Source organism: Pseudomonas sp. 10-1B (assembly GCF_000935045.1).
In the GTDB taxonomy this organism is placed as follows: domain Bacteria; phylum Pseudomonadota; class Gammaproteobacteria; order Pseudomonadales; family Pseudomonadaceae; genus Aquipseudomonas.
In genome coordinates this window covers 57,672-101,760 of sequence record NZ_JYKS01000021.1, presented here as the reverse complement: position 1 = coordinate 101,760, position 44,089 = coordinate 57,672, and the positions used below count along the sequence as shown (strand labels likewise).

General features: G+C 64.8%; 40 protein-coding genes. 20 read left to right on the top strand and 20 right to left on the bottom strand.

All coding sequences use genetic code 11. The features are described from left to right. Nucleotides 1-184: 184 nt before the first annotated feature. The 3 genes from holA to leuS are packed head-to-tail and all read right to left on the bottom strand — an operon-like array spanning nt 185 to nt 4,534. Nucleotides 185-1,222 carry a DNA polymerase III subunit delta gene (gene holA / locus TZ03_RS13065; RefSeq protein ID WP_051098143.1) on the bottom strand — a complete coding sequence of 346 codons (1,038 nt, stop codon included), beginning with the start codon at nt 1,220-1,222 and terminating at the stop codon, nt 185-187. Nucleotides 1,223-1,261: 39 nt separating this feature from the next. Further along, nucleotides 1,262-1,867, bottom strand: a complete 606-nt coding sequence (gene lptE / locus TZ03_RS13060; RefSeq protein ID WP_051098141.1) for an LPS assembly lipoprotein LptE — start codon at nt 1,865-1,867, stop codon at nt 1,262-1,264. 60 nt (nt 1,868-1,927) lie between these two features. Beyond that, a complete protein-coding gene (gene leuS / locus TZ03_RS13055; RefSeq protein ID WP_051098139.1) occupies nt 1,928-4,534 on the bottom strand; it encodes a leucine--tRNA ligase in 2,607 nt (868 codons plus the stop codon). Nucleotides 4,535-4,762: 228 nt separating this feature from the next. Here leuS and TZ03_RS13050 point away from each other — a divergent pair, with 228 nt between their 5' ends. Then, nucleotides 4,763-5,077, top strand: coding sequence for a hypothetical protein (locus TZ03_RS13050; RefSeq protein ID WP_051098137.1), 315 nt, complete (start codon nt 4,763-4,765; stop codon nt 5,075-5,077). Between the two features lie 135 nt (nt 5,078-5,212). Next, nucleotides 5,213-5,974 (top strand): YdcF family protein, encoded by a 762-nt coding sequence (locus tag TZ03_RS13045; protein ID WP_051098135.1) that lies wholly within the window; start codon nt 5,213-5,215, stop codon nt 5,972-5,974. 130 nt (nt 5,975-6,104) lie between these two features. On the opposite strand, the gene lnt is transcribed toward TZ03_RS13045, so the two are convergent. Genes lnt through TZ03_RS13025 form a run of 4 tightly spaced genes read right to left on the bottom strand, consistent with a single transcriptional unit; the run spans nt 6,105 to nt 9,960 of the window. Beyond that, complete coding sequence (gene lnt, locus TZ03_RS13040; protein WP_051098133.1) at nt 6,105-7,622, bottom strand: apolipoprotein N-acyltransferase; 1,518 nt, start codon at nt 7,620-7,622, stop codon at nt 6,105-6,107. 8 nt (nt 7,623-7,630) lie between these two features. Then, complete coding sequence (locus TZ03_RS13035; RefSeq protein WP_051098131.1) at nt 7,631-8,470, bottom strand: HlyC/CorC family transporter; 840 nt, start codon at nt 8,468-8,470, stop codon at nt 7,631-7,633. Nucleotides 8,471-8,495: 25 nt separating this feature from the next. Further along, nucleotides 8,496-8,969, bottom strand: coding sequence for an rRNA maturation RNase YbeY (gene ybeY, locus TZ03_RS13030; RefSeq protein ID WP_051098129.1), 474 nt, complete (start codon nt 8,967-8,969; stop codon nt 8,496-8,498). Further along, entirely contained in the window at nt 8,962-9,960 is a 999-nt protein-coding gene (locus tag TZ03_RS13025; protein ID WP_051098127.1) for a PhoH family protein, read from the bottom strand. The genes ybeY and TZ03_RS13025 overlap by 8 nt, the downstream gene beginning before the upstream one ends. Before the next feature lie 275 nt (nt 9,961-10,235). On the opposite strand from TZ03_RS13025, the gene TZ03_RS13020 reads away from it, so the two are divergent. Continuing rightward, nucleotides 10,236-10,562: a DUF1820 family protein gene (locus tag TZ03_RS13020; RefSeq protein WP_051098126.1), complete on the top strand. Its 327-nt coding sequence runs from the start codon at nt 10,236-10,238 to the stop codon at nt 10,560-10,562. Nucleotides 10,563-10,565: 3 nt separating this feature from the next. Here TZ03_RS13020 and TZ03_RS13015 read toward each other — a convergent pair whose 3' ends face one another. The 4 genes from TZ03_RS13015 to TZ03_RS13000 form a co-directional block, all read right to left on the bottom strand. Continuing rightward, nucleotides 10,566-11,111: a tetratricopeptide repeat protein gene (locus TZ03_RS13015; protein WP_051098124.1), complete on the bottom strand. Its 546-nt coding sequence runs from the start codon at nt 11,109-11,111 to the stop codon at nt 10,566-10,568. Nucleotides 11,112-11,368: 257 nt separating this feature from the next. Further along, nucleotides 11,369-12,652, bottom strand: a complete 1,284-nt coding sequence (hemL, locus tag TZ03_RS13010; RefSeq protein WP_051098122.1) for a glutamate-1-semialdehyde 2,1-aminomutase — start codon at nt 12,650-12,652, stop codon at nt 11,369-11,371. Between the two features lie 16 nt (nt 12,653-12,668). Then, nucleotides 12,669-13,292: a thiamine phosphate synthase gene (gene thiE / locus TZ03_RS13005; protein ID WP_051098120.1), complete on the bottom strand. Its 624-nt coding sequence runs from the start codon at nt 13,290-13,292 to the stop codon at nt 12,669-12,671. A 13-nt stretch (nt 13,293-13,305) separates the two neighbouring features. After that, nucleotides 13,306-14,103, bottom strand: a complete 798-nt coding sequence (locus tag TZ03_RS13000; protein WP_051098119.1) for a hydroxymethylpyrimidine/phosphomethylpyrimidine kinase — start codon at nt 14,101-14,103, stop codon at nt 13,306-13,308. 265 nt (nt 14,104-14,368) lie between these two features. Here TZ03_RS13000 and TZ03_RS12995 point away from each other — a divergent pair, with 265 nt between their 5' ends. From TZ03_RS12995 to TZ03_RS12980, 4 genes are all read left to right on the top strand, one after another. After that, the gene (locus tag TZ03_RS12995; protein ID WP_051098117.1) at nt 14,369-16,357 is read left to right on the top strand and encodes a sensor histidine kinase; all 1,989 of its coding nucleotides are present in this window, start codon (nt 14,369-14,371) and stop codon (nt 16,355-16,357) included. A 457-nt stretch (nt 16,358-16,814) separates the two neighbouring features. Beyond that, a complete protein-coding gene (locus TZ03_RS12990) occupies nt 16,815-18,467 on the top strand; it encodes an acyl-CoA dehydrogenase family protein (RefSeq protein ID WP_051098114.1) in 1,653 nt (550 codons plus the stop codon). 177 nt (nt 18,468-18,644) lie between these two features. Beyond that, nucleotides 18,645-20,108, top strand: a complete 1,464-nt coding sequence (gene amn, locus TZ03_RS12985; protein ID WP_051098112.1) for an AMP nucleosidase — start codon at nt 18,645-18,647, stop codon at nt 20,106-20,108. A 6-nt stretch (nt 20,109-20,114) separates the two neighbouring features. Beyond that, nucleotides 20,115-20,753, top strand: a complete 639-nt coding sequence (locus TZ03_RS12980) for a pseudouridine synthase (RefSeq protein ID WP_051098109.1) — start codon at nt 20,115-20,117, stop codon at nt 20,751-20,753. A 108-nt stretch (nt 20,754-20,861) separates the two neighbouring features. Here TZ03_RS12980 and TZ03_RS12975 read toward each other — a convergent pair whose 3' ends face one another. Both TZ03_RS12975 and TZ03_RS12970 read right to left on the bottom strand, forming a co-directional pair. Continuing rightward, complete coding sequence (locus TZ03_RS12975) at nt 20,862-21,065, bottom strand: DUF2788 domain-containing protein (RefSeq protein WP_023378567.1); 204 nt, start codon at nt 21,063-21,065, stop codon at nt 20,862-20,864. Between the two features lie 54 nt (nt 21,066-21,119). After that, nucleotides 21,120-21,596, bottom strand: a complete 477-nt coding sequence (locus tag TZ03_RS12970; protein ID WP_051098107.1) for an Lrp/AsnC family transcriptional regulator — start codon at nt 21,594-21,596, stop codon at nt 21,120-21,122. Nucleotides 21,597-21,993: 397 nt separating this feature from the next. Between TZ03_RS12970 and TZ03_RS12965 the strand changes: the two genes are divergently transcribed. After that, nucleotides 21,994-22,716 (top strand): DUF6515 family protein, encoded by a 723-nt coding sequence (locus TZ03_RS12965; RefSeq protein WP_051098105.1) that lies wholly within the window; start codon nt 21,994-21,996, stop codon nt 22,714-22,716. A 125-nt stretch (nt 22,717-22,841) separates the two neighbouring features. On the opposite strand, the gene TZ03_RS12960 is transcribed toward TZ03_RS12965, so the two are convergent. Continuing rightward, nucleotides 22,842-23,714, bottom strand: a complete 873-nt coding sequence (locus tag TZ03_RS12960) for a cation diffusion facilitator family transporter (protein WP_051098103.1) — start codon at nt 23,712-23,714, stop codon at nt 22,842-22,844. A gap of 22 nt (nt 23,715-23,736) precedes the next feature. After that, a complete protein-coding gene (locus TZ03_RS12955) occupies nt 23,737-24,156 on the bottom strand; it encodes a hypothetical protein (protein WP_051098101.1) in 420 nt (139 codons plus the stop codon). Nucleotides 24,157-24,273: 117 nt separating this feature from the next. Between TZ03_RS12955 and hrpB the strand changes: the two genes are divergently transcribed. Continuing rightward, nucleotides 24,274-26,802, top strand: a complete 2,529-nt coding sequence (gene hrpB / locus TZ03_RS12950; protein WP_051098098.1) for an ATP-dependent helicase HrpB — start codon at nt 24,274-24,276, stop codon at nt 26,800-26,802. 16 nt (nt 26,803-26,818) lie between these two features. On the opposite strand, the gene TZ03_RS12945 is transcribed toward hrpB, so the two are convergent. Then, nucleotides 26,819-27,475 (bottom strand): YciC family protein, encoded by a 657-nt coding sequence (locus TZ03_RS12945; RefSeq protein WP_051098096.1) that lies wholly within the window; start codon nt 27,473-27,475, stop codon nt 26,819-26,821. Between the two features lie 166 nt (nt 27,476-27,641). Here TZ03_RS12945 and TZ03_RS12940 point away from each other — a divergent pair, with 166 nt between their 5' ends. From TZ03_RS12940 to TZ03_RS12925, 4 genes are all read left to right on the top strand, one after another. Next, the gene (locus TZ03_RS12940) at nt 27,642-28,397 is read left to right on the top strand and encodes a DUF2076 domain-containing protein (protein ID WP_051098095.1); all 756 of its coding nucleotides are present in this window, start codon (nt 27,642-27,644) and stop codon (nt 28,395-28,397) included. A gap of 159 nt (nt 28,398-28,556) precedes the next feature. Further along, nucleotides 28,557-29,036, top strand: a complete 480-nt coding sequence (locus tag TZ03_RS12935; RefSeq protein ID WP_016489324.1) for an NYN domain-containing protein — start codon at nt 28,557-28,559, stop codon at nt 29,034-29,036. Nucleotides 29,037-29,477: 441 nt separating this feature from the next. Further along, nucleotides 29,478-30,398, top strand: coding sequence for a drug/metabolite exporter YedA (yedA, locus tag TZ03_RS12930; protein WP_051098094.1), 921 nt, complete (start codon nt 29,478-29,480; stop codon nt 30,396-30,398). A 55-nt stretch (nt 30,399-30,453) separates the two neighbouring features. Further along, entirely contained in the window at nt 30,454-31,785 is a 1,332-nt protein-coding gene (locus tag TZ03_RS12925; RefSeq protein WP_051098090.1) for a DEAD/DEAH box helicase, read from the top strand. Nucleotides 31,786-31,973: 188 nt separating this feature from the next. Here TZ03_RS12925 and TZ03_RS12920 read toward each other — a convergent pair whose 3' ends face one another. Both TZ03_RS12920 and TZ03_RS12915 read right to left on the bottom strand, forming a co-directional pair. Then, entirely contained in the window at nt 31,974-33,215 is a 1,242-nt protein-coding gene (locus TZ03_RS12920) for a TIGR03862 family flavoprotein (protein ID WP_051098089.1), read from the bottom strand. 148 nt (nt 33,216-33,363) lie between these two features. Next, nucleotides 33,364-34,278, bottom strand: coding sequence for a histone deacetylase (locus TZ03_RS12915; RefSeq protein ID WP_051098088.1), 915 nt, complete (start codon nt 34,276-34,278; stop codon nt 33,364-33,366). A gap of 155 nt (nt 34,279-34,433) precedes the next feature. Here TZ03_RS12915 and TZ03_RS12910 point away from each other — a divergent pair, with 155 nt between their 5' ends. The 4 genes from TZ03_RS12910 to TZ03_RS12895 all read left to right on the top strand — a co-directional run bounded on the left by TZ03_RS12910 (nt 34,434) and on the right by TZ03_RS12895 (nt 37,779). Further along, complete coding sequence (locus tag TZ03_RS12910; RefSeq protein WP_051098086.1) at nt 34,434-35,003, top strand: GNAT family N-acetyltransferase; 570 nt, start codon at nt 34,434-34,436, stop codon at nt 35,001-35,003. A gap of 145 nt (nt 35,004-35,148) precedes the next feature. Then, complete coding sequence (tesB, locus tag TZ03_RS12905; RefSeq protein ID WP_051098084.1) at nt 35,149-36,018, top strand: acyl-CoA thioesterase II; 870 nt, start codon at nt 35,149-35,151, stop codon at nt 36,016-36,018. After that, on the top strand, nt 36,015-36,605 hold the full coding sequence (locus tag TZ03_RS12900) for an HAD family hydrolase (RefSeq protein WP_051098082.1): 591 nt from the start codon (nt 36,015-36,017) through the stop codon (nt 36,603-36,605). The genes tesB and TZ03_RS12900 overlap by 4 nt, the downstream gene beginning before the upstream one ends. 163 nt (nt 36,606-36,768) lie before the next feature. Next, nucleotides 36,769-37,779 (top strand): zinc-dependent alcohol dehydrogenase family protein, encoded by a 1,011-nt coding sequence (locus tag TZ03_RS12895; protein WP_051098080.1) that lies wholly within the window; start codon nt 36,769-36,771, stop codon nt 37,777-37,779. Nucleotides 37,780-37,954: 175 nt separating this feature from the next. On the opposite strand, the gene TZ03_RS12890 is transcribed toward TZ03_RS12895, so the two are convergent. Then, complete coding sequence (locus TZ03_RS12890) at nt 37,955-38,656, bottom strand: FadR/GntR family transcriptional regulator (protein WP_051098078.1); 702 nt, start codon at nt 38,654-38,656, stop codon at nt 37,955-37,957. A gap of 261 nt (nt 38,657-38,917) precedes the next feature. Between TZ03_RS12890 and TZ03_RS12885 the strand changes: the two genes are divergently transcribed. Together TZ03_RS12885 and gudD are read left to right on the top strand one after the other, a co-directional pair. After that, the gene (locus TZ03_RS12885; protein WP_051098073.1) at nt 38,918-40,270 is read left to right on the top strand and encodes an MFS transporter; all 1,353 of its coding nucleotides are present in this window, start codon (nt 38,918-38,920) and stop codon (nt 40,268-40,270) included. Between the two features lie 19 nt (nt 40,271-40,289). Then, nucleotides 40,290-41,645 (top strand): glucarate dehydratase, encoded by a 1,356-nt coding sequence (gene gudD, locus TZ03_RS12880; RefSeq protein ID WP_051098072.1) that lies wholly within the window; start codon nt 40,290-40,292, stop codon nt 41,643-41,645. A gap of 437 nt (nt 41,646-42,082) precedes the next feature. Here gudD and TZ03_RS12875 read toward each other — a convergent pair whose 3' ends face one another. Further along, on the bottom strand, nt 42,083-42,970 hold the full coding sequence (locus TZ03_RS12875) for a LysR substrate-binding domain-containing protein (RefSeq protein ID WP_053388436.1): 888 nt from the start codon (nt 42,968-42,970) through the stop codon (nt 42,083-42,085). Nucleotides 42,971-43,068: 98 nt separating this feature from the next. Here TZ03_RS12875 and TZ03_RS12870 point away from each other — a divergent pair, with 98 nt between their 5' ends. Continuing rightward, nucleotides 43,069-44,013, top strand: coding sequence for a 2-hydroxyacid dehydrogenase (locus TZ03_RS12870; protein ID WP_051098154.1), 945 nt, complete (start codon nt 43,069-43,071; stop codon nt 44,011-44,013). Nucleotides 44,014-44,089 lie beyond the last annotated feature (76 nt).

The following is a 44,089-nucleotide window of genomic DNA, read 5'->3' as shown; positions in this document are numbered from 1 at the left end:
GGGTTTCGGGGCGCACTGTAGGGCTTGGGGCGGGGTGGGGCCAATTGATTGTGTTTATTGCCTAAATCTAGGGGCTGCTGTGCTGTCCTGTGGGAGCGGGCGTGCCCGCGAACACCGGCGAAGCCGGTGCCATCCACCGCGTTGCCTGATTCGCGGGCATGCCCGCTCCCACAGGGGAGGGGTGTTATTCCGGGGGGAGGGTCAGGCGCTGGCCAGCCATCAGCAACGACAAGCGCGCCAGGCCGGTCCAGGGCGACCCTTCAGCCTGCCCTTTGATCTGTGCATCGATACGCTGGGCATCCTGCAGCAGTTGCGCCCAGCGCTGCGCCGACAAGCGCTGCAGGGCCTTGCTGACCAGTGGGCGGCGTTTGTCCCAGATCGGCGGGCGGGCCTGGCTGAAGGCCTTGTCCAGTGGTACGCCCTGGCTGAACTGCTGGGCCAGCCCGGCCAGCTGGCGTAACTCCCGGGCCAGGGCCCAGAGAATTACTGGCGGCTCCACGCCTTCGCCGCGCAAGCCCTCGAGCATACGCAGGGCATGCGCAGCCTCACCGTTGAGAATGGCATCGACCAGGCCGAAAACATCGAAACGGGCGCTGTCGGCGACGGCGGCCTGAACGGTTTCCACAGTGATCTGGTTGCCTTCGGCCAGCAGCTTGAGCTTTTCGATTTCCTGTGCGGCGGCCAGCAGGTTGCCTTCCACGCGTGCGGCGATCAGGTCGACGGCGTCGCGCTGTGCCGACAGGCCGGCCTGCTGCAGGCGCTGGTTGATCCACTGCGGTAGCTGATGCACATCCACCGGCCAGATCTGAATGAACTGGCAATGGCCGCCTTCGATCAGCGCCTTGCCCCACTTGGTCTTCTGCGCACTGGCGTCGAGCTTGGGCAGGCTGATCAGCAGCAGGGTGTCTTCGGCAGGGTTGGCGCAGTATTCCATCAGCGCGGCAGCGCCCTTGTCCCCGGGCTTGCCCGAAGGCAGGCGCAGTTCCAGCAGGCGGCGCTGGGCGAAGAGTGACAGGCTGGCGCCGGCCTGGAGCAGGGTGCCCCAGTCGAAGTTGGCGTCGGCACTGAATACCTGGCGTTCGTCGAAGCCTTGCTGGCGCGCGGCGTTGCGGATGGCGTCGGCGGCTTCCTGGCACAGCAGCGGGTCGTCGCCGCTGACCACGTAGACCGGTGCCAGGGCGCCTTGCAGGTGCTTGTTGAGTTGGGCGGGGGCTAGCTTCATGGGGAACAGACGGGGCACCCGAGGGTGCCCCGTACGGGCTTAGTTGCCCGGCACTTCCAGGGGGGATTGCTGAGGCGTTTCGGCCTCCTGGCGGCGTGCGGCCTCCAGTGCGGCGGCTTCGGCCTGGGCACGTTCGTCGGCTTGACGCTGCAGCTCGTCCAACTGGGTTGGGGTCAGCATCTGCAGGCGGACGACCATGGCATTGACCAGGTCGCGGCGCATTTCTTCACGGGCGCGGTCGGCTTCCTGCTCGGAACCGGTGATGTTCGAGCCATCACGCACGTAGATCTTGCGCACTTCCAGCTTGTCGCTCATCAGCTCCAGGTTGTTCAGGCCCTGGATGCTGTAGTCGAGCACCGTGGTCAGTTCGTACTCGGCGGTACGGTTGCCACTGTTGTAGGTCGCCGAACGCTCGCGCTCCTGCTCGTTGGTCAGCACCAGGCGGTACGGCGCGCCGGCGTGTACGTTGACGCCGCTACGTTGCAGTACTTCGCGCAGCTGGACCACGGTCGGGCCGTAGGCATTGCGTGCGCTGAGGTCCATTTCCTTCAGGCTCAGCTCGGTGGAGCCGGTGCCGCGCAGCTGGAAACCGCAGGCGCTGAGCATGACCGCCAGGCCAATTACCAGCAAATTGCGTTTGATCATGTTGTTGCTCCCTTGTGGGCCTGTTCCGCCCGCCCGCAGTGGCTGCGGGCGGGCGTGCCATCAGTTGGCGACGATGTTGACCAGCTTGCCCGGTACCACGATGACCTTGCGGATGGTCAGGCCATCGATGAAGCGCAGGACATTCTCGTTGCTGCGGGCGGCGGCTTCGATCTCTTCACGGCTGGCAGCGGCCGGCATTTCGACCTGGCCACGCAGCTTGCCGTTGACCTGTACCACCAGGGTGATGCTGTCCTGTACCAGGGCTGCTTCGTCGACGGCTGGCCAGCCGGCGTCGATGACTGCCTGCTGGTGGCCCAGCTGTTGCCACAGCTCGTGGGAGATGTGTGGGGTGATCGGCGCCAGCAGCAGGGTGACTGCCTCGAGGCCTTCCTGCAGCAGGGCGCGGTCCTGTTCAGTGGCTTGCGGGGCCTTTTCCAGCACGTTCATCACGGTCATCACCTGGGCGATGGCAGTGTTGAACTTGTGGAACTGGCCGACGTCGGTGCTGGCCTGCTTGATGGCCGCGTGAATGGCGCGGCGGATGACCTTCTGCGCGTCGTCCAGGGCGGCGACATCCAGCTTGCCCGGCAGGCCCTGGCTGACGTGCGCCTGGGCCAGGCGCCAGACGCGGCGCAGGAAGCGGCTGGCACCTTCGACGCCGGAGTCGGACCATTCCAGGCTCATGTCGGGCGGCGAGGCGAACATCATGAACAGGCGGCAGGTGTCGGCGCCGTACTGGTCGATCATCGATTGCGGGTCGACGCCGTTGTTCTTCGACTTCGACATCTTCTCGGTGCCACCGATTTCCACCGGCAGGCCGTCGGTCTTCAGGCGGGCGCCAATGATCTTGGCCTTGGCATCGCGCTCGACCTCGACATCGGCCGGGTTGAACCAGTCCTTGCCGCCGTTGCTGGCGACACGGTAGTAGGTTTCGGCGACCACCATGCCCTGGGTCAGCAGGTTCTTGAACGGCTCGTTCGAGGTGACCAGGCCTTCGTCACGCATCAGCTTGTGGAAGAAGCGGGCGTACAGCAGGTGCAGGATCGCGTGCTCGATACCACCGATGTACTGGTCGACCGGCAGCCAGTGGTTGGCGGCTTTCGGGTCGACCATGCCACCTTCGTAGTTCGGCGAGGCATAGCGGGCGAAGTACCAGGACGATTCGACGAAGGTGTCCATGGTGTCGGTTTCGCGCTTGGCCGCGGTGCCGCATTTAGGGCAGCTGCACTCGTAGAATTCAGGCATGCGCGCCAGCGGCGAACCGGCGCCGTCCGGTACCACGTTCTCGGGCAGGGTGACCGGCAGTTGGTCTTCCGGCACCGGTACGTCGCCGCAGGACGGGCAGTGGATGATCGGGATCGGGCAGCCCCAGTAGCGTTGGCGGCTGATACCCCAGTCGCGCAGGCGGAACTGGGTGCGCGATTTGCCCAGTTCCTTGCGGATCAGGGCGGCCTCGATGGCATCGAAGGCACCGGCGAAGTCCAGGCCGTCGAACTCGCCGGAGTTGATCAGCTGGCCGTGCTCGGCATAGGCGGCCTGCCACTCGCTGCCGACTTCATCGCCAGCGCTGGTGCGCACTACGGCCTTGAGCGGCAGGTTGTACTTGTGGGCGAACTCGAAGTCGCGCTCGTCGTGGGCCGGTACGGCCATTACGGCGCCATCACCGTAGTGCATCAACACGTAGTTGGCGATCCATACCGGCAGCTTCTCGCCGGTCAGCGGGTGCTCGACCAACAGGGAAGTGGCCATGCCCTTCTTCTCCTGGGTGGCCATGTCGGCTTCGGCGACGCTGCCGCTCTTGCACTCGTCGATGAACGCCTGCAGCGCCGGGTTGCCCTGGGCGGCCTGGGTGGCCAGCGGGTGCTCGGCGGCGACGGCGACGTAGGTGGCGCCCATCAGCGTGTCGGGACGGGTGGTGAAGACCTTGAGGGCGCCTTCATGGCCGATGCTGGCCTGGTCGTAGGGGAACTGTACTTCCATGCCGCGCGACTTGCCGATCCAGTTGCGCTGCATGGTCTTGACCTGCTCAGGCCAGCCCGGCAGTTCGTCGAGGCTTTCCAGCAGCTCGTCGGCGTAGTCGGTGATGCGGAAGTAGTACATCGGGATTTCGCGCTTTTCGATCAGCGCGCCCGAACGCCAGCCACGGCCGTCGATGACCTGTTCGTTGGCCAGTACGGTCTGGTCGGCCGGGTCCCAGTTCACGGTACCGTTCTTGCGGTAGATGATGCCTTTCTCGAACAGGCGGGTGAACAGCCACTGCTCCCAACGGTAGTAGTCGGGCTTGCAGGTGGTGACTTCACGCGCCCAGTCGATGGCCAGGCCCAGGCTCTTGAGCTGGGTCTTCATGTAGTCGATGTTTTCGTACGTCCACTTGGCCGGGGCGACGTTGTTTTTCATCGCCGCGTTTTCCGCGGGCATGCCGAAAGCGTCCCAGCCCATCGGCTGCAGGACGTTCTTGCCCAGCATGCGCTGGTAGCGGGCAATCACGTCACCGATGGTGTAGTTGCGCACGTGGCCCATGTGTAGCTTGCCGCTCGGGTACGGGAACATCGACAGGCAGTAGTAGGTGTCCTTGCCTGGCTGTTCGGTAACAGCGAACGATTGTTGCTCGTCCCAGAACTTCTGGGCGGCGGCTTCGATATCACGGGGCGTGTATTGTTCGTGCATGGCTACTTTTTGCTGAGAGAGAAGAGACCTTGTTCCAGGCAGCGGAACCTCGCTGCGTCCGGCACTCCGGTGTCGTTTAGAGTGAACGCCGTAGCATACAGCAGCGCCGCGCATCGTGGGAAACCTTCGTTGCGAATGCCCGCTGGTCGCGGCACATAGCTGCTTTTTGCAGTGACGCTAAGCTCAGGTGTGGGGGGAGATATTCATTATCTTCAATGAGGTGAACGGATGGGAGAGACGCAGCTACCCGCAATTAGACCGGAGCTTTACGAACGCCTGATCGACCGGCTTGGCCTGGCGCTGGAAGTAGCCAGGACCTCGGTGCGATTACGCGACGAGATGCCAGCCGAGCTGGAGTTGCGTGGCCTGAGCCATGCAGAGTTCGAAGTGATAAAGGCCTACCTGGATTCCCTTCCGGAGCGCCACAACGCCCTTGCCGGCAGTTACCCACAAGCGGAGCCGGCATCGGCCAAGATCATCTGGCTCAAGGACAAGAAACGCCCCGCCAGCACGGCGAGATCCAGGACGCTGCCGCATCGCTAGCCGTTCAGGACGCCAGGCGCAGGCCATCGCGCGCCGGTTCTTCAATATCACACAACTCACGATCGGCGCCGGCCGCACTCTTGTTGACCGGCGTCGATCCTCTTAGGCTGCACACCTGCCAAGGAGGTGTGGCCGATGCCGATCCGATTCTTCATCAAACAATGGCTGATGCCGCCGGGCATCCTGTTCCTGCTGCTGCTCGCGGCGTGGTGGCTGCGCAGCCGCCGGCCCAGGCTGGCGGCGCTGTGCTTTGCCGTGGGCCTCGGGGGCTTGTGGCTGATGAGCCTGCCGCTGGTGGTGCAGGAAACGGCGCGGCTGCTGGAGACCGAACCGCCGCTGGCGGTGAATGATTGGGCGAACCTGGCAAGCCGGGCAGATGCCATCGTGGTGCTGGGCGCAGGGCGTGAGCGCGGCGACCCGGCCTGGGGCGGGGTCGACCAGCCCACGGCCACGGCACTGGAGCGCATGCGTTTTGCCGCGCGGCTGGCCAAGGCCTCGGCTTTGCCGGTGCTGACCAGTGGCGGGCTGCATTACGGCACGCCGCCGAGCGAGGCGTGGTTGATGGCTGAGCGCCTGCGTGAAGATTTCGCTGTCGAGGTGAAGTGGCGGGAGGAGGGTAGCCGCACGACCTGGGAGAATGCCCAGTTCACCGCCCAGGTGCTGCAGCCGTTGGGGATTCGCCGAGTGGTAGTGGTGACTCAGGCCTGGCACATGCCGCGTTCGCGCTGGAGCTTCGAGCAGGCGGGGTTCGAGGTGGTGCCGGCACCGGTGGGGTTCCTCGGGCGCGATCATGCGCGGCCGTTTGGCGGGTTGCTGCCGGAGAGCAGGGCCATGTGGCAGAGCGGACAATTGCTCAATGAAGTGGTGGGGTTGGTGGGGTATCGGGTGTTCTACTGAGCTTCCATGCTGCCTTTCCCGGCCCTATCGCCGGCAAGCCAGCTCCCACAGGTTTCGCGCAAGCCCATGGCCTGTGGTGTACCTGTGGGAGCTGGCTTGCCGGCGATAGGGCCGGGACAGGCGACCCTCATCAAACGGTCTTGGCTATGCGGCCGGCCAGCAATGCCCAACCCAGCAGCAGCACGCAGACAATCGCCAGCGGCCACGAGCGCCATTGCAGGTACGGCGTCAGCTGCTGCATCGGCACCACCTCGCCGTACAGCACCGCCTGCTGGAACTGCGGCACCTGCGTGGTAATGCGGCCAAACGGGTCGATCAGGGCAGTTACGCCGTTGTTGGTGGCGCGGATCATCCAGCGGCCGGCTTCCAGCGCGCGCATCTGCGCCATCTGCAGGTGCTGCAAGGGGCCGATCGAGGTGCCGAACCAGGTGTCGTTGCTGATGGTCAGCAGCAGGTCGCTGCGTGCCGCCAGGCCAGCGGCGAACTCGGGGTAGACCACTTCGTAGCAGATGTACGGCGCAACCTGGTAGCCCTTGGCCTGCAGCAGCGGCTGGTCTTCCGGCCCGCGGGCGAAGTCCGACATGGGCAGGTTGAAGAACTCGATCAGGCCACGCAGCATGTCCTGCAGTGGCACGTACTCGCCAAACGGCACCAGCTTCTGCTTGAGGTAGGTGCCATCGCCTTCGCCAGTAACGGTGATGCCGTTGTAGTAGCGGCGTTGCTGATGCACCACTTCACGTACCGGCACGCCGGTGATCAGCGCCGAATGCCGCTCGGCGGCGAAGCGGCCCATCACGTCGATGTAGCCCTGGGCCTGGTCCTTGAGCACCGGCACGGCGGTTTCCGGCCATACCAGCAGGTCCACCGGCCTGGAGCTGAAGCTCAGGTCGCGGTACAGCGCCAGTTGCGCGTCGATGTGTGCCGGGTCCCATTTCAGGTCCTGCTCGACATTGCCCTGGATGGCCGCCACTTTCAGCGGGTCGCCTGCCGGCTTGGTCCAGGCATGGCCCTTGAGCGCCAGGCCCAGCACCCATGGCGCCAGCAACAGCAGGCAGGCCACGGCCAGGAACGAGGGACGGGCGCGCAGGCGGTGCAGGTTGCACAGCAGCGCGGCGGTGAGGGCCAGGGCGAAGGAAATCAGCCACACGCCGCCCAGCGGCGCCAGCCCGGCCAGCGGGCCGTCCAGCTGGCTGTAGCCGGCATAAAGCCAGGGGAAACCGGTCAGGAACCAGCCGCGGAAGGCCTCTTGCAGCACCCACAGGGCAGCGAAGCACAGGGCATCGGCCAGGGGCGCTTCGTCGCGTCGCAGCCAGCGTGCCCACAGCCAGGTGGGCAGGGCGAAGAACCAGGCCAGTGCAGCGAAGAACGCCAGCAGCAGCAAGGTCGCCAACAGCGGCGAGGCGCCGCCGTAGGTGTTCATGCTGACGTAGATCCACCAGGTGCCGGCGCCGTACAGGCCGAAGCCGAACCACCAGCCGCGCCACATGGCCTGGCGCGGGGCGAGCTCGCGCAGGCCAAGGTAGAGCACGGCGATGGACAGCACGGCCAACGGCCAGATGTCGAACGGCGCCAGGGCCAGGAGGGTGGAAGCGCCGGCCGCCAGGGCCAGCAGGTTACCGGGCCAGCCGGGGCGGGTGAGCCAACGCATGTTTGTCCTTAACGGGTGATCGGTGTCAGGCGCAGCAAGTGAATCCGCCGGCTGTCGGCGTTGAGAATACGGAACTTGTAGGCGCCGATCTCGGTGGTTTCGTTGCGCTTGGGCAGGTGGCCGAAGGCGCTCATCACCAGGCCGCCGACCGTGTCGAACTCGTCATCGGAGAATTCGCTGTCGAAGAACTCGTTGAAGTTCTCGATCGGGGTGAGCGCCTTGACCAGGAAGTCACCGCTGGGCAGCGGCTTGATGTAGCTGTCTTCCTCGACGTCGTGCTCGTCCTCGATGTCGCCGACGATCTGCTCCAGCACGTCCTCGATGGTGACCAGGCCGGCCACGCCGCCGTATTCGTCGATGACGACGGCCATGTGGTTATGGTTGGCGCGGAACTCGCGCAGCAGCACGTTCAGGCGCTTGGACTCGGGCACGAAGGTAGCCGGGCGCAGCAGGTCCTTGATGTTGAAGCTGTCGCCGTTCTCCTTGAGGATCAGCGGCAGCAGGTCTTTGGCGAGCAGGATCCCGAGCACATCGTCGTGGCTTTCGCCGATCACCGGGTAGCGCGAGTGGGCGGCATCGATCACCGCCGGCAGGAATTCGCGCGGCGACTGGCTGGCCTTGATGCTGATCATCTGCGAGCGCGGCACCATGATGTCGCGCACCTGCAGGTCGGCCACCTGGATGGCGCCTTCGACGATGGTCAGCGCTTCGCTGTCCAGCAGTTTGTTCTGATGGGCTTCGCGCAGCAGCTCGAGGAGCTCCTGGCGGTTTTTCGGCTCATGGGCAAAAGCCTGGGTCAGTTTACCCAGCCAGGACTTCTGCCCGTTGCTCGATCGATCTTCGCTCATGGCGGTTCTCGTGATCCTTCGTGTATCAGTGTGTGAGAGTGTCGGTTTCATCGTCGGCGTACGGGTCGGGGTGACCCAGTTCTGCCAGCAATTCCCGTTCCAGGCCTTCCATTTCCTCGGCTTCCTCATCCTCGATGTGGTCGTAGCCGAGCAGGTGCAGGCAGCCATGCATGACCAGGTGCGCCCAGTGGGCCTCCAGCGACTTGCCTTGTTCGGCGGCTTCGCGCTCGACCACCGGCACGCAGATCACCAGGTCGCCCAGCAGCGGGATATCGAGCAGGTCGTCGGGTACATCGGCCGGGAACGACAGCACATTGGTCGCGTAGTCCTTGTGCCGGTAGGTGTGGTTCAGCTCGCGGCCTTCGGCTTCGTCGACCAGGCGAATGGTCATTTCCGAGTCGGCGCTGCGCTGGCGCAGGGCCAGCTCGCACCAGCGGCGGAAGGCGGCGTCATCCGGGGCGGCAGCGTCCGTGGCCCGTTGGATATCGAGTTCAAGCATCTTTGCCGGGCGCCTCGGGCTTGGCCTGGCGGGCATCGAAGCGGTCGTAGGCTTCGACGATGCGCTGCACCAGTGGGTGACGAACCACATCTTTGGGCTGGAAGTGGGTGAAACTGATCCCCGGAACGTCCTTCAACACCTCGATGACGTGCGCCAGGCCCGACTTGGTGCCGCGCGGCAGGTCGACTTGGGTGATGTCGCCGGTGATCACCGCGGTCGAGCCGAAGCCGATGCGGGTGAGGAACATCTTCATCTGCTCCAGCGTGGTGTTCTGGCTTTCGTCGAGGATGATGAAGCTGTTGTTCAGGGTGCGGCCACGCATGTAGGCCAGCGGGGCGATCTCGATCACCTGGCGCTCGATCAGCTTGGCCACGTGTTCGAAGCCGAGCATTTCGTACAGGGCGTCGTACAGCGGGCGCAGGTACGGGTCGATCTTTTGCGCCAGGTCGCCGGGCAGGAAGCCGAGCTTTTCGCCCGCCTCGACCGCCGGTCGCACCAGCAGGATACGGCGTACCTGTTCACGCTCCAGCGCATCCACGGCGCAGGCCACGGCCAGGTAGGTCTTGCCGGTACCGGCCGGGCCGATGCCGAAGTTGATGTCGTTGGCCAGGATTTCCTTGACGTAGCGTTGCTGGTTGACGCCGCGCGGGCGAATGTTGCCCTTGCGCGTGCGCAGCGACACGCTGACCTCGTTGACGGCCGGGTTGTCGATGTTCTCGACGGCAGACTCCTGCAGGTACAGGTGCACGGTTTCCGGCGACAGGTCGGTGGCCTTGGTCTCGCGATAGAGACGGCGCAGCAGTTGCTCGGCAGCGGAGGTGGTCTTGGGTTCGCCGATCAGTTCGAACTGATTGCCGCGGTTGCGGATCTCGATGGCCAGGCGCTGTTCGATCAGGCGCAGGTGCTCGTCGAACTGGCCGCACAAGTTGGCGAAACGGTGGGCCTCGAAGGGTTCGAGGATGAAACGATGGGGTTGTATGGGTGCGTTCAAGGTCGTTTTTAGCCGCTCGACGGCAATGAATGTGAACTCAAGAATAACCCTTGAATGGCAGTGGCGAAAGCACTGAAACGTTCAACGGTATGTACAGGCTGTCCGGGCCTCATCGCCGGCAAGCCAGCTCCCACAGGTACTGCACAGGCCTGGGGCGTGCGCAGTACCTGTGGGAGCTGGCTTGCCGGCGATGAGGCCGGTACGGCCAACACAGATCGGCAAGCCTGTCTGCTATGATGCGCCCCTTTTCTTACGCATGTGTTATCCCGCCAGACATGAGCAAACGCGAACCCGCCATCTATAAAGTGATCTTCCTCAACCAGGGGCAGGTCTTCGAGATGTATGCCAAGCAGATCTACCAGAGCGACCTGTGGGGCTTCCTGGAAATCGAGGAGTTCGTCTTTGGCGAACGCTCGCAACTGGTGGTGGACCCCAGCGAGGAGAAGCTCAAGAGCCAGTTCGAGGGGGTGATCCGCAGTTTCGTGCCGATGCATTCGATCGTGCGCATCGACGAGGTGGAGCGCCTGGGCACGGCAAAGATCAGCGAAGCCAAGGGCGCCGGCAACGTGATGCCGTTCCCCATGCCGATGCCGGAAAAGTAACTCTCAGGGGAGTGGCGAGAACGGCGTGCGCCCTTCGGCGTTCTGCAGTTCCAGCAGGTATTTGCGGAAGATCTGGCCGAGCACCTGGGTGGCGTGTTCCAGTTCGTCGCGGGGCATTTGCTCGGTCACTTCGTCGGCCATGTCCAGCGCATCCTCGGCGCCGTTGACCGCGGCCATCTTCAGCAGGATATAGGCCTGCACGTTGTTGGCCTTGACCCCTTCGCCATGGAAGAACATGGCGCCCAGACGGTACTGGGCTTCGGCATGGCCTTGCAGCGAGGCCTTTTCGAACCAGTTCAGGGCTTTGTTCAGGTTTTTCGGCGTTTGCGTGTAGTAGTACTCGCCCAGTTCGAATTGTGCCTGGGCATCCCCCGTCGACGCCGTCTGCTCGCAGGCCTTGAGGGCGTTTGCCAGGTCTTCAGGCTGGACATTCAAGGTGCAGCGCCCCGTCGCCGGAATCAGCAACGAGTTACCGCCCTCCGCCAGGGCCAGCAGGGGCTGAAGAAGCAACAGGCAGCCCAGGGTCAGGGCGCGGCCGGTGCGGTTCATGGGGATCGACTTACCTCTGCAAAGCTGCGGCCAATGTCTCTGGTGGCACATTATGGGATAAGCAGCGCCAACCTTACAAAGTTTTACTCGAATTTAGTTTGGGTTGGGGAAGTCAGGTGATTGTGCATGAACAAATGTTGCCTGTACCGGCCTCTTCGCGGGTGAACCCGCTCCTACAGGGACGGCACCGATTTCAAATGTGGTGCGGGCCCTGTAGGAGCGGGTTCACCCGCGAAAGGGCCGGTACAGGCACTGCATTACTTCAGGGCAGCAAAGGCCTTTTCAGCCGCATCCAGGGTGATCTGCAGCTCCTTGTCGCCATGGGCGATGGAGGTGAAACCGGCCTCGAACGCACTCGGCGCCAGGTACACGCCACCGTCCAGCATCAGGTGGAAGAAGCGCTTGAAGCGCTCGGCATCGCTGGCCATCACGTCGTCGAAGGTGACGATGTCGTCGGCACCGCTGAAGTACAGGCCGAACATGGCCCCAGCTTGCGTGGTGACGAACGGCACGCCAGCGGCATCGGCACGCTGCTGCAGGCCGTCGAGCATGCGGCTGGTGTAGTCGCTCAGCTCGGCGTGGAAGCCTGGGCGGCTGATCAGCTTCAGGGTGGTCAGGCCGGCGGCCATGGCCAGCGGGTTGCCCGACAGGGTACCGGCCTGGTAGACCGGGCCGAGCGGGGCGATGCAGCCCATGATTTCACGCTTGCCGCCGAAGCAGCCGACCGGCATGCCGCCGCCGACGATCTTGCCGAAGGTCGACAGGTCCGGCTTGATGCCGTAGTGGCCCTGGGCGCCGCCGAGCGAGACGCGGAAGCCGGTCATCACTTCGTCGAAGATCAACACCACGCCGTGCTTGTCGCACTGCTCGCGCAGGCCTTCGAGGAAGCCCGGCGCCGGCGGGACGCAGTTCATGTTGCCGGCCACCGGCTCGACGATGATGCAGGCCACGGTCTGGCCGACTTCGGCCAGGGTTTTCTCGACGGCGGCGATGTCGTTGAACGGCAGGGTCAGGGTGTGCTTGGCGAAGTCCGCCGGCACGCCTGCCGAGCTCGGCACGCCCTGGGTCAGCAGGCCGGAGCCGGCTTTTACCAGCAGGCTGTCGGAGTGGCCGTGGTAGCAGCCTTCGAACTTGATGATGGCATCACGGCCGGTATAGCCACGGGCCAGGCGGATGGCGCTCATGGTGGCTTCGGTGCCCGAGCTGACCATGCGCACCATTTCCATCGACGGCACGATCGAGCAGACCAGGTCGGCCATTTCGGTTTCCATGGCGGTTGGCGCACCGTAGGACAGGCCGTGCTCCAACTGCTTGCGCACCGAGTCCAGCACCTGCGGGTGGCCGTGGCCGAGGATCATCGGACCCCAGGAACCGACGTAATCGACGTAGCGCTTGTCGTCCTCGTCAACGACGTAGGCGCCTTCGGCATGCTTGAAGAACAGCGGCGTGCCGCCAACGCTCTTGAAGGCGCGGACCGGCGAGTTGACGCCACCGGGGATGTGCTTCTGGGCTTGGGCGAACAGGGCTTCGGAACGGGACATGGAAGGTTCTCTCGAATCAGGATGCGAACAAGGCGTTGAAGGCGCGGGCGCGGCGGGTGACTTCCTGCGCGCTGTCGGCACCGAACAGGCCGTGGATCACCGCCAGCAGGTCGGCGCCATGGGCGACCAGCGGGGCGGCGTTGTCGAGGGTAATGCCGCCGATCACCGCGATCGGCAGTTTCACCCGGGCGCGGGCCTGCTCCAGCAGTTCGACGTTGGCGGCGGGGGCGCCCGGCTTGGTGACGGAATTGAAGAAGCGGCCGAAGGCCACGTAGCTGGCGCCTTCGCTGGCAGCCTGGGCGGCCAGTTCGAGGCTGGCGTGGCAGGTGGAGCCGATGATCGCCTGGCGGCCGAGCAGGGCGCGGGCCGGGGTCAGCGGGCCGTCGGTCTGGCCCAGGTGCACGCCGACGCCCAGGCGCGCGGCCAGTTCGGCGTCGTCGTTGATCAGCAGCTGGGTGCCGTAGCGCTCGCAGAGTTTCATCAGCCCTTCGGCTTCGCGCAGGCGGCGCGCTGCGTCGTCACTTTTGTCGCGGTACTGCAGCAGGCACACGCCGCCTTCCAGGGCCGCCTCGACATGGGACAGGAAACGGCCGGCGAGCAGCTGGCTGTCGGTGATGGCGTACAGACCGCGTAGCTTCATTGAAGGCCTCGTATCAGGAGCAGAAGTCCAAGGGCAGGCGGCGCGGCACGAACTGGCCCTTGCCCAGCTGCTCGGCGTCACGCAGGGTGCGCCAGGTGTAGTCGAGGGCGCTGCGTACCGCGCTTTCCAGCTGTTCACCAAGGGCCAGGCGGCCGGCCAGGGCGCTGGCCAGGGTGCAACCCGAGCCGTGATAGCTGCCCGGCAGGCGCTGGCAGGTCCAGGTGTGGTGCTGGCCGTCCTGGGTGTACAGGCGGTTGTGAATTTCGTCTTCGTCGCCGTGACCGCCGGTAATCAGCAGGTGTCTACAGAATGGCAACAGTTTTTCGGCACACTCGTCGGCAGTGCCTTCGGGCAGTTCGGCGAGAATGCGCGCCTCGGGCAGGTTTGGCGTGGCGATGGTCGCCAGCGGTAGCAGGCGTTCGCGCAGAGCGTAGCCCACTTCGTCCTTGCCCAGGCGGCCACCGCCACCGGCACGCAGCACCGGGTCGCAGACCAGCGGCAGGTGCGGATGGGCGGCCAGCAGTTCGGCCACGGTGTCGACCATCTCGATCGAGCCGAGCATGCCCAGCTTGACCGCGGCCACCGTGGAGTCGGCCAGCACGGCGTTGGCCTGGGCCAGCACCCACTCGCGGTCGAGCACGCGGAAGTCGGAAACGTTGACGGTATCCTGTACGGTCAGGGCGGTCACTGCGGGTGCAGCGTGGCAGCCTTGGGCGATCAGGGCTTCGATATCTGCCTGCAGGCCGGCGCCGCCACTTGGGTCGTGGCCGGAGAGACAGAGGACAACGGGGCGGGAGCTGTAGGTATTCATGGTCGGCGAGCTTACCACCAAACCTGTTTGGGCGGATCGTCCGACAAACGAGTTTTGCTGATCGATCGGTCAGGTTAGTGCTTTTTTATCCTCTGAAAGCATTGAATTAGAGCCTTTTCTTTGTGTTTTTATATGGCCGATTGCCAGGTTGTGACGCTATGCTAGAGTGCTCTGATAACTCGACAAACGGGTTCTGCCGGTGCATGTCGTCTCAAACGGATGGGAGGCAACCGCGACACGACCGGACAGGCCATGCTGGGGCTGTATGCGCTATTTGCTGATTGTGCTTCTGGGTTTGCTGCCCATGCTGGCCGAAGCGGTCGATTTCGACGACGCTACCCGGCATCTTCCGCTGGGCAAGGCCATGCAGGTTTACGAGGACCTCGATGGCAGTGCCAGCATCGCCCAGGTCAGTGCCCCCGGCTTCGCCAAACACTTTCGCCCCCACCACGAAGAGGTGCTGAACGCCGGTTATTCCACCTCGGTGTTCTGGCTCAAGGTCGAGCTGCGCCCGCTTGCCGCGCCCGGCGCTGCCCCCCGGCAATGGTTGCTGGAACTGGCCTATCCGCCACTGGACCACCTAGAGCTGTACCTGCCCGACGGCAGTGGCGGCTACCACCTGGCCCAGAGAACTGGCGATGCCTTGCCTTATGACAGCCGGCAGATACGGCAGAACAACTACCTGTTCGAACTGCAGTTGCCGCCTGGACAGGTGACTACCGCCTACCTGCGCCTGCACAGCCAGGGCTCGGTGCAAGCACCGTTGGCACTATGGTCGCCTGAGGCCTACATGGAGGAGCAGCCCACGCGCCTGTATGTGCTGGGAATGATCTACGGCGTGCTGCTGGTGATGCTGGTGTACAACCTGTTCATCTACCTTGGCGTGCGGGATGTCAGCTACCTCTACTACATCCTCTATATCGCTTCGTTCGGCCTTTACCAAGTGTCGGTGAACGGTGCCGGCGTGGCCTACTTCTGGCCAGACAGCCCCTGGTGGGCGAATTCCTCGACGCCGCTGTTCATCGGCGCTGCCGGGCTGTTCGGCTGCCAGTTCGCCCGGCACTTCCTGCAACTGGGCAATATCAGCCGTGGCTTCGACCGGCTGTTGCAGCTGCTGATGCTGGGTGGTGCGCTGGTCATGGTACTGGCGGTGAGCGTGCCCTATGGCGTCGCCCTGCGCATGGCCACGGTGCTGGCATTGCTGTTCACCGTGAGTATCTTCAGCGCCGGGCTGTACGCCTGGTGGCGCGGCTTGCGCGTGGCGCGCTGGTTCATCATCGCCTGGACGGCGTTCCTGCTCGGTGGCCTGGTCAACACCCTGATGGTGCTGGGCTACCTGCCGAACGTGTTCATCACCATGTACGCCAGCCAGTTGGGCTCGGCGCTGGAGGTGGCCTTGCTGTCGCTGGCGCTGGCCGACCGCATCAACAGCCTACGCGAGCAGCAGGCGCAGACCTTGCGCGAAACCGGGCGCACGCTGGAGCAACTGAACCTGCAACTGGCCAGGAGCAACCGCCTGAAGGATGAATTCCTGGCTAGCGTGACCCATGAACTGCGCACCCCGATGAACGGTGTGATTGGTTCGCTGGAGCTGATGCACACGCTGCCGATGGAGGCCGAAATGGCCCAGTACCATCGCACGGCGGCGGGGTCGGCACAGGGCATGATGGACATGGTCGATGCCATTCTTACCCTGTCCGAGCTGCAAGCTGGCCGCCTGCGTGCGCAGCCGGCGCCATTCAGCCTGCGCACCCTGCTGCAAAGCCTGCGTGCCGGTTATGCCGGGCAGGCGTTGGGCAAAGGCTTGTATCTGAGCCTGGATATCCCGGCCGATTTGCCGGACGGGCTGTTGGGCGATGGGCAGAAGCTGGCGCGCTGCCTGGAATGCCTGGTGGACAACGGCTTGAAGTTCACCCACCAGGGCGGGGTGATGATCCAGGTGCGCGGGCGCCGGGTGGGGCCGAATGACCTGGCTTTGACTTTTACTGTCAGTGACAGCGGTATTGGTTTCGATGACCTGGACCAGGCGACCCTGTACCAGCGGTTCTTCCAGGTGGATGGCTCGATGACCCGGCGTTATGGCGGGTTGGGGATTGGGTTGTCGATCTGTCGGCAGATGGGCGAGTTGCTGGGAGCGCGGTTGGCGCATGAATCGACGCGCGGGTTGGGGAGCAAGTTCGAGTTGAGTTTGAACATGGCGGTTTCGCAGGTGCAGATGGCGCCGAGCATTCTGCAGACGCGGCGGTCGCGGTGAAAAAGGGTTAGGGCTGGAAGATGCTTGCCACAACACTTTCAGCGCCTATGAGATCGAGCGCCGCCCGCGCGGCGCATCGCGACGCAAGGCCGCTCCCACATTTGTTTCGGGCCAGTCCTGCCTGTGTCATTGGCGCGCGCCCCCTTGTCTGTCCCATTCGATGAAGGTGTCGCCTCTGCTTTTCATCAAACTCCCGCCATACACCAAGGGTACGCGCGCGGAGGAGGCAGGAGTAACTGGCCCGAAACAAATGTGGGAGCGGCCTTGCGTCGCGATGCGCCGCGCGGGCGGCGCTCGATCTCATAGGCGCCACAAATGTTGTGGCAAGCACCTGCCAGCCCTGATCCCCCAAGCCATGCACCCACCACCCCATCTTTAGTCATGAATGCCACTTTGACTCACCCACAGGGAGTGCTTCACTGGACTTTCCAAGCCTACCCGGATCCAGGAGCCCCCGATGAACCTGCATCAGTACGCTGAAACCCACGAAGTCACCAACCAGCCCCCCTCCCTCGACGGTGCCAACCTGTACCGCCTCGACCTGCCGCTGCAGGAATGGTCGCGGCGTTTCGGCGCGGGCTGGGCCGAGTCGCGGATCGATGCCTATGGGGCGCTGGCCGGTGGTCCGCTGATGCAGGCCGGCTTCCTGGCCAACGCGCACAAACCCGAATTCAGCAGCCACGACCGCTACGGCCATCGTATCGACCTGGTCGAGTTCCACCCGGCCTACCACGAACTGATGCGCACTGCCGTCGAACACGGCCTGCCTTCTTTACCGTGGGCCGAACCGCGCCCCGGCGCCCATGTGGCACGGGCGTCGATGACCTACCTGCACAGCCAGGCCGAGGCCGGCACCGGCTGCCCGCTGACCATGACCTTCGCCGCCGTGCCGGCCCTGCGTCTGCAGCCCGAGCTGGCCGAATACTGGCTGCCGAAAATCCTCGCCTGTGAATACGACCCGCGTAACGTCGGCGACCGGCACAAGGCCGGGGTCACCCTGGGCATGGCCATGACCGAGAAGCAGGGCGGCACCGATGTGCGCGCCAACACCACCCGGGCCTATCCGGTCGGTGCGCCTGGCCCGGGCCAGGCTTATGAGCTGGTCGGGCACAAGTGGTTCTGCTCGGCGCCCATGTGCGATGCCTTCCTCACCCTGGCGCAAACCGAAAAAGGCCTGAGCTGCTTCCTGTTGCCGCGCCATCGCCCGGACGACAGCCGCAACCAGTTCTATATCCAGCGCCTGAAGAACAAACTGGGCAACAGCTCCAACGCCTCCAGTGAAGTGGAGTTCCGCGGTGCGCTGGCGTGGATGATCGGTGAAGAAGGGCGCGGCGTGCCAACCATCATCGAGATGGTCGCCATGACCCGCTTCGACTGCATGGTCGGCTCCAGTGCGCTGATGCGCCAGGCGCTGACCCAGGCAGCCCACCACTGCGCGCACCGCAAGGTCGGCGGGCGGGTGCTGAACGAGCAGCCGCTGATGCAGAACGTGCTGGCCGACCTGGCCTTGGAAAGCGAGGCCGCGCTGGCCCTGAGCTTGCGCATGGGCCAAGCCTTGGAGCAGTTGGATGATCCGCAGCAGGCGCACTTCGCCCGGTTGGTCACGGCGGTGGGCAAGTACTGGATCTGCAAGCGCGCGCCGGCCATGATCAACGAGGCCGCCGAGTGCCTGGGTGGCGCGGGTTATGTGGAAGACAGCATCCTGCCACGGCTGTACCGCGAAGCGCCGGTCAACTCGACCTGGGAAGGCTCGGGCAATGTGCAGTGCCTGGATGTGCTGCGGGCCTTGTCCAAGGAGCCAGGTGTGCTCGATGCGTTGTTCGCCGAACTGGGCGATGGGCATGGCGACCCGCGCTTGGCGGCGCACATCGGCAACCTCAAGGGGGCGTTTGCCGATACCAGTGACATGCAGTACCGCGCGCGGCAGCTGACTGAGGATATTGCCTTGGCGTTGCAGGCCAAGTTGCTGTTGGAGGCGGGCAATGCGGTGGTCAGCGATGCGTTCATTGGCAGCCGGTTGGCGGGTGGTGGCCGGGTGTACGGGGCGTTGCCGCGAGGTGTGGATGTGGAGGCACTGGTGGCCAGGGCTACGCCAGCCTGGACGAATTGAGTTGGTTTCTTCGCGGGCATGCCCGCTCCCACAGAGTCTTCACAGATTTCCAGGCCAGTGCCGTACCTGTGGGAGCGGGCGCGCCCGCGAATGAATCCAACACCGATCAATGGGGGTGTATTTAGCCAAGAAGGCAGGCAAGATGGCTCACATGCATGTCCAGACAGGAAGCACAGTGTGAGCCACGCTTTTGTAGTCGTTGATACCCCCGAACAGGCCGTCGACCGTCTGGCGGCCTTGCATGAACAGGCCACCGGGGCCCTCAGCCAGGCCCTCAAGCGTTACCTGAAGGACCGTACCGAGCCGGGTGCCGAGGAGCGCGACCTGTTCCGCTACCCGGCGCTGCGCCTGACCTACTACAGCCACGGTGAAGTCGCCGCCACCACGCGTGCCTACGCCAAGGTCCAGGTGGCCGGCACCTACAGCGTCACCATCACCCAGCCAGCCGCGTTCCGTGGCTACCTGCTGGAGCAACTGCGCCCGCTGATGCACGACTACACCGTCACCGTAGAGGTCGGTATCAGCGAGCAGAACATTCCTTACCCCTACGTGGTCGACCAGGGCGACGAACTGGCCGGCAGCGGCATCACCGCCGCGCAGCTGGCGCGGGTTTTCCCCAGCACCGACCTGTCGGCCGCCACCGACAATATCGCCGACGGCCTGTACGACTGGGGCAGTGCCGAAACCTTGCCGCTGGCATTGTTCGATGCCGCCCGGGTCGACTTTTCGCTGCGCCGCCTGGTGCACTACACCGGCAGCGACTGGCGCCATGTGCAGCCGTGGATCCTGCTGACCAACTACCACCGCTATGTCGACCAGTTCATCAGCCATGGCCTGGAGCAACTGCGTGACGACCCACGTTTCGTGCGCATGGTACTGCCGGGCAACGTGGTGATCGAAAAAGCCATGGACCACGGTGAAGTCCAAGCCCTGGTGGCCAGCGTGGTCTGGCACCGCTACCAGATGCCGGCCTACCACCTGATCGCCGCCGACGGCGACGGCGTTACTCTGGTCAACATCGGTGTCGGCCCGTCCAACGCCAAGAACATCACCGACCACCTGGCTGTGTTGCGCCCGCATTGCTGGCTGATGATCGGCCACTGCGGCGGCCTGCGGCAGTCGCAAACCATCGGCGACTACGTGCTGGCACACGCCTACATGCGGCGTGACGGCATTCTCGACCGGGTAGTGCCGCCGAACATCCCGATTCCGGCCTTGGCCGAGGTGCAGCTAGCTTTGCAGGAGGCTGCCGCGCAGGTTACCGGCGAGCGTGGCGAACAGCTGAAGAAGCGCCTGCGCACCGGTACCGTGCTGACCTACGACGACCGTAACTGGGAGCTGCGTTGGGCCCAGGAACGGCCGCTCATCAACCTGTCGCGTGCCGTGGCCGTGGACATGGAAAGCGGCACCATTGCGGCACAGGGTTACCGCTTGCGTGTGCCGTACGGCACCTTGCTGTGTGTGTCCGACAAGCCGCTGCACAGCGAGATCAAGCTGCCGGGCTCGGCCAACGCCTTCTATAACCGGGCGGTCAGCCAGCACCTGAAGATCGGCATTGCCGCCCTCGACCTGCTGCGCACCGAGCTCAACTCGCTGCACTCGCGTAAACTGCGCAGCTTCGATGAGCCGCCGTTCCGCTGAGGATCCATGTCACTGCCACCCCGTTCCAAGCCGCGCCGCCCCCAGGCGCGGCCTGCCGCCGGCCCGCGTCGCCAGCCCAAGGCTCCACCGGCCGAGCCGCGCCTGATCCTGTTCAACAAACCGTTCGACGTGCTGACCCAGTTCAGCGACGGCGAAGGGCGCGCGACCCTCAAGGACTACATCGACATCCCGGGTGTATACCCGGCTGGGCGGCTGGACCGCGACAGTGAAGGCTTGTTGCTGCTGACCAACGACGGTGGCCTGCAGGCGCGCATTGCCGACCCCAGGCATAAGCTGGCCAAGACCTACTGGGTGCAGGTGGAAGGGGAGCCGAGCGACGAGCAGTTGCAGCGTTTGCGCGATGGGGTGGAACTGAACGATGGGCCGACCTTGCCGGCCGAGGCGCGGCGCCTGGACGAACCCGAGCTGTGGCCGCGCAACCCGCCCGTGCGCTTTCGCAAGAGCGTGCCGACCCATTGGCTGGAGCTGGTGATTCGCGAGGGGCGTAACCGCCAGGTGCGGCGGATGACGGCGGCGGTGGGGTTGCCGACCTTGCGCCTGGTGCGGGTGCGGATTGGCGATTGGGCGCTGGATGGGTTGGAGCAGGGCTGCTGGCGCGAGGTTCCTGCGAAATTGCAGCGCTAGAGGGGCCGCTTTGCGGCCCTTTCGCCGGCAAGCCAGCTCCCACCTCGACCGTATCGACTTCAAGCCAAATGCAGTACCTGTGGGAGCTGGCTTGCCGGCGATGAGGCCCTACACCCCTTCGAGAAACCCCACCACCACGCTCTTGATGATGAAGGCCAGCACCCCCAGCCCCAGCACGAAGAACAGGATCAGCGTGCCGAACCGCCCCGCCTTGGACTTTTTCGCCAGGTCCCAGACGATGAAACCCATGAAACCGATCAACACAGTGACCAGGACGATCATCATCCACTCTTCGAATACGGCGGGATCCATCAGTGTTCTCCAGGCAGGCTGAGCGGCCGATTATACGCAGGCTAGGGTGAGCATTTAACGCAGGTGGGTCAATGGCAGCTCGGTGCTGGCCAGCACCTGGTTGAGCACGAAGCTCGAACGCACGCTGGTGACGCCTTCGATACGGGTCAGGCTGCCTAGCAGCAGTTTCTGGTAGTGGTCCATGTCGGGCACCACCACTTTGAGCTGGTAGTCGGCATCTATGCCGGTGACCAGGCTGCATTCGAGCACCTGTGGCAGGTTGCGGATGGCCGCTTCGAAGGCTTCGAAGCGCTCCGGGGTGTGGCGGTCCATGCCGATCAGCACATAGGCGGTCAGGCTCAGGCCCAGCTTCTTGCGGTCGAGCAGGGCAACCTGGCGCGAGATGTAGCCATCGTCCTCCAGTTGCTTGACCCGACGCGAGCACGGCGAAGGCGACAAGCCGATGCGTTCGGCCAGTTCCTGGTTGGAAATGCGCGCATCGCGCTGCAATTCGGCGAGGATGCTCAGGTCGTAGCGATCAAGTTTGCTCATGGACTATGCCTTTTCTGTTCGGATTGCTGTGAATTATCAATCCAGGGTTAAAAATTGCGCAAGTGCTATTTATCAGAGCAATCTTCGCAATCCTCTGCCGCAACCTCTCCGGTATCTTTATCCACAGAATCACTGCCCGGACATCAGTCCACGGCGACGCGCCCTAGGCGGGCGGTCGCGGCCAGCCATCCAACAGGATCCGCCAGGCCCCCGGGCTACGCACCGTCCAGAAGACGGTGTGAGGTGAGCCGGCGCCACAAGCGCCGAGCACGGACGACAATTCCTGAAGGGAGGCCCTTGTGGCCTCCCTTTTTTCATGGCCGCGAATTTAATTGGCCTGTGCGATGGGCGCGGTAGACTGGCTGCGGTTGCAGTTTTTCCTACCGAGAGGAATACCATGAAGTCGCGCATCTGGCAGTTGGCAGGTGTTGGTTTGTTGGGTTTGGGCATCAGTCTCGGGGCCTTGGCGCAAGGGCTGGGCGAAGGCGGGCCCGGTCGCTCGCTCAACTCGCGCGACGAAGTGCGCCAGACCCAGCCGCCGCGGCAGGGCTATTACCAGGATATTCCCCGGCACCATGGCAATGGCTGGGGGCCTGGGCCGCAATATCGCCCGGGGCAAACGGTGGAGCGTTTTCCGGAGCGTTACTGGAAGGTGCCCTACCGTGGGCAGAACTACTTCTATTCGGATGGCTATTGGTATCGCCCACGCGCTGGCGGCTACGTCGTCGTGACGCCGCCCTATGGGGTAAGAGTACAGTACCTGCCGGCCTACGCCCGTGAAGTGTGGCTGGGCGGGGCGCTGTTCTTCGTGGCTGCCGATACCTATTACCAGTACCTGGCCGACAGCCGCGAGTACGTGGTGGTCAACCCGCCTGTGGCCGCACCAGCGCCTGTGCCGGTGGCAGCGGCGGGCGGTGGGTATGACGTGGTGGCCTACCCCATGTATGGCCAGGGGCCGCAGCAGCAGGACCAGGATCGCTACCAGTGCCATCGTTGGGCGGTCGGCCAGTCAGGCTTCGACCCGGCGACGGCGACGTATGCGCCGCCGGCTAATGTGGCCGACAATTACCGGCGGGCGCTGGGCGCCTGCTTCAGTGGGCGGGGGTACAGCATCAACTGATCCAAGTGCACTGTCTGCCCGGGCCCTATCGCCGGCAAGCCAGCTCCCACAGGGACTGCACAGAGCCCAAAGGCCTGCACAATTCCTGTGGGAGCTGGCTTGCCGGCGATAGGGCCCGGGCAGGCTTACACCGGGTCCGCGTGCACCAGCACATCCGCCTGTGAATAACGCTGGCGGATCACCCGTGAGGCCTCCACGCACAATCCATGCGCCTCATGCAGTGGCAACTGCCCTGGCAGCTCCAGGTGCAACTGCACGAACCACTGGTTGCCCGACACCCGTGTACGCAGGTCATGTACGCCTTTCACCCCGGGAATGGCCAGCACCAGCGCGGCCATGTCCTCGCCGACATCGCCGGGCAGTTCCTTGTCCATCAGGATGGCCGTGCTCTCTCGGGCTATCTGCAATGCGCTCCAGAGGATGTAGCAGGCAATCCCCAGGCCGAACAGTGCATCCAATTGCGGCCAGCCAAAGCGTGCCAGCAGCAGGGCCAGCAGGATGCTGCTGTTGAGCAGCAGGTCCGAGCGGTAGTGCAGGGAGTCGGCCCGCACCGCGGTGGAGCCGGTCAGGCGAATGACCTTGTGCTGCAGTGCCAGCAGGGCAAGGGTCAGTGCCAGCGACAGCAACATCACCGCGATGCCGATGGCGGTATCGCCCAGCGGTTGTGGGGTGTGCAGGCGTTCGACCGCCTGTACCCCGATCAGCACCGCACTGACCCCGATGAACAGCGCCTGCGCCATGCCGGCCAGGGCTTCGGCCTTGCCATGGCCGAAGCGGTGGTCGTCGTCGGCCGGGCGCAGGGCGTAGTGCACGGCGAGCAGGTTGAGGAACGAGGCAACGGCGTCCAGTGCCGAATCGGTCAGCCCCGCCAGCAGGCTGACCGAACCGCTCAGCCACCAGGCCAGCGCCTTGCTCAGCACCAGGATGCTGGCCACCGCCAGCGACGCGCGGGTGGCCAGGCGTAGCAGGCGCTGGTGTTCAGCCGGGGTGGTGATCATCCGTGGTCAGTGTCCTTGTGGTTCAGGCTGCGGGCACCAGGCCCAGGCTGGCCAACTGCTCGATGCTGCCGCGCTGCTGGATCAAGCGTGGGTCGTTCAGCGGCAGGCGCTGGCCCAGCTCGCTTTCGAGAATGGCCTGTAGCTTCATGTTGTCGACCTTGCCATCCGGGCTGACGGCGTCGCGCAGTTTGGCCGGGTCGACCTGGGCGGTATGCCCGCCAGGGTAGTAGATGGCGCCCGTGGCGAAGTCGATGCCGAAGGCGATCAGGCCCGGGATCACGTAGAACAGGATGCCGATAGCATCCATTGCGGCAACCACAGGGTCGATCTTGCCGCCGATCTGGCCGCGACGGTCCGGGTAGAAGATCGTGCCGCAGGCCGTCAGCTGGGTCAGCAAGGTGACGATAAGGGCGCCGCCGAGGACGCGGGATGGGATGCGCATGTAAATCTCCGAGAAGGTAATTCAGCAGGGCAGGCGAAGCGCCTGCGCCTGAAGCTAAGACCATGATAGAGCAGGCTGGGTTCGCCGTTATACTCGCGGGACTGTTCGAGGACCACCATGATTTCATTACCAATCGATGCCGTCTTGCCAGCCTTGCGCCAGGCCCTGGAAAACCGTGACGAAGCCGTGCTCGAAGCGCCGCCCGGCGCCGGCAAGACCACCCGCGTGCCGCTGGCGCTGCTGCACGAGCCATGGCTGGCCGGGCAGACCATTCTCATGCTCGAACCCCGGCGCCTGGCGGCGCGCGCGGCTGCCGAACGGCTGGCCAGCGAACTGGGCGAGCAGGTTGGCGAGACCGTGGGCTACCGCATTCGCCTGGACAGCAAGGTCGGGCCGAAAACCCGCATCGAAGTGGTGACCGAAGGCATCCTCACCCGCCGCCTGCAGGCCGACCCGGCGCTGGAGGGCGTGGGTTTGCTGATCTTCGACGAATTTCACGAACGCAGCCTGGACGCCGACCTGGCCTTGGCATTGAGCCTCAACGGCCGTGAGTTGCTGCGTGATGAGCCACCGCTGAAGATTTTGCTGATGTCCGCGACCCTGGAGGGCGAGCGCTTGTCGCGGCTGCTGGACGATGCCCCGGTGGTCAGCAGCGAAGGCCGCATGCACCCGGTGGACATCCGCTGGGGCCGGCCCTTCCAGCCGGGCGAGTTCATCGAGCCACGGGTGGTGGACAGCGTGCTGCAGGCGCTGGCCGATCAGGCCGGCAGTGTGCTGGTGTTCCTGCCTGGCCAGGCCGAGATCCGCCGGGTGCACCAGAGCCTTCAGGAGGCGCTGGGCGAGCGCCCCGAGATCCTGCTGTGCCCGCTGCACGGCGAACTGGACCTCAACGCCCAGCGTGCCGCCATCGACCCGCCGGCCAAGGGCCTGCGCAAGGTAGTGCTGGCCACCAACATCGCTGAAACCAGCTTGACCATCGACGGTGTACGTGTGGTGGTCGACGCTGGCCTGGCCCGGGTGCCGCGCTTCGACCCCGGCAGCGGCATGACCCGCCTGGATACCCAGCGCATTTCCCGCGCCAGTGCCACCCAGCGTGCCGGCCGGGCCGGCCGCCTGGAGCCGGGCGTGTGCTACCGCCTGTGGTCCGAGGCCCAGCATGAACAGTTGGCCGCCCATGGCAGCGCCGAGATCCTCCAGGCCGACCTGGCCAGCCTGGCCCTGCAACTGGCGCGCTGGGGCGTTACGCCCGAGCAGTTGCGCTGGCTCGACCAGCCGCCGCTTGCCGCGTTCGCCCAGGCCCAGGACCTGCTGGCGCGGCTCAATGCCTTCAAACCGGGCAGCCGTGACCACCTCAGCGAGCACGGTCAGGCCATGGCCGAATTGCCAGCCCACCCGCGTATCGCCCATCTATTGCTGCGCGGCCTGGACCTGGGCCTGGCCGAGATGGCCTGCGACGTGGCGGCGTTGCTGGGTGAACGCGACATCCTGCGCGGCGGTGGCGCCGACCTGCACAGCCGCCTGGCGTTGGTCAGCGGCCAGAGCAAGGTAGCCCGTGGTGGCCAGGGTGGCGTGCAGCGTGCGCGCCAGTTGGCCCGGCAGTACCACGGCCTGTTGCGCGGCAAGCCTGGTGCTCCGGTCGCCGACCCGGATCACCCGCGCTGGCTGGGCGCGCTGCTGGCGCTGGCCTACCCCGACCGCGTCGCCCAGCAGCGCCGCGAAGGCGGTGCAGAATATCGGCTGGCCAACGGTCGCGCGGCGCTGTTTGCCGAAGTCGATGCGTTGATGAAATGCCCGTGGCTGGTGATCGCCGACCTGGGTAGCCGCCAAGGCCAGCGTGAGGAGCGGATCTACCTGGCGGCCGAGTTCGATCCGGTTTTGCTGGACGATGTGCTGGCCGAACAGGTCGAGCGGGTCGATATTCTCGATTGGGACGAACGCGAGCAGGTGTTGCGCGCCGAGCGCCAGGTCAAGGTTGGCGAGCTGGTGCTCAGCCGCGAGCCGCTGCCCGGCCTGGATGACGAAACCCGGGCCCGGGCGCTGCTTGGCCTGGTCCGGCGCAAAGGTCTGAACCTGCTGACCTGGACCCCAGAGCTGCGGCAGTGGCAGGCGCGTGTGGCGCTGCTGCGCCAGCTCGATCTGGCCAAGGATGGCCATAGCGAATGGCCCGACCTGGGCGACGAAGCCCTGCTCGCCAGCCTGGAAGACTGGTTGCAGCCCTACTTGGGCAAGGTGTCGCGCCTCAGCCATTTCGCTGCGCTGGACCTGCCGTCGATGCTGCGCAACCTGTTGCCCTGGCCATTGCCGCAGCGCCTGGAAGAACAGGCCCCCGCGCACTTGAGCGTGCCATCCGGCTCGAACATCCGCCTGGACTACAGCGAAAACCCACCGATTCTCGCCGTGCGCCTGCAGGAACTGTTCGGCCTTGCCGACACCCCGCGCATCGCCAATGGCCGCCAGCAGGTCAAGTTGCACTTGCTGTCACCGGCGCGCCGCCCGGTACAGGTGACCCAGGACCTGGCCAACTTCTGGCGCACGACGTATGCCGAGGTGAAGAAAGACCTGAAGGGGCGGTACCCGAAGCATTACTGGCCAGACGACCCGTTGGTGGCCGAGGCTACGGCGCGGGCCAAGCCTCGGGGCACTTGAAGGTAACGCTTTGGCGTCAGGCGCCGGCTTCGCTTTCCAGCAACATGAACAGACGGTACAGCACCACGGTGCTGAACAGTTGCAGGAAGCCGCTGAGGCTGTCCATGGCCAGTTCCATGCCGGGCGATGGCTCGGGGAAGGCCATCAGCAGCAGCCCGTCGATCAGCCAGATCGGTGCCAGTACCGCGACCACGCAGACCATGATGCGCATGAAGTGCCCGGTGGTCATGCTGGCGCTGTCGCGCATCGCCTGCACCACCGGTCGGCCGCGCAGTACCAGCAGGTACTCGGCGAACACCAGGTTGATCATGATCCACACGCCCGGGAAGATGAACAGCGCCAGGCCGGCCATGATCAGCAGCGAGCTGATCAATATCAGCAGGGCCAGTTGCGGCCACAGTTGCACGGCGCGGGCGAACAGGTCGCGCTTGGCGATTTCCTGGCCGTTGCTGCGGGTGTCGAGGTACAGGATCAGCGCGGCGCTGTACAGCGGGTAGAACAGCAGGCTGACCAGCATGCCGTAGGCTGGCGATGCCTGGTCGCCCATTTGCCGGTACAGCAACTGGGTGATCACGGCTTCCAGCACCACCAGCGGCAAGCACAGCTGGAGGATGTTCGGCAGGTGGCGGCGGAAGAAGTACAGGGAGTCGCGCAGAACGCTCAGCGGATTCATCAGTCAACATCGCATGGCAGAAAAAACAGGGGCATAACTTTAGCCCAAAGCAGGCGTGGGGCTGTCACTTGCTGAAAAAAGTTTCACGGCACCGGTGATTGAATCCCGCGGCTGTACGCCCCATCTTTGACGCTGTCCGTTGTCCCGCTACCCCACGAGGTCGCCCATGAACACTGAAGAACAAACCCTGATCGACGGCCTGTTCGGCCGCATCAAGCAAGCCGAGGACCCGAGCCAGCCACGTGATGCGCAGGCCCAGGCGTGCATCGAGGAACATGTGCGCCAGCAGCCGGCGGCGCCGTACTACATGGCCCAGGCGATCTTGGTGCAGGAGGCCGCGATCAAGCGCCTCGACGAGCAGAACAAGCAGTTGCAAGCCGAACTGCAGCAGGCCCGTGCCCAGGCCGAGAGCGCTCGGGCCGGTAACAGCGCACCCAGCAATGGCGGGGGTGGTTTCCTCTCCAGCATCTTTGGTTCGGGCGGGCGCAGCGCGGCCCCGACCGTGCAGCCACAGCGTCCTGCGGCCCCGGTGGCTTCCGCTGGTGGTTGGCGCGAGCCGTCGGCACCGGGTTTCTCCCGGCCGCAAGCGCAGCAGCCCGGTTTTGGCGCCGCGCCGGCACGTGGCGGGGCCAGCAGCTTCCTCGGTGGCGCGATGCAGACTGCGGCCGGTGTGGCGGGTGGGGTGTTGCTGGCGCAGGGTATCAGTAGCCTGTTCAATCACCACTCGCAGCCGGAAGAAGTGGTGGAAGTGATCAAGGAAGAGCCGGTGCCGGCCAGTGACAGCGGTGGCTGGAATGACCAGGGTGGGCAGCAGCAAGTGGCTGACAATGGCGGTTGGGGCGGTGACCAAGGTGGTTACGCCGATAGCGACTATGGCAGCGATGATGGCGGGTTCTTCTCGGACGACGATTCGTACGTCTAATAGGTCTGGCATACTGCTGGCATTTCTGGGGGCGCTTTGCGCCCCTTCGCGGGCACGCCCGCTCCCACGGATGTACGCGCGATACCTGTGGGAGCGGGCGTGCCCGCGAAGGGCTGCGGAGCGGCCCCCGGCACTCCAGGCCAGAAATGAGGTTCCCAGGTGAAAAAGATCGCGCTGTTCGCCGATGTGCAGAACCTCTACTACACCGTGCGCCAGGCCCATGGCTGCCATTTCAACTACACCGCCCTGTGGGCTGATGTCAGTCGCGAAGGTCAGATCGTCGAGGCCGTGGCCTATGCCATCGACCGTGGCGACAGCAAGCAGCAGCAGTTTCAGCAGATCTTGCGCAACCTCGGTTTCGACGTGCGTCTCAAGCCTTTCATCCAGCGCAGCGATGGCTCGGCCAAGGGTGACTGGGATGTGGGCATTACCCTGGATGTGATCGATGCGGCCAGCCGGGTCGACCAGGTGGTGCTGGCCTCCGGCGACGGTGATTTCGACCTGCTGCTGGAGCGGGTGATCCAGCGCCATGGTACCGAGGCAGTGGTGTATGGCGTGCCGGGGCTGACGGCGTTGTCACTGATCCGTGCCGCCACCCGCTATGTGCCCATCGAGGGCAAGTTGTTGCTCAAGCACTGAGATATGCAGCGCCTGTGAGATCGAGCGCCGCCCGTGCGGCGCATCGCGAGCTGGCGCTCGCTCCTACGTTTGTTTCGGGCCAATTATTTCTGTGGGATTTTCGCGCGGACGCCTTGGCGCATGGCTCGATATCGCGTCGTACGAACCAGGCGGTCGCGCGCGCCTGTCACAGGCTTCACTGGCCCGAAACAAACGTAGGAGCGAGCGCCAGCTCGCGATGCGCCGCGCGGGCGGCGCTCGATCTCACAGGCGCTGAAGATGGCGTGGCGAGCTTATGCCATTGCCAGAAACCACAGAATCTCCCACAGGGACCTGCGCAACACATTCCCAAAGCCGACCGCACCAAAAGTGTGCCGCTCATTTCAAGCCATTTTGTAACTTATGCTCACCCAGGCAGCCCCTTAAACTGAATCACCCGTAAACGGATTTCGAGTGTTTCCCATGTCTGCCTCCCGTCGTTTCCCCTTGCTGCTCATCGGCGCGTTCCTGGCCTTGTATCTGGTCTGGGGCTCTACCTACCTGTTCATTCGCATTGGCGTCGAGAGTTGGCCACCGATGCTCATGGCAGGTGTGCGCTTCCTCATCGCCGGTGGCCTGCTGTATGGCTTCTTGCGCTGGCGCGGTGTGCCGGCACCGACCTGGCCGCAGTGGCGGGCGGCGGGGGCGATCGGCTTTTTGCTGCTCAGTTGCGGCAACGGCGGTGTCACCGTGGCCGAGCATGCCGGCGTGGCTTCGGGCGTGGCGGCGCTGGCCGTGGCGACGGTGCCGCTGTTCACCTTGCTGTTCGGCCTGTTGTTCGGGCACCGCAACTCGAAGCTGGAGTGGGCGGGGATCGCCCTCGGGCTGGTGGGTATCGGCCTGCTGAACCTGGGTTCCAACCTGCAGGCCAGCCCGATTGGCGCGGCGCTGATCATCTTTGCGGCGGCGTCGTGGGCATTCGGCTCGGTGTGGAGCAAGGCCTTGCCGCTGCCCCAGGGGCCCATGGCCAGCGCTGCCGAAATGCTGGTGGGGGGCGCAGTGCTGCTGCTCGGCAGCGTGCTGTCTGGCGAACGCATGACGCAGATGCCCACCGCCGCTGGCTGGGGCGCGCTGGCCTACCTGGTGTTCTTCGGCTCGATCCTGGCGTTCAGTGCCTACATGTACTTGCTCAAGCATGTACGCCCGGCAGCCGCCACCAGTTATGCCTACGTCAACCCGGCGGTGGCCGTGTTGCTGGGTATCATCTTCGCCGGTGAGCAGATCGGTGCCGAAGAGTGCGTGGCCATGGCGGTGATCATCGGTGCGGTGGTGCTGATCGGCCTGCCGCAGTGGCGCAAGGCCCCCGAGGCTGAGCAACCGCTGAAAGGTGAAATCTGCAAGTAGGCAGGGGCGATGCGGTAAACTTGCCGCCTTCGCTGAACCCCCTGACGGTATTGCCATGAATTTCGCCAAACTCGGTCTGATCGAACCGCTGCTGCGCACCCTGCAGCAGCTGGACTACACCACCCCGACCCCGGTGCAGGCCAAGGCCATCCCCGCCGCGCTGGCCGGCCGCGACCTGATGGCCGCGGCCCAGACCGGCACCGGCAAGACCGCGGGCTTTGCCCTGCCCGTACTGCAGCGCCTGGCGCTGGAAGGCGAGAAAGTGGCCAGCAACTCGATCCGCGCGCTGGTGCTGGTACCCACCCGTGAGCTGGCCGAGCAGGTGCACAACAACGTGCGCGAGTACGCCGAGAACCTGCCGTTGAGCACTTACGCGGTGTATGGCGGGGTCAGCATCAACCCGCAGATGATGCGCCTGCGCCGTGGTGTCGACGTGCTGGTGGCCACCCCGGGCCGCTTGCTCGATCTGTTCCGGCAGAACGCGGTGAAGTTCAACCAGGTGCAGACCCTGGTGCTGGACGAAGCCGACCGCATGCTCGACCTGGGCTTTGCCGAAGAGCTGCAGTCGGTGTACGCCGCGCTGCCGCGCAAGCGCCAGACGCTGCTGTTCTCCGCCACTTTCTCCGAGCAGATCCGCCTGTTGGCGGGGCTGGCCCTGAATGACCCGCTGAGCATCGAAGTCAGCCCGCGCAATGCCACGGCCACCAGCGTCAAGCAGTGGTTGGTGCCTGTGGATAAAAAGCGCAAGGTAGACCTGTTCTGCCACCTGCTGCGCAAGCAGCGCTGGAAGCAGGTGCTGGTGTTCGCCAAGACCCGCAATGGCGTCGACCAGCTGGTGGAGCGCTTGCTGGCAGAGGGTGTGAATGCCGACGGCATCCACGGTGACCGCCCCCAGGCTACCCGCCAGCGTGCGCTGGACAGCTTCAAGGCCCGCGAGGTGCAGGTGCTGGTGGCGACCGATGTGGCGGCCCGCGGCCTGGATATCGACGACCTGCCATTGGTGGTCAACCTCGATTTGCCGATCGTTGCCGAGGATTACGTGCACCGCATCGGGCGTACCGGGCGTGCCGGTAACAAGGGCGAGGCGATTTCGCTGGTGTGCGCGGATGAGGTGCAGTTGCTGGCGTCTATTGAGGTGCTGACCCGGCAGACCTTGCCGCGCCATGAAGAGCCGGATTTCATCCCTGATCACCGGGTGCCGATGACTGATGCCAGTGGCCAGGTGATCAAGAAGCCGAAGAAGCCCAAGAAGCCGAAAGAGAACAGCGCCAAGCGTGGGCTGGGGCGCTGGATGGACAGTGCCGAGGCGGGGAATGCGGAACCGGCGGTGAAGGCGGTGCGCAAGGTGCCGAGCTTCAATGGTGGGCCGCGCAAGCGTAAGCCTTGAGATTGTTGGGGCCGCTTTGCGGCCCATCGCCGGCAAGCCAGCTCCCACAGGGACCGCGCTAATCTTGAGAATTGCGCGGGCCCTGTGGGAGATTCTATGGTTTCTGGCAAGGGCACTGTCAGCCCTGAGGCGATCCCTGTGGGAGCTGGCTTGCCGGCGATGGGCTGCAAAGCAGCCCCGGCAATCTGTCAGGAAACCCGCGTAACCCAATCCGCCGCCGCCCGCCCGGCGCGCAAGCCACTGGCGAAGCATGCCGTCAGCAAATACCCCCCGGTAGGTGCCTCCCAGTCCAGCATCTCGCCGGCACAGAACACCCCCGGCATCCCCTTGAGCATCAACCCTTCATCCAGCCCCTCGAAGCGCACCCCGCCCGCGCTACTGATCGCTTCATCCAGCGGCCGCGTACGCACCAGCTTGATCGGCAACGCCTTGATTGCCTTTGCCAGCGCATCCGGGTCAGCAAAGGTCGCCTGAGCGGTCAGCTCGCGCAGCAGCGCGGCCTTGACCCCATCGATCCCCAGCTGGCTGTGCAGATGCTTGGCCATGGAGCGTGAACCGCGTGGCTTGGCCAGTGCCTGGGCAATCTTGTCCACAGGCTTGTCCGGCAGCAGGTCGAGCAGCAACACCCCTTCGCCTTCACGGTTGATGGCCTCACGCACCGCCGCCGACCAGGCATACACCAGGCTGCCTTCCACACCTTGCGCGGTGAGGATGAATTCGCCCTTGCGCGGCGCGCTGCCGGGGACGCTGAGGGCGATGTTCTTCAACGGCGCGCCAGCGAACTTGTCCTTGAGCAGCGTGCTCCAGCCTGCCACTTCAAAACCGCAGTTGCTTGGTTGCAAAGGTGAGATATCCACAGCCCGTTCGGCCAGCAACGGTTGCCAGCTGCCGTCGGAGCCCAGGCGTGCCCAACTGCCGCCACCCAGCGCCAATACCACGACGGCGGCCTTCACCAGCCGTTCGCCCTGTGGATAAGCAATCCGCAAGGCTCCGTCGTCAGTCCAGCCCAACCAACGATGGCGGGTGTGGATAACTACCCCTGTCTCGCGCAGGCGCTTGAGCCAGGCGCGCAGTAGCGGCGCGGCTTTCATGTCGGTGGGGAAAACCCGGCCCGAGGTGCCGACGAAGGTCTCGATGCCCAGGCCGTGAATCCAATGGCGTAAGGCGTCGGCGCCGAAGTCGCGCAGCAGCGCGTCGATTTCGTCCTGGCGCTCGGCATAGCGGGCAACGAACGCCGGGTAGGGCTCGGAATGGGTGATGTTCATGCCGCCGACACCCGCCAGCAGGAACTTGCGGCCCACCGAGGGCATGGCATCGAACACCTCGACCGCCAGGCCTGCCTGGGCCAGTGCTTCGGCGGCCATCAGGCCGGCGGGGCCAGCGCCGATGACGGCAGCGAGGGGAGGGGAGGCGGGGTTCAGATCGGACATGGTGGCCAGCGGGCTGTGGAAAAGACGCGCATTCTAACGCAGCGCCGCCTGTGGAAGCACTGCTCAAAAAATGATCAGTAGTCTGCAGGCCTTGTCCACCAGGGGCTGCAGCGCCTTTCCCGCAGGTTATCCACAAGCGGCTCCACAGTCATTGTGAACAACCGATGACGCGCGCCGCGCTGTGGTGAAGGATGCCATGGCGCCTGGCCAGGGCTTCGCGGTCCTTGCTATAGCCGCCGCCGATCACGCCGACCACCGGAATGTCACGGCCCAGGCAGTGGCGCAACACAGCTTCGTCACGTGCGGCCAGGCCGGCGTCGGTCAGTTGCAGGTAGCCCAGGGCGTCGTCCTTGTGCACATCGACCCCGGCGTCATACAGCACCAGGTCGGGTCGATAGAGCGGCAGCAAGTAGTTGAGGGCGTCGTCCACCACCTTCAGGTAAGCCGTGTCGCCCATGCCACGGGGCAGGGGGATGTCCCAGTCGCTTTGCGCCTTGCGGGCCGGGAAGTTCTGTTCGCAATGCAGCGATACGGTGATGGCGTCTGGTGTGTCGTGCAGGATGCGGGCGGTGCCGTCGCCCTGGTGCACGTCGCAGTCGAAGATCAGCACCCGGTGCACCCGGCCCGCTTCCAGCAGGTAGCGGCTGATCACGGCCAGGTCGTTGAAGATGCAGAAGCCAGCAGGGTGGTCGTAATGGGCGTGGTGGGTGCCACCGGCGAGGTGGCAGGCGATGCCATGTTGCAGCGCCATTTCGGCGCTCAGCAGCGAACCGCCGACTGCGCGCACGGTGCGCCGGGCCAGGGCTTCGCTCCAGGGCAGGCCGAGGCGGCGTTGGTCCTCGCGCGACAGCTCGCCGTTCATGTAGCGCTCGATGTAGCCGCGGTCGTGGGCCAGGGCGAGGATGTCGTTGGGGCAGATATCCGGGCGTAGCAGCGCCTGGTCGGTGGTCAACCCGCTGTCGACCAGGTGGTCGTGCAGCAGGCGGAATTTGTCCATCGGGAAGCGGTGTTCGGCGGGGAACTCCGGGCTGTAGTCTTCGTGGTAGATCAGTGGCAACGGCATGGATGGGGTCGTAATCAGGGCCAGTGCCGATCTTGCCATGGCTGATGGCTGCTGTGGGAGAGCTGGGCTGTCCAGGCCCAACTGCTTCAGCTGGGTGAAATCCGCGCCCGCGCCTACGCTGTAAACTGCAGGACGGTAAAACCGGAGTACGCCCGATGACCCCTATCCTCCAACTGGAAAGCGCACGGCTGGTGCTACGCCAATGGCACGACGACGACCTGCGCGAGTTCGCTGCGTTGTGCGCCGACCCGCAGGTGATGCGCTACTTCCCGGCGCCCTTGACGCGCCTGGAGGCGGCCGCCCTGATCGGTCGAGTGCGCGGGCATTTCAACGAATACGGCTTTGGCCTGTGGGCGCTGGAGCGCAAGGACAGCGGCGCGTTCATCGGTATGACTGGGCTGCTCAACGTCAACTTCGATGCGCCCTTCGCCCCGGCGGTGGAAATCGGCTGGCGCCTGGCGCGGCGTCACTGGGGCCTGGGTTTTGCCAGCGAGGCGGCGTGGACCTGCCTGCGTTGTGCTTTCGCCCAATTGCGTCTGGAAGAGGTGGTGTCGTTCACTAGCGAGAGCAACCTGCCATCGCAGAAGGTCATGCAGGCCATCGGCATGCAGCAGGACCTGGACGGCAGCTTCGAACACCCTCGCCTGCCCGTCGGCCACCCGCTGCGCCCGCATGTGCTGTACCGCATAGACCGTGCGCACTGGGAACGGACCCTGCGCGCCTGAATGCACGGCCATGCCCGGCGCGAATGACAAACCCTGTATCATTTCCCCACGCAAGGCGCTTGTCGCGACATGTTCAGCGCCTGTTAGATCGAGCGCCGCCCGGCGGCGCATCGCGAGCAAGGCTCGCTCCTATGGAGAACCCCCGATGAGTCATGTGTTGGACGACTTGGTCGACCTATTGAGCCTCGAGCCCATCGAGGAGAACCTGTTCCGTGGACGCAGCCAGGACCTGGGCTTCCGCCAGCTGTACGGCGGCCAGGTGCTGGGCCAGTCCTTGTCGGCGGCCAGCCAGACGGTCGAGGACGCACGCCATGTGCATTCGTTGCACGGTTACTTCCTGCGCCCCGGCGATGCCAGCCTGCCGGTGGTGTATTCGGTGGACCGCGTGCGCGATGGCGGCAGCTTCAGCACCCGGCGGGTGACCGCGATCCAGAAGGGCCAGACCATCTTCACCTGCAGCGCGTCGTTCCAGTACGACGAAGAAAGTTTCGCGCACCAGGCACAGATGCCTGATGTAGTCGGCCCGGAGAACCTGCCCACCGAGGTCGAGCTGGCCCAGGCCATGGCCGAGCAGTTGCCCGAGCGTATTCGCGACAAGGTGCTGTGCGCCAAGCCGATCGAGATCCGCCCGATCACCGAGCGCGACCCCTTCAACCCCAAGCCCGGCGACCCGGTGAAGTACGCCTGGTTCCGTGCCGACGGCAACCTGCCCGACGTGCCGGCCCTGCACAAGTACATGCTGGCCTACGCCTCGGACTTCGGCCTGCTGACCACTGCGTTGCTGCCGCATGGCAAGTCGGTGTGGCAGCGAGACATGCAGATCGCCAGCCTTGACCATTCGCTGTGGTTCCACGGCAACCTGCGTGCCGACGAGTGGCTGCTGTATGCCACCGATAGCCCCTGGGCGGGCAACGCCCGTGGTTTCTGCCGTGGCAGCATCTTCAACCAGGCTGGGCAACTGGTGGCGTCGTCATGCCAGGAAGGTTTGATTCGTCATCGCAAGGACTGGGCATGAGTCTGGGCGAGGTACGCAACTGGGTGTTCGACATGGACGGCACCCTGACCGTGGCGGTGCACGATTTTGCCGCCATTCGCGTGGCGCTGGGCATCCCGGCCGAGCACGACATTCTCACCCACCTGGCGGCGTTGCCGGCGAACGAAGCAGCGGCCAAGCATGCCTGGTTGCTGGAGCACGAGCGCGATCTGGCGATTGCCTCCACGGCCGCCAGCGGGGCGGTGGAGCTGGTGCGCGAGCTGGCCGAGCGCGGTTGCCGGCTGGGCATTCTGACCCGCAATGCCCGTGAGCTGGCGCATGTGACGCTGGAGGCCATCGGCCTGGCGGACTGCTTCCCGGTGGCGCACATTCTTGGGCGTGACGAGGCGGCGCCGAAGCCGAGCCCGGATGGGCTGTTGAAGATCGCCAGCGCCTGGGGCGTGGCGCCGAGCGAGCTGGTGATGGTGGGGGATTACCGGTTCGACCTGGACTGCGGGCGGGCGGCGGGGGCGCGCACGGTGCTGGTGAATTTGCCGGATAACCCGTGGCCGGATCTGGTGGATTGGCATGCCGCCGATTGCCGGGCGTTGAAGGTGATGCTGGGCTGAATTTGTATCGCCTGTGCGGGCCCAATCGCCGGCAAGCCAGCTCCCACCGGGACATCACAGGTCTTGAGACTTGTGCAATACCTGTGGGAGCCGGCTTGCCGGCGATAGGGCCAGACCTGTCTATGCTGAACCCCATTCTTTCCCCTGATACGGAGACCCACCCATGACCAGCAAGGCCATCTACGTTCAGCCCGGCGGCGGCTACGACAAGGTCGAGGTCGGCACCAGCGAGGCCCCGGCACCCCAGGCCGGCGAGATCACCGTGCGCTTGCACGCCAGCTCCCTCAACTATCACGACTTTGCCGTGGTCAGTGGCATGTGGGGCCCGAGTGAGCGGCGCATCCCCATGGCCGATGGCGCTGGCGAAGTGGTAGCAGTGGGGGCTGGCGTCACGGAGTTTCAGGTCGGCGACAACGTGGTCAGCACCTTCTTCCCCGACTGGCTCGACGGCCAGGCCAATGTCGAGGGCTTTGCCCGGGTGCCCGGTGATGGTATCGATGGCTACGCCCGTGAACAGGTGACCGCGCGCGCCACCTCGTTCACCCTGGCGCCCAAGGGCTTCAGCCATGCCGAGGCTGCCACCCTGACCACTGCCGGCCTCACCGCCTGGCGCGCGCTGATGAGCGACGATCACCTCAAGCCCGGCGACACGATACTGGTGCAGGGCACCGGCGGTGTGTCGATTTTCGCCCTGCAGTTCGCCAAGCTGGCGGGCGCCACGGTGATCGCCACTTCCTCCAGCGATGCCAAGCTGGAGCGGCTGAAGGCTTTGGGTGCCGACCACTTGATCAACTACAAGAGCAACCCGGCCTGGGGTGAGAAAGCGCGCGAGCTCACCGGCAACCGCGGTGTCGACCATGTGATCGAGGTGGGCGGCCCGGCGACCCTGGAGCAATCGATGATTGCGGCACGCATTGGCGGGCATGTGTCGCTGATCGGTATCCTCACCGGCGTGGCCGGGCAGTTGCCGCTGGTGCAGGCACTGGTGCGGCAGATTCGCCTGCAAGGTGTGCTGGTGGGTAGCCGCGCGCAGCAGCAGGCGATGGTGCGGGCGATCGATGCCAATGGCTTGCGGCCAGTTGTGGACAAGCATTTCGAGCTGGAACAGATCGTCGAGGCGTTCCGTTATCAGGAGAGCAACCGACATTTCGGCAAGATCTGCCTGACCTGGTAACCATCCTGCAGTGCTCTTTGTAGGAGCGGCCTTGTGTCGCGAAAGGGCCGTAGGGCGGCCCCACGATCTTTGCATCAAGGCTGAATTTGCTGGGGCCGCTCTGCGGCCCTTTCGCGACACAAGGCCGCTCCCACAAAGACCGCATCAGGTCCGAAGGCAGAGCGCTGCCTGACAATCAGTCGGGCAACAGCCGATCACGGCTATTGGACAGGTGCAGGCACACCGCCGCGCGCGCTGCATCCGGGTCCTGCCGGCGGATGGCATTGAGAATCGCCTCATGCTCCAGGTTGGCCAGGTACGCCTGCCGCGCCAGCTTCGCCCCGCTGCGTTCGGCCACGGCCATGCGATTGCGCGGAATCAGGCCATTGCCCAGCTGCAGCAGCATTTCGGTGAAATACAGGTTGCCGGTGGCCTCGGCAATCAACAGGTGAAAGCGCCGGTCGGCCTCGATGCAGCTGTCGCCAGCGGCGGCCAGGTCCTGGTAGTCATCCAGTGCCTGGCGCATCCGTGCCAAATGCCCTTCATCACGACGCAGCGCGGCCAAGGCGGCGGCCTGGCCCTCCAGGCCAATGCGCAGCTCCAGCAGGTCGCGCACATTCGCCGCGCTTTCTGCCGCGATGCGCAGGCCGGCCTGGGCCTGGCGCTCCATCACGAACGTACCGATACCGTGGCGCGGCTCCACCAGCCCCGAGGCCTGCAACTTCGACAAGGCTTCGCGGACCACAGTGCGGCTGACCCCGTGCTCACGTACCAGGGTGTTTTCCGAGGGCAGCTTGTCACCCGGCTTGAAGGTGCCCAGCAAAATTTGCTGGGTCAGGCTGGAAACCAGGTCATGGGCGCGGCTATGGCCGCGCTTGCGGGCGTGTTCGGGGTCCATGGGGCGATCCGTTTCTTGTTTGTCTTGTACGACAAGTTAATCGATATAAATATTTTTTGCCGAATTTTTCGCTAGGCTGAGAAGCGAGAAGTTACGCTGTTTTTGCAAGATCGCAGCAAAATGGCATTTTTACAGCTTGTATTTTGCAATTTTTACCGCGCTGCTGATCTTGTCGTACAACCGTGTCAGGCATATGCTCGACCCCACTGCCATGTCAGACAACCTAGACCCGCACAAAAACAATTAGTGGGAGATCCGCAAGTGAACGACACCCTCGCTCCGTCTACCCGGAATGAAGGCGATGCCTTGGCCTGCGCCGTGGCCAAGGTCAAGCGCCACGTCCTGCCGCTGTTCGTCATCATGTTCATCGTCAACTACCTCGACCGCGTCAACATCGGCTTCGTCCGCCCGCACCTGGAAAGCGACCTGGGTATCAGCGCCGCGGCCTATGGCTTTGGCGCCGGGCTGTTCTTCATTGGTTATGCACTGTTCGAAGTGCCCTCTAACATGCTGCTGCAGCGCGTGGGTGCGCGCTTGTGGCTGACCCGCATCATGTTCACCTGGGGGTTGGTGGCCACCGCCATGGCCTTCGTGCAGAACGAAACCCAGTTCTACGTGTTGCGCTTTCTGCTCGGCGTGGCCGAAGCGGGCTTCTTCCCGGGGGTGATCTATTACTTCACCCGCTGGCTGCCCGCCGCCGAGCGGGGCAAGGCGATTGCCATCTTCCTCAGCGGCTCGGCGCTGGCCTCGCTGATTTCCGGGCCACTGGCCGGCGCGCTGATGCAGATCCAGGGCCTGGGCATGCACGGCTGGCAGTGGATGCTGTTCATCGAAGGCATGGCCTCGGTCACGCTGTGCTTCTTCGTGTTCTTCTGGCTCGACTCCAAACCGCAGGATGCCAAGTGGCTGAGCCAGGCCGAGCAGGATGCGCTGGTGGCCACCATCGACCGCGAGCAGCAGCAGCGCGAGGCGCTCGGCGCGGTCAAGCCGTCGGCCTGGAGCCTGCTCAAGGACCGCCAGATCGTGCTGTTCTGCCTGATCTACTTCTGCATCCAGCTGACCATCTATGCCGCCACCTTCTGGCTGCCGAGCATCATCAAGCGCATGGGCGACCTCAGCGACCTGCAGGTCGGCTTCTTCAACTCGATCCCGTGGCTGATCTCGATCCTGGCCATGTACGCCTTCGCCGCCGGCTCCGCGCGCTGGAAATTCCAGCAGGCCTGGGTGGCGGGGGCGCTGGTGGTTGCCGCCATCGGCATGTTCATGTCCACCACTGGTGGGCCGGTGTTCGCCTTCGTCGCCGTGTGCTTCGCGGCCATTGGTTTCAAGTCGGCCTCGTCACTGTTCTGGCCGATCCCACAGGGCTACCTGGATGCGCGCATCGCGGCGGCGGTAATCGCCCTGATCAACTCGGTCGGCAACCTGGGCGGTTTCGTCGCCCCCACTACCTTCGGCCTGCTGGAGCAGCAGACCGGGTCTATCCAGGGTGGCTTGTATGGCCTGGCCGTGACCTCGGTGCTGGCGGCGATTGCCATCTTCTTTGTACGCACTCGCCCAAAGGGCGCCCCTTCTGACGAGCTCAAGGCCCCTTCGGCCCTGGGCCAGACCCACTGATGACTGCGAGACAACAACCATGAACATGCAGACAACCCCCGCCGTTCACAGCAGCACCCCCGTGGTCACCGACTTGCGGGTGATCCCCGTGGCCGGCCACGACAGCATGCTGCTCAACCTCAGTGGCGCGCATGGCCCGTTCTTTACCCGTAACGTGGTGGTGCTGCGTGACAGCGCCGGCAATACCGGCCTGGGCGAGGTACCCGGCGGCGAGAAGATCCGCCAGACCCTGGAAGACGCCCGCAGCCTGGTGGTCGGCCAGCCGATCGGCCATTACCAGCGTGTGCTCAATGCCATGCGCCAGACCTTCGCCAACCGCGACGCGGCCGGGCGTGGCCTGCAGACCTTCGACCTGCGCATTACCGTGCATGCAGTAACGGCCATCGAGTCGGCGCTGCTGGACCTGCTCGGCCAGCACCTGAACGTGCCCATGGCGGCACTGCTGGGCGAGGGCCAGCAGCGCGATGCGGTGAAGATGCTGGGTTACCTGTTCTATATCGGTGACCGCCAGCAGACCGACCTGGCCTACCGTAACGAGGCGGATGCCGATGACGACTGGTTCCGCCTGCGCCACGAAAAGGCCCTGACCGCGGAGGCGGTAGTGCGCCTGGCCGAAGCCGCCAAGGCGCGCTATGGCTTCAGTGACTTCAAGCTCAAGGGTGGGGTGCTGCGGGGCGAAGAGGAGATGGAAGCGGTGACGGCCCTGGCCGAACGCTTCCCTGAAGCACGCATCACCCTGGACCCGAACGGCGCCTGGTCGCTGAAGGAGGCCATTGCCCTGTGCCGCGACAAGCACGACGTGCTGGCCTACGCCGAAGACCCGTGCGGTGCCGAGAACGGTTACTCGGGCCGTGAGGTGATGGCCGAGTTCCGTCGCGCGACCGGCTTGCCCACCGCCACCAACATGATCGCTACTGACTGGCGGCAGATGGGCCATGCGATCCAGTTGCAGTCGGTAGACATTCCGCTGGCCGACCCGCATTTCTGGACCTTGCAGGGCTCGGTGCGTGTGGCGCAGATGTGCAACGACTGGGGGCTGACCTGGGGTTCGCATTCGAACAACCACTTCGATATTTCGCTGGCGATGTTCACCCAGGTGGCCGCGGCGGCGCCGGGCGAGATCACGGCGATCGACACCCACTGGATCTGGCAGGACGGCCAGCGCCTGACCCGCGACCCGCTGCGCATTGTCGACGGCCATGTGCACGTGCCGGCGCGGCCGGGGCTGGGGGTTGAGCTGGATGAAGACCAGTTGGCCAAGGCCCACGAGTGCTACCGCAACATGGGGCTGGGGGCGCGGGATGATAGTGTGGCGATGCAGTTCCTGATCCCTGGGTGGAGCTTCGATAACAAGCGGCCTTGCCTGGTGCGCTAGGGCTGCTGACCTCTTCGCGGGCATGCCCGCTCCCACAGGTACGGTGCAGCCCTCAGGCCTGTAGAGTGCCTGTGGGAGCGGGCGAGCCCGCGAAGAGCCAAGCGCGGTGGATGGCACCGGCTTTGCCGGTGTTCGCGGCTAAAGCCGCTCCCACAGAGATTGCGCAAACCTTCAGTTTTTGAGCAAGGCAGTGGCCCACAGCTACTGCACAGCGCTTGAGTCCTGTGTTGATCCTGTGGGAGCGGGCGAGCCCGCGAAGAGCCGAGCGCGGTGGATGGCACCGGCTTTGCCGGTGTTCGCGGCTAAAGCCGCTCCCACAGAGATTTGCGCAAGCCTTCAGTTTTTGAGCAAGGCAGTGGTCCACAGCTACTGCACAGCGCTTGAGGCCTGTGTTGATCCTGTGGGAGCGGGTTTACCCGCGAAGAGGCCGGTACAGGTTAATGCTGTTCAAAGAAGGCCCGCGCCATCTCCACGAATGCCCCCAGCACCGGGTTGGGGCTATCCCGGCAGAACGCCAGGAAAATCTCCGCTTGCTGCTCCATCCCCACCAGCGGCCTGAACGCCACCTGGTCCAGGCGCAACGCCTGCGACGAAGCCGGCACCACCGCGCACCCCAATCCCACATTGACCAACCCCAGGATCGAATGAGTCTGCCCCAACTGGTGCAGATACCGTGGCTGCACTTCGTGCCGGGCAAACAGGTTGGCGATGCGGTCATGGAAATAGCGCCCTTCGTTGGCGCTGTACATCACGAACGGTTGCTGGTCGAAGTCGCTCGGCCTGAGCCGCTCGCGCGCCGCCAGGGCATGCCTGGCAGGCAAGGCGGCGACGAAGGGTTCGCGGTGGATCGGCAGGTATTCCACGCGTGCGCTGGGCAACACCTGACGTACCAGGCCGACATCGATCAGCCCAGCTTCCAGGTCGTGTACCTGGGTGCTGGAGACGCGCTCGCTAAGCACCAACTCTATATCCGGCAGCGTTTGCCCGGCATGCACCAGCAGGCGCGGGACCATGCTATAGGCGCCCACTGCGGTGAAACCCAGGGTTAAACGGCCCGCTTCGCCATGGGCAATACGCCGCGCTGACTGGCTGGCCGACTCGGCGATCTGCAGGATGCGCCGGGCATCTTCGAGAAAGCTCTGGCCCGCCAGGGTCAGCCGTGCCTGGCGGTTGTTACGTTCGAGCAGCAGTACGCCCAGGGCATGTTCCAGCAGCTGGATTTGCCGGCTCAAGGGCGGCTGGGTCATGTGCAGACGGGTGGCGGCGCGGCCGAAATGCAGCTCTTCGGCAACGGCCACGAAGCAGCGCAACTGGTGCAGCTCCATGATTCAATTCCTGAATTATTCGATCCAGCATCTATATTAGACCTGTATCAAATCGCGGCCTAGCATCGAGGCATGTCTTGAACTGCCGGATGCCCATGATGAACGACAATTCCATCGAAGTGCTGTTGACCCAGCCCGTACCAGAGGCCATCGATGCCCAACTGGTCAACGCCTATCAGGTGCATCGCCTGTATCAGCAACACAACCCGCAACAGCTGCTGGAGGAAGTTGGCCCGCGTATTCGCGGCGTGGTCACCGGCGGTGCCAAGGGGCTGTCCAATGCGCTGATGGACCAGCTGCCCGCGCTGCAGATCATCGCCATCAGCGGCATCGGCACCGATGCTGTCGACCTGCGCCACGCGGCCAGCCGCGGCGTTCATGTCACCACCACGCCGGGCGTACTCACCGCCGATGTGGCCGACCTGGCCATGGGCCTGATCATCAGCAGCCTGCGCCGCCTGGGCGAGGGGGAGCGGCTGGTGCGCGATGGCTTGTGGGGCAAGGTCGACCTGCCGTTGGCACGGCGGGTCAGTGGCTGCGCGCTGGGCATCGTCGGCCTGGGTCAGGTGGGTAAGGCAATCGCTCGCCGCGCCGCAGCCTTCGACATGAGCATCGCCTACAACGGGCGACACGAGCAGCCAGAAACGGGGTACCGCTACGAGCCCGAGCTGGTTGAGCTGGCGCGTTCGGTGGATGTGCTGGTAGTGGCCGCTTCCGCTGATGGCGGGCAAGTGCTGGTGACGGCCGAGGTGCTGGAGGCATTAGGGCCGCAGGGTTACCTGATCAACGTGGCACGCGGCAAGTTGGTCGACGAGGATGCACTGGTGGAGGCGTTGCGCGAAGGGCGCATTGCCGGTGCCGGGCTGGATGTGTTCGTCGATGAGCCGCATGTGCCGCCGGCCTTGCTGGACCTGAACCAGGCCAGCCTGCAACCGCATCGCGGCAGCGCCACGCTACAAACCCGGTTGGAGATGGGGCGCATGGTCCTGCACAACCTTGAAGCCTGTTTTAGCGGTGAGCTGCCGCCGAATCGGGTGGTTTGACTGACAGGGCCCTTTCGCGGGCAAGCCCGCTCTACATGGGTCACCCCCCTTGTAGGAGCGGGTTCACCCGCGAAGA

Coding starts and splice junctions, on each gene's coding strand:
- holA (WP_051098143.1), bottom strand. CDS start 1,222: ATGAAGCTAGCCCCCGCCCAACTCAACAAGCACCTGCAAGGCGCCCTG.
- lptE (WP_051098141.1), bottom strand. CDS start 1,867: ATGATCAAACGCAATTTGCTGGTAATTGGCCTGGCGGTCATGCTCAGC.
- leuS (WP_051098139.1), bottom strand. CDS start 4,534: ATGCACGAACAATACACGCCCCGTGATATCGAAGCCGCCGCCCAGAAG.
- TZ03_RS13050 (WP_051098137.1), top strand. CDS start 4,763: ATGGGAGAGACGCAGCTACCCGCAATTAGACCGGAGCTTTACGAACGC.
- TZ03_RS13045 (WP_051098135.1), top strand. CDS start 5,213: ATGCCGATCCGATTCTTCATCAAACAATGGCTGATGCCGCCGGGCATC.
- lnt (WP_051098133.1), bottom strand. CDS start 7,622: ATGCGTTGGCTCACCCGCCCCGGCTGGCCCGGTAACCTGCTGGCCCTG.
- TZ03_RS13035 (WP_051098131.1), bottom strand. CDS start 8,470: ATGAGCGAAGATCGATCGAGCAACGGGCAGAAGTCCTGGCTGGGTAAA.
- ybeY (WP_051098129.1), bottom strand. CDS start 8,969: ATGCTTGAACTCGATATCCAACGGGCCACGGACGCTGCCGCCCCGGAT.
- TZ03_RS13020 (WP_051098126.1), top strand. CDS start 10,236: ATGAGCAAACGCGAACCCGCCATCTATAAAGTGATCTTCCTCAACCAG.
- TZ03_RS13015 (WP_051098124.1), bottom strand. CDS start 11,111: ATGAACCGCACCGGCCGCGCCCTGACCCTGGGCTGCCTGTTGCTTCTT.
- hemL (WP_051098122.1), bottom strand. CDS start 12,652: ATGTCCCGTTCCGAAGCCCTGTTCGCCCAAGCCCAGAAGCACATCCCC.
- thiE (WP_051098120.1), bottom strand. CDS start 13,292: ATGAAGCTACGCGGTCTGTACGCCATCACCGACAGCCAGCTGCTCGCC.
- TZ03_RS13000 (WP_051098119.1), bottom strand. CDS start 14,103: ATGAATACCTACAGCTCCCGCCCCGTTGTCCTCTGTCTCTCCGGCCAC.
- TZ03_RS12995 (WP_051098117.1), top strand. CDS start 14,369: ATGCGCTATTTGCTGATTGTGCTTCTGGGTTTGCTGCCCATGCTGGCC.
- TZ03_RS12990 (WP_051098114.1), top strand. CDS start 16,815: ATGAACCTGCATCAGTACGCTGAAACCCACGAAGTCACCAACCAGCCC.
- TZ03_RS12980 (WP_051098109.1), top strand. CDS start 20,115: ATGTCACTGCCACCCCGTTCCAAGCCGCGCCGCCCCCAGGCGCGGCCT.
- TZ03_RS12975 (WP_023378567.1), bottom strand. CDS start 21,065: ATGGATCCCGCCGTATTCGAAGAGTGGATGATGATCGTCCTGGTCACT.
- TZ03_RS12970 (WP_051098107.1), bottom strand. CDS start 21,596: ATGAGCAAACTTGATCGCTACGACCTGAGCATCCTCGCCGAATTGCAG.
- TZ03_RS12965 (WP_051098105.1), top strand. CDS start 21,994: ATGAAGTCGCGCATCTGGCAGTTGGCAGGTGTTGGTTTGTTGGGTTTG.
- TZ03_RS12960 (WP_051098103.1), bottom strand. CDS start 23,714: ATGATCACCACCCCGGCTGAACACCAGCGCCTGCTACGCCTGGCCACC.
- TZ03_RS12955 (WP_051098101.1), bottom strand. CDS start 24,156: ATGCGCATCCCATCCCGCGTCCTCGGCGGCGCCCTTATCGTCACCTTG.
- hrpB (WP_051098098.1), top strand. CDS start 24,274: ATGATTTCATTACCAATCGATGCCGTCTTGCCAGCCTTGCGCCAGGCC.
- TZ03_RS12945 (WP_051098096.1), bottom strand. CDS start 27,475: ATGAATCCGCTGAGCGTTCTGCGCGACTCCCTGTACTTCTTCCGCCGC.
- TZ03_RS12940 (WP_051098095.1), top strand. CDS start 27,642: ATGAACACTGAAGAACAAACCCTGATCGACGGCCTGTTCGGCCGCATC.
- yedA (WP_051098094.1), top strand. CDS start 29,478: ATGTCTGCCTCCCGTCGTTTCCCCTTGCTGCTCATCGGCGCGTTCCTG.
- TZ03_RS12925 (WP_051098090.1), top strand. CDS start 30,454: ATGAATTTCGCCAAACTCGGTCTGATCGAACCGCTGCTGCGCACCCTG.
- TZ03_RS12920 (WP_051098089.1), bottom strand. CDS start 33,215: ATGTCCGATCTGAACCCCGCCTCCCCTCCCCTCGCTGCCGTCATCGGC.
- TZ03_RS12915 (WP_051098088.1), bottom strand. CDS start 34,278: ATGCCGTTGCCACTGATCTACCACGAAGACTACAGCCCGGAGTTCCCC.
- TZ03_RS12910 (WP_051098086.1), top strand. CDS start 34,434: ATGACCCCTATCCTCCAACTGGAAAGCGCACGGCTGGTGCTACGCCAA.
- tesB (WP_051098084.1), top strand. CDS start 35,149: ATGAGTCATGTGTTGGACGACTTGGTCGACCTATTGAGCCTCGAGCCC.
- TZ03_RS12900 (WP_051098082.1), top strand. CDS start 36,015: ATGAGTCTGGGCGAGGTACGCAACTGGGTGTTCGACATGGACGGCACC.
- TZ03_RS12895 (WP_051098080.1), top strand. CDS start 36,769: ATGACCAGCAAGGCCATCTACGTTCAGCCCGGCGGCGGCTACGACAAG.
- TZ03_RS12890 (WP_051098078.1), bottom strand. CDS start 38,656: ATGGACCCCGAACACGCCCGCAAGCGCGGCCATAGCCGCGCCCATGAC.
- gudD (WP_051098072.1), top strand. CDS start 40,290: ATGAACATGCAGACAACCCCCGCCGTTCACAGCAGCACCCCCGTGGTC.
- TZ03_RS12875 (WP_053388436.1), bottom strand. CDS start 42,970: ATGGAGCTGCACCAGTTGCGCTGCTTCGTGGCCGTTGCCGAAGAGCTG.
- TZ03_RS12870 (WP_051098154.1), top strand. CDS start 43,069: ATGAACGACAATTCCATCGAAGTGCTGTTGACCCAGCCCGTACCAGAG.